This is a genomic window from Streptomyces sp. NPDC018693, from assembly GCF_044391385.1.
Taxonomy (GTDB): Bacteria; Actinomycetota; Actinomycetes; order Streptomycetales; family Streptomycetaceae; genus Streptomyces.
On record NZ_JBIRZZ010000006.1, the window covers coordinates 227324 to 282464 of the forward strand.

The 55141-nt window shown below is 72.1% G+C and carries 52 protein-coding genes and 6 tRNA genes (2 of these 58 cut by a window edge); 38 read left to right on the plus strand and 20 right to left on the minus strand.

Features of this window, described 5'->3' with window-relative positions:
• Positions 1–361, minus strand: the 5' portion of a protein-coding gene (locus ACH5AC_RS18460; protein WP_398862934.1) for a DMT family transporter. The gene continues 560 nt to the left of window position 1, outside the view; 361 of the gene's 921 nt are visible here — the first part of the coding sequence; it begins with the start codon at positions 359–361; the stop codon falls past the left edge of the window.
• Between ACH5AC_RS18460 and ACH5AC_RS18465 the strand changes: the two genes are divergently transcribed.
• The 3 genes from ACH5AC_RS18465 to ACH5AC_RS18475 all read left to right on the plus strand — a co-directional run bounded on the left by ACH5AC_RS18465 (position 360) and on the right by ACH5AC_RS18475 (position 5089).
• On the plus strand, positions 360–1814 hold the full coding sequence (locus ACH5AC_RS18465; protein WP_398862935.1) for a PLP-dependent aminotransferase family protein: 1455 nt from the start codon (positions 360–362) through the stop codon (positions 1812–1814). The genes ACH5AC_RS18460 and ACH5AC_RS18465 overlap by 2 nt on opposite strands.
• 79 nt (positions 1815–1893) lie before the next feature.
• Positions 1894–2463: a histidine phosphatase family protein gene (locus ACH5AC_RS18470; protein ID WP_398862937.1), complete on the plus strand. Its 570-nt coding sequence runs from the start codon at positions 1894–1896 to the stop codon at positions 2461–2463.
• Between the two features lie 154 nt (positions 2464–2617).
• Positions 2618–5089: an alpha-L-arabinofuranosidase C-terminal domain-containing protein gene (locus ACH5AC_RS18475; RefSeq protein WP_398862938.1), complete on the plus strand. Its 2472-nt coding sequence runs from the start codon at positions 2618–2620 to the stop codon at positions 5087–5089.
• A 46-nt stretch (positions 5090–5135) separates the two neighbouring features.
• Here ACH5AC_RS18475 and ACH5AC_RS18480 read toward each other — a convergent pair whose 3' ends face one another.
• Positions 5136–6119: a DUF5937 family protein gene (locus tag ACH5AC_RS18480; RefSeq protein ID WP_398862940.1), complete on the minus strand. Its 984-nt coding sequence runs from the start codon at positions 6117–6119 to the stop codon at positions 5136–5138.
• A 55-nt stretch (positions 6120–6174) separates the two neighbouring features.
• Here ACH5AC_RS18480 and ACH5AC_RS18485 point away from each other — a divergent pair, with 55 nt between their 5' ends.
• The 7 genes from ACH5AC_RS18485 to ACH5AC_RS18515 all read left to right on the plus strand — a co-directional run bounded on the left by ACH5AC_RS18485 (position 6175) and on the right by ACH5AC_RS18515 (position 13111).
• Complete coding sequence (locus ACH5AC_RS18485) at positions 6175–7434, plus strand: MFS transporter (RefSeq protein ID WP_398862941.1); 1260 nt, start codon at positions 6175–6177, stop codon at positions 7432–7434.
• Positions 7435–7529: 95 nt separating this feature from the next.
• Positions 7530–8003, plus strand: a complete 474-nt coding sequence (locus ACH5AC_RS18490; protein ID WP_398862942.1) for a carboxymuconolactone decarboxylase family protein — start codon at positions 7530–7532, stop codon at positions 8001–8003.
• Between the two features lie 125 nt (positions 8004–8128).
• The gene (gene argC, locus ACH5AC_RS18495; RefSeq protein ID WP_398862943.1) at positions 8129–9157 is read left to right on the plus strand and encodes an N-acetyl-gamma-glutamyl-phosphate reductase; all 1029 of its coding nucleotides are present in this window, start codon (positions 8129–8131) and stop codon (positions 9155–9157) included.
• Positions 9158–9278: 121 nt separating this feature from the next.
• Positions 9279–10430 carry a bifunctional glutamate N-acetyltransferase/amino-acid acetyltransferase ArgJ gene (gene argJ / locus ACH5AC_RS18500; RefSeq protein WP_398862944.1) on the plus strand — a complete coding sequence of 384 codons (1152 nt, stop codon included), beginning with the start codon at positions 9279–9281 and terminating at the stop codon, positions 10428–10430.
• Complete coding sequence (argB, locus tag ACH5AC_RS18505) at positions 10427–11365, plus strand: acetylglutamate kinase (protein WP_398862945.1); 939 nt, start codon at positions 10427–10429, stop codon at positions 11363–11365. The genes argJ and argB overlap by 4 nt, the downstream gene beginning before the upstream one ends.
• Positions 11362–12558, plus strand: a complete 1197-nt coding sequence (locus ACH5AC_RS18510) for an acetylornithine transaminase (RefSeq protein WP_398862947.1) — start codon at positions 11362–11364, stop codon at positions 12556–12558. Before argB ends, ACH5AC_RS18510 begins: the two co-directional genes overlap by 4 nt.
• A gap of 7 nt (positions 12559–12565) precedes the next feature.
• Entirely contained in the window at positions 12566–13111 is a 546-nt protein-coding gene (locus ACH5AC_RS18515; RefSeq protein WP_398862948.1) for an arginine repressor, read from the plus strand.
• Between the two features lie 77 nt (positions 13112–13188).
• On the opposite strand, the gene ACH5AC_RS18520 is transcribed toward ACH5AC_RS18515, so the two are convergent.
• The 6 genes from ACH5AC_RS18520 to ACH5AC_RS18545 all read right to left on the minus strand — a co-directional run bounded on the left by ACH5AC_RS18520 (position 13189) and on the right by ACH5AC_RS18545 (position 18630).
• Entirely contained in the window at positions 13189–14010 is an 822-nt protein-coding gene (locus ACH5AC_RS18520) for an FAD:protein FMN transferase (RefSeq protein WP_398862949.1), read from the minus strand.
• The gene (locus ACH5AC_RS18525) at positions 14003–14746 is read right to left on the minus strand and encodes an FMN-binding protein (RefSeq protein ID WP_398862950.1); all 744 of its coding nucleotides are present in this window, start codon (positions 14744–14746) and stop codon (positions 14003–14005) included. Before ACH5AC_RS18525 ends, ACH5AC_RS18520 begins: the two co-directional genes overlap by 8 nt.
• 56 nt (positions 14747–14802) lie before the next feature.
• Entirely contained in the window at positions 14803–16185 is a 1383-nt protein-coding gene (locus ACH5AC_RS18530) for a ferric reductase-like transmembrane domain-containing protein (protein ID WP_398862951.1), read from the minus strand.
• Between the two features lie 143 nt (positions 16186–16328).
• The gene (locus ACH5AC_RS18535; protein WP_398862952.1) at positions 16329–17033 is read right to left on the minus strand and encodes a L,D-transpeptidase; all 705 of its coding nucleotides are present in this window, start codon (positions 17031–17033) and stop codon (positions 16329–16331) included.
• Between the two features lie 3 nt (positions 17034–17036).
• Positions 17037–17624: a pyridoxamine 5'-phosphate oxidase family protein gene (locus tag ACH5AC_RS18540; protein WP_398862953.1), complete on the minus strand. Its 588-nt coding sequence runs from the start codon at positions 17622–17624 to the stop codon at positions 17037–17039.
• A gap of 139 nt (positions 17625–17763) precedes the next feature.
• A complete protein-coding gene (locus ACH5AC_RS18545; protein WP_398862954.1) occupies positions 17764–18630 on the minus strand; it encodes a hypothetical protein in 867 nt (288 codons plus the stop codon).
• A gap of 193 nt (positions 18631–18823) precedes the next feature.
• Here ACH5AC_RS18545 and ACH5AC_RS18550 point away from each other — a divergent pair, with 193 nt between their 5' ends.
• The 5 genes from ACH5AC_RS18550 to ACH5AC_RS18570 all read left to right on the plus strand — a co-directional run bounded on the left by ACH5AC_RS18550 (position 18824) and on the right by ACH5AC_RS18570 (position 24839).
• Positions 18824–20017, plus strand: coding sequence for an argininosuccinate synthase (locus ACH5AC_RS18550; RefSeq protein WP_398862955.1), 1194 nt, complete (start codon positions 18824–18826; stop codon positions 20015–20017).
• A gap of 59 nt (positions 20018–20076) precedes the next feature.
• Positions 20077–21510: an argininosuccinate lyase gene (gene argH, locus ACH5AC_RS18555; RefSeq protein WP_398862956.1), complete on the plus strand. Its 1434-nt coding sequence runs from the start codon at positions 20077–20079 to the stop codon at positions 21508–21510.
• A gap of 197 nt (positions 21511–21707) precedes the next feature.
• On the plus strand, positions 21708–22679 hold the full coding sequence (locus tag ACH5AC_RS18560; RefSeq protein ID WP_398862958.1) for an aldo/keto reductase: 972 nt from the start codon (positions 21708–21710) through the stop codon (positions 22677–22679).
• A gap of 88 nt (positions 22680–22767) precedes the next feature.
• Entirely contained in the window at positions 22768–23319 is a 552-nt protein-coding gene (locus ACH5AC_RS18565) for a TetR/AcrR family transcriptional regulator (RefSeq protein ID WP_398862959.1), read from the plus strand.
• Entirely contained in the window at positions 23316–24839 is a 1524-nt protein-coding gene (locus ACH5AC_RS18570) for an MFS transporter (RefSeq protein WP_398862960.1), read from the plus strand. The genes ACH5AC_RS18565 and ACH5AC_RS18570 overlap by 4 nt, the downstream gene beginning before the upstream one ends.
• 70 nt (positions 24840–24909) lie before the next feature.
• Here the strand turns inward: ACH5AC_RS18570 and ACH5AC_RS18575 are convergent, their stop codons facing one another.
• Positions 24910–25581 carry a lysophospholipid acyltransferase family protein gene (locus ACH5AC_RS18575; protein WP_398863136.1) on the minus strand — a complete coding sequence of 224 codons (672 nt, stop codon included), beginning with the start codon at positions 25579–25581 and terminating at the stop codon, positions 24910–24912.
• Between the two features lie 278 nt (positions 25582–25859).
• Between ACH5AC_RS18575 and ACH5AC_RS18580 the strand changes: the two genes are divergently transcribed.
• The 3 genes from ACH5AC_RS18580 (at position 25860) to ACH5AC_RS18590 (ending at position 28190) form a co-directional block, all read left to right on the plus strand.
• On the plus strand, positions 25860–27023 hold the full coding sequence (locus tag ACH5AC_RS18580) for a glycerophosphodiester phosphodiesterase (protein WP_398862961.1): 1164 nt from the start codon (positions 25860–25862) through the stop codon (positions 27021–27023).
• Positions 27024–27092: 69 nt separating this feature from the next.
• Entirely contained in the window at positions 27093–27647 is a 555-nt protein-coding gene (locus ACH5AC_RS18585) for an RNA polymerase sigma factor (RefSeq protein WP_398862962.1), read from the plus strand.
• 45 nt (positions 27648–27692) lie between these two features.
• On the plus strand, positions 27693–28190 hold the full coding sequence (locus tag ACH5AC_RS18590; RefSeq protein WP_398863137.1) for a GNAT family N-acetyltransferase: 498 nt from the start codon (positions 27693–27695) through the stop codon (positions 28188–28190).
• A gap of 93 nt (positions 28191–28283) precedes the next feature.
• Here ACH5AC_RS18590 and ACH5AC_RS18595 read toward each other — a convergent pair whose 3' ends face one another.
• Positions 28284–28724, minus strand: a complete 441-nt coding sequence (locus ACH5AC_RS18595; protein WP_398862964.1) for a hypothetical protein — start codon at positions 28722–28724, stop codon at positions 28284–28286.
• Positions 28705–29064, minus strand: a complete 360-nt coding sequence (locus ACH5AC_RS18600; protein ID WP_398862965.1) for a hypothetical protein — start codon at positions 29062–29064, stop codon at positions 28705–28707. The genes ACH5AC_RS18595 and ACH5AC_RS18600 overlap by 20 nt, the downstream gene beginning before the upstream one ends.
• Positions 29065–29447: 383 nt before the next feature.
• Here ACH5AC_RS18600 and ACH5AC_RS18605 point away from each other — a divergent pair, with 383 nt between their 5' ends.
• The 8 genes from ACH5AC_RS18605 to ACH5AC_RS18640 all read left to right on the plus strand — a co-directional run bounded on the left by ACH5AC_RS18605 (position 29448) and on the right by ACH5AC_RS18640 (position 41831).
• Positions 29448–30485 carry a methionine ABC transporter ATP-binding protein gene (locus tag ACH5AC_RS18605; protein WP_398862966.1) on the plus strand — a complete coding sequence of 346 codons (1038 nt, stop codon included), beginning with the start codon at positions 29448–29450 and terminating at the stop codon, positions 30483–30485.
• Complete coding sequence (locus ACH5AC_RS18610) at positions 30482–31207, plus strand: methionine ABC transporter permease (RefSeq protein WP_398862967.1); 726 nt, start codon at positions 30482–30484, stop codon at positions 31205–31207. Before ACH5AC_RS18605 ends, ACH5AC_RS18610 begins: the two co-directional genes overlap by 4 nt.
• A gap of 71 nt (positions 31208–31278) precedes the next feature.
• Positions 31279–32109: a MetQ/NlpA family ABC transporter substrate-binding protein gene (locus ACH5AC_RS18615; protein WP_398862968.1), complete on the plus strand. Its 831-nt coding sequence runs from the start codon at positions 31279–31281 to the stop codon at positions 32107–32109.
• Between the two features lie 132 nt (positions 32110–32241).
• Positions 32242–32880: a GNAT family N-acetyltransferase gene (locus ACH5AC_RS18620; RefSeq protein ID WP_398862971.1), complete on the plus strand. Its 639-nt coding sequence runs from the start codon at positions 32242–32244 to the stop codon at positions 32878–32880.
• A gap of 103 nt (positions 32881–32983) precedes the next feature.
• Positions 32984–34189: a precorrin-6y C5,15-methyltransferase (decarboxylating) subunit CbiE gene (gene cbiE, locus ACH5AC_RS18625; protein ID WP_398862972.1), complete on the plus strand. Its 1206-nt coding sequence runs from the start codon at positions 32984–32986 to the stop codon at positions 34187–34189.
• Between the two features lie 346 nt (positions 34190–34535).
• A complete protein-coding gene (gene cobT, locus ACH5AC_RS18630) occupies positions 34536–39512 on the plus strand; it encodes a nicotinate-nucleotide--dimethylbenzimidazole phosphoribosyltransferase (protein WP_398862973.1) in 4977 nt (1658 codons plus the stop codon).
• 181 nt (positions 39513–39693) lie between these two features.
• On the plus strand, positions 39694–40926 hold the full coding sequence (gene cobA, locus ACH5AC_RS18635) for a uroporphyrinogen-III C-methyltransferase (protein WP_398862974.1): 1233 nt from the start codon (positions 39694–39696) through the stop codon (positions 40924–40926).
• A gap of 86 nt (positions 40927–41012) precedes the next feature.
• A complete protein-coding gene (locus ACH5AC_RS18640; protein ID WP_398862975.1) occupies positions 41013–41831 on the plus strand; it encodes a TrmH family RNA methyltransferase in 819 nt (272 codons plus the stop codon).
• A 3-nt stretch (positions 41832–41834) separates the two neighbouring features.
• Here ACH5AC_RS18640 and ACH5AC_RS18645 read toward each other — a convergent pair whose 3' ends face one another.
• On the minus strand, positions 41835–43277 hold the full coding sequence (locus tag ACH5AC_RS18645) for a serine/threonine-protein kinase (RefSeq protein ID WP_398863139.1): 1443 nt from the start codon (positions 43275–43277) through the stop codon (positions 41835–41837).
• Positions 43278–43473: 196 nt separating this feature from the next.
• Here ACH5AC_RS18645 and ACH5AC_RS18650 point away from each other — a divergent pair, with 196 nt between their 5' ends.
• From ACH5AC_RS18650 to ACH5AC_RS18665, 4 genes are all read left to right on the plus strand, one after another.
• Entirely contained in the window at positions 43474–43749 is a 276-nt protein-coding gene (locus ACH5AC_RS18650) for a hypothetical protein (RefSeq protein ID WP_398862976.1), read from the plus strand.
• Between the two features lie 197 nt (positions 43750–43946).
• Positions 43947–44144, plus strand: a complete 198-nt coding sequence (locus ACH5AC_RS18655; protein WP_398862977.1) for a hypothetical protein — start codon at positions 43947–43949, stop codon at positions 44142–44144.
• 782 nt (positions 44145–44926) lie between these two features.
• Positions 44927–45880, plus strand: coding sequence for a phosphotransferase family protein (locus ACH5AC_RS18660; protein WP_398862978.1), 954 nt, complete (start codon positions 44927–44929; stop codon positions 45878–45880).
• 81 nt (positions 45881–45961) lie between these two features.
• A complete protein-coding gene (locus ACH5AC_RS18665) occupies positions 45962–46261 on the plus strand; it encodes a zf-TFIIB domain-containing protein (RefSeq protein WP_398862979.1) in 300 nt (99 codons plus the stop codon).
• 55 nt (positions 46262–46316) lie between these two features.
• Here ACH5AC_RS18665 and ACH5AC_RS18670 read toward each other — a convergent pair.
• The 5 genes from ACH5AC_RS18670 to ACH5AC_RS18690 all read right to left on the minus strand — a co-directional run bounded on the left by ACH5AC_RS18670 (position 46317) and on the right by ACH5AC_RS18690 (position 46786).
• A tRNA-Val gene (locus ACH5AC_RS18670) sits at positions 46317–46388 on the minus strand.
• 29 nt (positions 46389–46417) lie between these two features.
• Positions 46418–46489, minus strand: a tRNA-Val gene (locus ACH5AC_RS18675).
• 39 nt (positions 46490–46528) lie between these two features.
• A tRNA-Val gene (locus ACH5AC_RS18680) sits at positions 46529–46600 on the minus strand.
• Position 46601: 1 nt separating this feature from the next.
• Positions 46602–46675: transfer RNA gene (locus tag ACH5AC_RS18685), tRNA-Cys, on the minus strand.
• Between the two features lie 38 nt (positions 46676–46713).
• Positions 46714–46786: transfer RNA gene (locus ACH5AC_RS18690), tRNA-Gly, on the minus strand.
• 176 nt (positions 46787–46962) lie between these two features.
• Between ACH5AC_RS18690 and ACH5AC_RS18695 the strand changes: the two genes are divergently transcribed.
• From ACH5AC_RS18695 to ACH5AC_RS18705, 3 genes are all read left to right on the plus strand, one after another.
• Entirely contained in the window at positions 46963–48018 is a 1056-nt protein-coding gene (locus ACH5AC_RS18695) for a chorismate-binding protein (RefSeq protein ID WP_398862980.1), read from the plus strand.
• Positions 48015–48836, plus strand: a complete 822-nt coding sequence (locus tag ACH5AC_RS18700; protein WP_398862981.1) for an aminotransferase class IV — start codon at positions 48015–48017, stop codon at positions 48834–48836. The genes ACH5AC_RS18695 and ACH5AC_RS18700 overlap by 4 nt, the downstream gene beginning before the upstream one ends.
• A 73-nt stretch (positions 48837–48909) precedes the next feature.
• Positions 48910–49734: a GNAT family N-acetyltransferase gene (locus ACH5AC_RS18705; RefSeq protein ID WP_398862982.1), complete on the plus strand. Its 825-nt coding sequence runs from the start codon at positions 48910–48912 to the stop codon at positions 49732–49734.
• A gap of 105 nt (positions 49735–49839) precedes the next feature.
• Here ACH5AC_RS18705 and ACH5AC_RS18710 read toward each other — a convergent pair whose 3' ends face one another.
• The gene (locus tag ACH5AC_RS18710; RefSeq protein WP_398862983.1) at positions 49840–50400 is read right to left on the minus strand and encodes a DsbA family protein; all 561 of its coding nucleotides are present in this window, start codon (positions 50398–50400) and stop codon (positions 49840–49842) included.
• Between the two features lie 197 nt (positions 50401–50597).
• On the opposite strand from ACH5AC_RS18710, the gene ACH5AC_RS18715 reads away from it, so the two are divergent.
• Positions 50598–51041 carry a hypothetical protein gene (locus tag ACH5AC_RS18715; protein WP_398862984.1) on the plus strand — a complete coding sequence of 148 codons (444 nt, stop codon included), beginning with the start codon at positions 50598–50600 and terminating at the stop codon, positions 51039–51041.
• Between the two features lie 135 nt (positions 51042–51176).
• Complete coding sequence (locus ACH5AC_RS18720) at positions 51177–51329, plus strand: hypothetical protein (RefSeq protein WP_398862985.1); 153 nt, start codon at positions 51177–51179, stop codon at positions 51327–51329.
• Between the two features lie 79 nt (positions 51330–51408).
• On the opposite strand, the gene ACH5AC_RS18725 is transcribed toward ACH5AC_RS18720, so the two are convergent.
• Together ACH5AC_RS18725 and ACH5AC_RS18730 are read right to left on the minus strand one after the other, a co-directional pair.
• Positions 51409–51969: a CGNR zinc finger domain-containing protein gene (locus tag ACH5AC_RS18725; RefSeq protein WP_398862986.1), complete on the minus strand. Its 561-nt coding sequence runs from the start codon at positions 51967–51969 to the stop codon at positions 51409–51411.
• Positions 51970–52196: 227 nt separating this feature from the next.
• Positions 52197–52610: an SsgA family sporulation/cell division regulator gene (locus tag ACH5AC_RS18730; RefSeq protein ID WP_004002642.1), complete on the minus strand. Its 414-nt coding sequence runs from the start codon at positions 52608–52610 to the stop codon at positions 52197–52199.
• 191 nt (positions 52611–52801) lie between these two features.
• On the opposite strand from ACH5AC_RS18730, the gene ACH5AC_RS18735 reads away from it, so the two are divergent.
• The 3 genes from ACH5AC_RS18735 to ACH5AC_RS18745 all read left to right on the plus strand — a co-directional run.
• Positions 52802–53269, plus strand: a complete 468-nt coding sequence (locus ACH5AC_RS18735; RefSeq protein WP_398862987.1) for a TIGR02611 family protein — start codon at positions 52802–52804, stop codon at positions 53267–53269.
• Positions 53270–53344: 75 nt separating this feature from the next.
• Positions 53345–53416, plus strand: a tRNA-Val gene (locus ACH5AC_RS18740).
• Positions 53417–54054: 638 nt separating this feature from the next.
• On the plus strand, positions 54055–55141 hold the 5' portion of the coding sequence (locus ACH5AC_RS18745; protein ID WP_398862988.1) for an ABC transporter substrate-binding protein. The gene runs 203 nt beyond the window's last position; the window shows 1087 of its 1290 coding nt (coding positions 1–1087); its start codon is at positions 54055–54057; its stop codon lies beyond the right edge, outside the window.

The following is a 55141-nucleotide window of genomic DNA, read 5'->3' on the forward strand; positions in this document are numbered from 1 at the left end:
GACCGACCACGACGGCGGCGTGCGCGGTGGTCGACGTCTGCAGCGCGAGTGTCGTCAGCTGCGGGAAGCCCAGCACCACTCCGGCGGCCACCACCGCGAGCCCCGGCCAGTGCCGCCGCGCCGGCAGCGGCACGCGCAGAGCGAGGAGACAGCCGCCGGCCATCAGCGCGGCCAGCACGCTGCGCACGGCCACCAGCGACCAGGGGCCGAAACCCTCCAGACCCCAGGCGGTGGCCGGGAAGGTGAGGGAGAAGGCGACGACGCCGAGCGCGGCCTGAAGGGTGCCGCCCAGCCGTGACGCCGGATGGGAGGTGCCGACCGCTATCCGGGATGAGGCAATAGCGCTACTCTCTGTCTTCATGCAAGAGCGTAGCAGCGTGAACGACCTGGCGAATCAGCTGCGACAGGAACTGGACCGCTACTCTCCGGGTGGAAAGCTCCCGTCGAGCCGGGCCCTCGTCGAGCGCTTCCGGGTGAGCCCCGTGACCGTCTCCCGCGCCCTGGCCCAGCTCGCCGCCGAGGGCCTGGTCGTCACCCGCCCCGGCGCCGGTGCCTTCCGCGCCCGGCCCCGTGACCGGGCCGCACCGCAGGGCGACACCTCCTGGCAGGAGGTCGCGCTCAGCGCCGACGGCGCCGCCGACCTCGTACCGCGCTCGGTGGACGCCACCGGGGTCACGGTGTCGCTGGCCGCACCGCCGCCCGGGGTGATCGAGTTCAACGGGGGCTATCTGCACCCCTCGCTGCAACCGGAGCGCGCCATGGCCGCCGCGCTGGCGCGGGCCGGGCGGCGCCCCGGGGCCTGGGGGCGGCCGCCCATGGAGGGGCTGCCGGAGCTGCGGGAGTGGTTCGCCCGGCAGATCGGCGGGGGCGTGAGCGGCGCCGAGGTACTGGTGAGCGCCGGCGGCCAGTCCGCCCTGACCACCGCACTGCGCGCCCTCGCCCCGCCCGGCGCGCCCGTCCTCGTCGAGTCGCCGACCTACCCCGGCATGCTCGCCATCGCCCGCTCGGCCGGCCTGCGCCCGGTCCCCGTCCCGGTCGACCCGGACGGCGTGAAGCCCGCCCTGCTCGCCGGCGCCTTCCGGGCCACCGGCGCCCGGGTGTTCGTCTGCCAGCCGCTCTTCCAGAACCCCACCGGCGCCGTCCTCGCCCCCGCACGGCGCGCCGAGGTGCTGCGCATCGCCCGAGACGCCGGCGCCTTCGTCGTGGAGGACGACTTCGTACGGCGGCTCGCGCACGAGGACGCCGGGCCGCTGCCGCGCCCGCTGGCCGCCGACGACCCCGACGGGGTGGTCGTGCACGTGGCCTCCCTGACCAAGGCGACCTCGCCGAGCTTCCGGGTCAGCGCGCTGGCCGCCCGCGGGCCTGTCCTGGAGCGGCTGCGCGCGATCCAGGTCGTCGACCTGTTCTTCGTGCCCCGGCCCCTTCAGGAGGCCACCCTCGAACTCGTCGGCTCGCCCGCCTGGCCACGCCATCTGCGCACCGTCGCCGCCGAGCTGAGGGCCCGCCGCGACGCAATGACGGCCGCCCTGCGGCTGCGGCTGCCGGAACTCGCCCTCCCGCACATCCCGTCCGGCGGCTACCACCTGTGGCTGCGGCTGCCCGACGGCACGGACGAGGGCGCGTTGACGGCGGCCGCGTTGCGCGCGGGCGTCGCCCTCACCCCGGGGCGCCCGTACTTCAGCGCCGAACCCCCGGCCGCGCACGTCCGGTTGAGCTTCGCGGCCGTCGCCGGGGAGAGCGAGATCGCCGAGGGCGTACGACGGCTGCGGGCAGCCTGCGACGAGGTACTCGGCGCTCCGCGGGGAGCGCCGTGACCTCAGGGAGTGAAGAACTCTCGGTAACTCCGAGGCAACACCCCTTGACCTGCGTACTCTCGGGGCTCACCATCCACGCATGTCACTTCGGGTCACGTTCGTCGCAGCCGCGCGCAGCACTCCTCTGCTCGCCGAGCGCTTCGAGGACGACCGGCCGCTGGACCAGGCGGGCTGGGAGGAGGTGCAGCGCGCGGCGGGCGGGCTGATCCCGCTGGCCGCGGCCGAGTTGCGCTACTGCTCGCCGACCCCGCGCAGCCGCGCGACCGGCGACGCGCTCGGCTACGGGCCGCTGGTGCAGCTCGCCCTGCGCGACTGCGACATGGGCCGCTGGCGCGGCCTCACCCTGGGTGAGGCGATGGCCCGCGAGCCGGAGGCGGTGGACTCCTGGCTGGCCGACCCGCGCTCCACCCCGCACGGTGGCGAGTCGCTGATCGCGTTCATCTCGCGGGTCGGCGGCTGGCTCGACACCCGTCCGGTCGGGGGCGGTGGCCGGATCGTGGCGGTGGCGGAGCCGTCGGTGATCCGGGCAGCGCTGGTCTACGCGCTGAAGGCCCCGCCGGCGACGTACTGGAACATCGACGTGCGGCCGCTCTCGACGAGCACGGTGACGGGCCGGGGCGGGCGCTGGAACCTGCGGTTCGACGGGTAGAGCTCCGCGCGTGGGGCTGTTTTCCGCCAAGCCGCGGGCCGTGTGTGGCTGGTCGCGCAGTTCCCCGCGCCCCTTCTGTGGCCCTATCTTGCGTTCGAAGTGCTGACCAATGTCCGATATTCCGAACGTCTTAGCAGAGAGCCGCGGAGCATCCATGTCACGCACCCGCTGGAGACTCGGTCTCAGCGTCACCGCCCTGCTGGTCGCCTCGGCCGCGCTGCCCGCCCCCGCGCAGGCCGCCGTCACCGACTACACGATCACCGTCGATCCGTCCGCCCAAGGCGCGACGATCGCCGACACGATGTACGGCGTCTTCTTCGAGGACATCAACCGGGCCGCGGACGGCGGCCTGTACGCCGAACTCGTGCAGAACCGGTCCTTCGAGTACTCGACCGCCGACAACCGCTCCTACACCCCGCTGACCTCATGGGCGGTCGACGGCACGGCCCAGGTGGTCGACGACGCCGGCCGCCTCAACGAGCGCAACCGCACCTACCTCTCCCTGGGCGCCGACTCGGCCGTCACCAACGCCGGGTACAACACCGGCATCCGGGTCGAGAAGGGCAAGAGGTACGACTTCTCGGTGTGGGCCCGCGCCGAGAACGGCACCACCCTCACCGTCTCCCTCCAGGACGCCCCCGGCACGCTGGCCACCGCCCGCCAGGTCGCGGTCAAGGGCGGCTGGGCACAGTACAAGGCCACCTTCACGGCCACCCGCACCAGCAGCTACGGCCGCCTCACCGTCGCCGCCTCCGCCCCTGCCGCCCTCGACATGGTGTCGCTGTTCCCGCGCGACACCTACAAGGGCCAGCCGAACGGCCTGCGCAAGGACCTCGCCGAGAAGATCGAGGCCCTCAGGCCCGGCTTCGTCCGCTTCCCCGGCGGCTGCCTGGTCAACACCGGCTCCATGCAGGACTACAGCGAGGCAAGCGGCTGGCAGCGCGCCCGCTCCTACCAGTGGAAGGACACCGTCGGCCCGGTCGAGGAGCGCGCCACCAACGCCAACTTCTGGGGCTACAACCAGAGCTACGGCCTCGGCTACTACGAGTACTTCCGCCTCTCCGAGGACATCGGCGCCATGCCGCTGCCCGTCGTCCCCGCCCTCGTCACCGGATGCGGCCAGAACCGTGCCGTCGACGACGAGGCGCTGCTGGAGCGGCACATCCAGGACACCCTCGACCTCATCGAGTTCGCGCGCGGCCCGGCCACCTCCACCTGGGGCAAGGTCCGCGCCGAGATGGGCCACCCCAAGCCCTTCCGCCTCACCCACATCGAGGTCGGCAACGAGGAGAACCTGCCGAACGAGTTCTTCGCCCGCTTCCAGAAGTTCCGGGCCGCCATCGAGGCGAAGCACCCGGACATCACCGTCGTCTCCAACTCCGGCCCGGACGACACGGGCACGACCTTCGACACCCTCTGGAAGCTCAACCGCGAGTCGGGCGTCGCCATGGTCGACGAGCACTACTACAACAGCCCCCAGTGGTTCCTCCAGAACAACGACCGCTACGACTCCTACGACCGCGGCGGCCCGAAGGTCTTCCTCGGCGAGTACGCCTCCCAGGGCAACGCCTGGAGGAACGGCCTCGCCGAGGCCGCCTTCATGACCGGCCTGGAGCGCAACGCGGACATCGTCCGGCTCGCCTCCTACGCGCCGCTGTTCGCCAACGAGGACTATGTGCAGTGGCGCCCGGACCTGGTCTGGTTCAACAACCACGCCTCCTGGAACTCGGCCAACTACGAGGTCCAGAAGCTGTTCATGACCAACACCGGCGACCGGGTCGTCCCGTCGCGGGCCAGCGGCACACCGGACGTCAGCGGCCCGATCACCGGCGCCATCGGCCTGTCCACCTGGGCGACCAGCGCCGCGTACGACGACGTGTCGGTCACGGCGGCCGACGGCAGCGCCCTGTTCGGTGACGACTTCGGCGGCGACGCCTCGCGGTGGAACCACACCGGCGGCGGCAGCTGGAGCGTCCAGGACGGGCAGTACGTCCAGACCGACGAGGCCGCCGAGAACACCATGGTCCAGGCCGGCGACCCGAGCTGGCACGACTACGACCTGCAGGTGAAGGCCACCAAGCGGTCCGGCAAGGAAGGCTTCCTCGTCGCGTTCGGCGTCCAGGACACCGGCAACTACTACTGGTGGAACCTGGGCGGCTGGAACAACACCCAGTCCGCCGTCGAACAGGCCAGGGACGGCGGCAAGTCGACGCTGATCTCCAAGGCCGGGACGATCGAGACGGGCCGCGCCTACGACATCGACATCAAGGTACGGGGCCGCCAGGTGACCCTCTACCTCGACGGCCAGGAGTGGGGCGGCTTCACCGACAGCAAGCCGGCCGAGCCCTTCCGCCAGGTCGTCACCGAGGACCGGCGGACCGGCGAGCTGATCGTCAAGGTCGTCAACGCCCAGGAGGCGAACGCCCGTACGACGATCGACCTCGGCCGCGCCAAGGTCGGCTCCAGCGCGCGCGTGACCACGCTGGCGGCCGCTGCGGACGCGGTGAACACGGAGACGAACACGCCGGTGACCCCGGTGACATCGACGTTCGACGGGGTGTCCGCGAAGTTCACGTACACCTTCCCCGCGAACTCGGTGACCTTCCTGCGGATCAAGAAGGGGTAGGCGGGGCGGCGGGTCGTCGCAGAGGCGGCCCGCCGCTCGACGGAGCTCAGCACCGCGCCGCTTCCACCAGCGTTTCCCCGGCGCTGGTGCGGGCGTACAGGACCTGGCGGCCCGAGCGGTGGGCGCTGACCAGGCCCGCCGTGCGCAGCGCCGTGAGGTGCTGGGAGACCCCGCCGGGGGTGAGGCCGGTGCGGGCGGCGAGGTCGGTGGTGGAGGCGGGGGTGGCCAGTTCCGTCAGGAGGGTCGCTCGGGAGCGTCCCACCACCCCGGCCAGTGCCTCCGGGACCGGGACCGGGCGGGAGTGCCAGAGGGCGCCGACACCCCGGGGCGGGTAGCGCAGGGACGGCTGCCACGGCTCGTTCAGCACGGAGAACACGCGCGGCCAGACGAAGGCGGACGGCACCAGCAGCAGGCCCCGGCCGTCCAGCCGCCGTGTGCCGCGTACGGTGCGGTGGGCCAGGTGCAGGGTGGCGCCCGCCCAGCTGACCTGGGAGTCGAGGTCGGCGAAGAGGTGCTGGGTGCCGCCCTGGACCAGGCGGTCCGCGCGATAGCGGATGTCGTTCTCCAACAGGGTGAGCACGCGCGGCCAGTAAGGGGCCAGGGCCAGCTCCCAGTAGGTCTCGATCAGCTCCGTCAGCCGCCCCAGCTCGCCCTTGGGGTCCGCCCGCAGCGCGGCCACGCGCGCGGCCGGTACCTCGGCCGACGTCCGCAGCAGCTCCGGGGGAGTGGCCCGCACCGTGGCCAGCTCCACCGCCAGCGTGGGCAGGGGTGTCGTGGGCGGCGGGCAGATGAAGCCCGGGATACGGCCCGACCAGGGCGAACGCGTCGGCACGGGCACCAGATCGAACAGCGGGGCGAGGTCGACGCCCGAGGCGGCCAGCCGGGGCCGTACCCGCTCCGCCCAGGCCCGGTGCAGACCCTGCTCGTCGGCGCCCTTGAGCACCCGTACGCTCGCCACCACCTCCCACAGCGGGGACAGCGCGAACCGCGTGCGGGCGATGTCCTCCGTGCCGAACTCGATCTCGATCATTCAGCCCAGGCTAAATCAATACCGCCCGCTGTCCGGAGACTCGCACCGTACGGGCATGACCCCACCACCACCGGGCTCCCCCTGGCGGCTGCCCGCCTTCCGCGCGCTCTTCGCGGCCAGTGCCCTCAGCCACCTCGGCACCAGCATCGGCTACGTCGCGCTCCCGCTGCTCGCCGTCACCGTCCTCGACGCGGGCCCCGGGCAGGCGGGCGCGCTGGCCGCGCTGTCGACGGCCGCGTTCCTGCTCATCGGGCTGCCCGCGGGCGCGTGGGTGGACCGGCTGTCCGGCCGCAGGGTCCTGGTCGTCGCGGACGCGGCCCGCGCCGCGCTGCTCGCCTCCGTGCCCGTGGCCTGGTGGCTGGACGCCCTGACCCTGCCCCAGCTGTACGCCGTGGCCCTGCTCAACGGCTGCGCCACCGTTTTCTTCGACATCGGCTCGCAGAGCGTGCTGCCCGCGCTGGTGGGCCGTGAGCGTCTGGTGCGGGCGAACGCCGCGATCGTGAGCCTGATGGCCGGCGCCAACATCGCCGGGCGCGGTGCCGGCGGCTTCCTGGTCCAACTGGCCACGGCACCCCTGGCCCTGGCGGCCGGTGCCCTCGCGTACTTCGCCTCGGCCCTCGGGCTGACCCGGGTCGACCGGCGTGCGGCACCAGGGCCCGCCCAGCGTCGGCTGCGCGCCGAGGTCGCTGAAGGGCTGCGGCACGTGCTGCGCAGCGGGGAACTGCGCGCCCTCGCGGCCACCGCGACGCTCGCCAACCTCGGCGCGCAGATGGTCAACGCCATGCTTCCCGTGCTGTTCACCCGTGAGCTGGGCCTGCCGGCCGGGGCGCTCGGCCTGTACTGGGCGGCCGGCGGCGTGGGCCTCCTGCTCGGGGCCGCCTGCGCCCGCCACCTCGCGAGCCGCCTCGGTCATGGCCGGGCCCTGGCCCGCGTGGGGCTGTGGTGCGCTCCGGCGGGGCTGGCGGTCGCGCTGGTCGGACGGGGGCCGTGGCTGTGGATCGCCGGCGCCGCCTGGCTGGTCGTCATGGCGAAGACCGGGATCGACAACGTCCTCGGCGTCACCCTGCGCCAGCACCTCACCCCCGATGCCCTCCTCGGCCGTATGAACGCCACCTTCCGCTTCCTGCTCACCGGCGCCCTCGCCATCGGCTCCACGCTGGCCGGCGTCATCGGCGAGCTGCTGGACGTCCGCACCGCGGTGTGGACCGGCGCGGCATGCCTGGCCTGCGCGTTCCTCCCGGTCTTCCGCTCCCCGCTCCGTACGCTCAGAAGCCTCCCGGCCACGCCTCCCGCAGTGGCTCGGACCGCGACCTGAGGCCAAGGAGACGCACGTCACACCCGCCCCTGTCACATCTCGCCGGTCCTCGCTGTCAGAGATGTGCAACGTGCCGCCACGACAGAGGAGTTCGCATGGACGCCCGCCTGAACATCTTCGGCAACCCGCTCGCGGCCCGGCTCATGAAGCAGCTCAACTCGGTCGGGAGGACGGTCACGGAGTCACCGCTGCCGCCCGCGACCCAGGAGCTGGTGAAGATCCGCGCCAGCCAGATCAACGGCTGCGGCTGCTGCCTCGACATGCACACCAAGGAGGCGGCCGCCGCCGGGGAGGACTCCCTGCGCCTGAACCTGATCGCGGCCTGGCGGGAGGCCACGGTCTTCACCGAGGCCGAGCGCGCCGCCCTGGAGCTGACGGAACAGGGCACCCGCATCGCCGACGCGGCCGGCGGCGTCACCGACGAGGCATGGGAGAACGCCGCCAAGCACTACGACGAGGACCAACTGGTCGCCCTGGTGTCCCTGATCGCCCTCATCAACACCTACAACCGCCTGAACGTCATCGTCCGCAACCCGGCCGGCGGCTACGAGGTCGGCCAGTACGCGTAGCAGTCCCCCTCCGCCCACCCCGAGCCCGGAGCCCGGCGCCACACGCGTCGGCCTCCGGGCTCTCTTCGCGCATTGCATAAAAGTGCGGCGAAACGTATAGTCATGCCATCCAGGAGGAGGAGTCCATGGCGGTACGTGCGGCAGTGGCCGGAGCGAGTGGGTACGCGGGTGGCGAGGTGCTGCGTCTGCTGCTCGCGCACCCCGAGGTCGAGATCGGCGCGCTGACCGGCAACTCCAACGCCGGCCAGAAGCTGGGCGCGCTGCAGCCGCATCTGCTGCCGCTGGCCGACCGCGTGCTGGAGGAGACCGCCGCCGAGGTGCTCGCCGGTCACGACGTCGTGTTCCTCGCCCTGCCCCACGGCCAGTCCGCCGCCGTCGCCGAGCAGCTCGGCCCGGACGTCCTGGTCGTCGACATGGGCGCCGACTTCCGGCTGAAGGACGCGGCCGACTGGGAGAAGTTCTACGGCTCGCCGCACGCCGGCACCTGGCCCTACGGCCTCCCCGAACTGCCGGGCGGCCGCGCCGCGCTGGAGGGGTCCAAGCGCATCGCGGTCCCCGGTTGCTACCCCACCGCCGTCACCCTCGCGCTCTTCCCGGCCTGCGCCGCCGGGCTCGCCGGGCCCGAGGCCGTGATCGTCGCCGCCTCCGGCACCTCCGGCGCGGGCAAGGCGCCCAAGCCGCACCTCCTGGGCAGCGAGGTCATGGGGTCCATGTCGCCGTACGGCGTCGGGGGACTGCACCGGCACACCCCCGAGATGATCCAGAACCTCAGCGCGGCGGCCGGCGAGCGGGTCGCCGTCTCCTTCACACCGACCCTCGCGCCCATGCCCCGCGGCATCCTCGCCACCTGCAGCGCCCGGGCCGCCGACGGCGTCACCGCCGAGTCGCTGCGCACCGCCTACGAGAAGGCGTACGCCGACGAGCCCTTCGTCCACCTGCTGCCCGAGGGCCGGTGGCCCGCCACGGCGTCCGTCCACGGCTCCAACGCCGTTCAGGTGCAGGTCGCGTACGACGAGGCCGTCCACCGCGTCATCGCCATCAGCGCCATCGACAACCTGACCAAGGGCACCGCGGGCGGCGCCGTACAGAGCATGAACATCGCCCTGGGTCTCGACGAGACCACCGGCCTTACGACGATCGGAGTCGCGCCGTGAGCGACGCGCGTGCAGCCGCCGGGCGGCAGACGACTGGGGGTACCTCCCAGGCCCTTGAGGCACTGGGGGAGAAAGCCGCACCGCTGCGCTGCACGGGCGGAGAAGCGAACAAGGAGATGCAGTGAGTGTGACGGCAGCAAAGGGATTCACGGCGGCGGGCATCGCCGCCGGGATCAAGGAGAACGGCAACCCCGACCTGGCCCTCGTGGTCAACGACGGGCCCCGCCGCGCCGCCGCCGGCGTCTTCACCTCCAACCGCGTCAAGGCCGCCCCCGTCGTGTGGTCCGAGCAGGTCCTCAAGAGCGGCCAGGTCTCCGTGGTCGTCCTCAACTCCGGTGGCGCCAACGCCTGTACGGGCCCCAAGGGCTTCCAGGACACCCACGCCACCGCCGAGAAGGCCGCCGAGGTGCTGGGCCGCGGCGCCATCGAGGTCGCCGTCTGCTCCACCGGCCTCATCGGCGTCCTGCTCCCGATGGACAAGCTTCTCCCGGGCGTCGAGACGGCCGCCGCCCAGCTCTCCGAGCACGGCGGCGAGAAGGCCGCCATCGCCATCAAGACCACCGACACCGTCCACAAGACCTCCGTCGTCACCAAGGACGGCTGGACCGTCGGCGGCATGGCCAAGGGCGCGGGCATGCTCGCCCCCGGCCTCGCCACCATGCTGGTCGTCCTCACCACGGACGCCGCCGTCGAAAGCGACGTACTGGACCGGGCGCTGCGCGCCGCCACCAAGGTCACCTTCGACCGTGTCGACTCCGACGGCTGCATGTCCACCAACGACACCGTCCTGCTGCTCGCCTCCGGCTCCTCCGGCATCACCCCCGAGTACGAGGAGTTCGCCGACGCCGTACGGGCCGTCTGCGACGACCTCGGTCAGCAACTGATCCGTGACGCCGAGGGCGCCAGCAAGGACATCAAGGTCGAGGTGGTCAACGCCGCGACCGAGGACGACGCCGTCGAGGTGGGCCGCTCCATCGCCCGCAACAACCTCCTCAAGTGCGCCATCCACGGCGAGGACCCCAACTGGGGCCGCGTCCTGTCCGCGATCGGCACCACGAAGGCCGCCTTCGAGCCCGACCGGCTGAACGTCGCCATCAACGGCGTCTGGGTGTGCAAGAACGGCGGCGTCGGCGAGGACCGGGACAAGGTCGACATGCGCTACCGCGAGGTGCACATCGTGGCGGACCTCGCCGCCGGGTCCGAGACCGCCACCATCTGGACCAACGACCTCACCGCCGACTACGTCCACGAGAACAGCGCGTATTCGTCATGAGCACTACTCGTAAGCACACCGCCCTGCCCAAGGCCCAGATCCTCATCGAGGCGCTGCCCTGGCTGGTCCGGCACAACGGCAGGACCGTCGTGATCAAGTTCGGCGGCAACGCCATGGTCGACGAGGAGCTGAAGGCCGCGTTCGCGCAGGACGTCGTGTTCCTGCACCACGCGGGGCTCAAGCCCGTCGTCGTGCACGGCGGTGGCCCCCAGATCAGCGCCGCCCTGGACAAGCACGGCATCGTCAGCGAGTTCAAGGCCGGGCTCCGGGTCACCACCGAGGACGCCATGGACGTCGTACGGATGGTGCTGGCCGGACAGGTCCAGCGGGAACTCGTCGGGCTGCTCAACCAGCACGGGCCGCTCGCCATCGGACTGACCGGCGAGGACGCGCACACCATCACCGCCACCAAGCACCAGCCCGAGATCGACGGCGAGTTGATCGACATCGGGCGGGTCGGCGAGATCACCGACATCGACACCGGCGCGATCGAGGCACTGCTCGCGGACGGCCGTATCCCGGTCGTCTCCTCGATCGCCCGCAGCCAGGACGACGGACATGTCTACAACGTCAATGCTGATACGGCGGCTGCGGCACTCGCTGCTGCTCTGGGCGCCGAGACCCTCATGGTCCTCACCGACGTCGAGGGCCTCTACGAGGACTGGCCGAACTCCGACGAGGTGATCAGCCGCCTCACCGCCTCCCAGCTGGAGAAGCTGCTGCCGGAGCTGTCCTCCGGCATGGTGCCGAAGATGGAGGGCTGCCTGCACGCCGTCCGTAACGGCGTGAACACCGCCCGCGTCATCGACGGCCGGGTCCAGCACTCGATCCTGCTGGAGATCTTCACCGACGAAGGCATCGGCACGATGGTCGTGCCCGACGAGAAGTCCGACCGACAGCCTGACGAACTGCCGGACGAACAGGGGGAGTCATGAGCAACCAGGAGCTGACCGCGCGGTGGCAGGGCGCGCTCATGAACAACTACGGCACCCCCCGGCTGCCCCTGGTGCGCGGCGAGGGCCTGAAGGTGTGGGACGCCGAGGGCCGCGAGTACCTCGACTTCGTCGGCGGTATCGCCACCAACGCGCTCGGCCACGCCCACCCGGCGATCGTCGAGGCGGTGAGCCGGCAGATCGGCTCCCTCGGCCACATCTCCAACTTCTTCATGGCCGAGCCGACCGTCGCCCTCGCCGAGCGGCTGCTGCAGCTCTTCGGCCGCGACGGCCGGGTCTTCTTCTGCAACTCCGGCGCCGAGGCCAACGAGGCCGCCTTCAAGATCGGCCGGCTGACCGGCCGCACCCACGTCGTCGCCACCGACGGCGGCTTCCACGGCCGGACGATGGGCGCCCTCGCCCTGACCGGACAGCCCGCCAAGCGGGACCCCTTCCTGCCGCTGCCCGGCGACGTCACGCATGTCCCGTACGGCGACGCGCAGGCGCTGGCCGCTGCGGTGACCGAGGACACCGCCCTCGTCATCATCGAGCCGATCCAGGGCGAGAACGGGGTCGTGGTGCCCCCGGCCGGGTATCTGAAGGCCGCGCGGGCGATCACGGCGGCGACGGGCGCCCTGCTCGTCCTCGACGAGGTGCAGACCGGCGTCGGGCGGACCGGGCACTGGTTCGCGTACCAGGCCCACGAGGGCGTCCTGCCCGACGTCGTCACCCTCGCCAAGCAGCTCGGCGGCGGGCTGCCGCTCGGCGCGACCGTCGCCTTCGGGCGGGCCGCCGAGCTGCTCCAGCCGGGCCAGCACGGTACGACCTTCGGCGGCAACCCCGTCGCCTGCGCGGCCGGGCTCGCCGTGCTGGACACCATCGCCGGCGAGGGGTTGCTGGAGAACGTCAAGCGGCAGAGCGAGAGGCTGCGGGACGGGATCGAGTCGCTGAACCACTCGTTGATCGACCGTGTCCGGGGTGCGGGTCTGCTCCTGGGTATCGTGCTCACCGAGCCCCTCGCGCCTCAGGCGCAGCAGGCGGCTCAGGAGGCCGGGTTCCTGGTGAACGCGCCCGCCCCTGACGTCATCCGCCTGATGCCGCCGCTGAACATCGGCGACGACGAGGTGGAGGCGCTGCTGCGGGCGCTGCCCGGTCTCCTCGACGCAGTGAGCGGGGACGGACGAGCCGGAGAATGAGACGACGATGAGCCACGCGCAGGACCATGAGCAGTCGGAGGCGGCCGGGCCGGCCGTGCCGCAGACGCGCACCGCACGGCACCGCCGGATCGTGGACATCCTCAACCGGCAGCCGGTGCGGTCGCAGAGCCAGCTGGCGAAGCTGCTCGCGGACGACGGGCTGAGCGTCACGCAGGCGACGCTCTCGCGGGATCTGGACGAGCTGAACGCGGTGAAGATCCGCAACACCGACGGGGACCTCATCTACGCGGTGCCGAGCGAGGGCGGTTTCCGCACGCCGCGCGCGCCGCTGGGAGAGTCGGCGAAGGAGGAGCGCATGCGGCGCCTCTCCCAGGAGCTGCTGATCTCCGCGGAGGCTTCGGCGAACCTCGTGGTCCTGCGTACCCCTCCGGGGGCGGCACAGTTCCTCGCGTCGGCCATCGACCAGGCGGAACTGCACGACATCCTCGGGACGATCGCCGGCGACGACACGCTGCTGCTGATCAGCCGGGATCCCACGGGCGGTCAGGCCCTCGCCGACCACTTGCTGCGGCTGGCCCAGAACGGCCACTGAGAGGGCGGTGTCGCTGTGTCCCGGGCGCTGGGGGCCGTGCGTGGCTGATCGCGCCGCTCCCTGCGCCCCTGGGTGGCTCAGCCCAGCCGTGCCGCCAAGCCGCCCGTGCAGCGGACCTCGTCGCCCGCCGTGATGAGGAGTGCTTCCACGTCGGGGAGGGTCTCCAGCCAGGCCAGACCTTCCCGCGAGCCCATCGCGAAGGCGGCGGTGGCCCAGCAGTCCACCCAGGTCAGGCGGGGGCCGACGACGGTCACCGCCACCAGGTCCGTCACCGCCGACTTCCCGGTCCGGGGGTCGACGATATGCGCCCCCCGCTCCGCCGTACCGGACGTCGCCACCGCCAGCTCGGGCACCCCGGCCGCGGACACCACCGCCGCCAGCCCACCCGGCCGCAGCGGATCCGAGACACCGACCCGCCAGGGCCGGTGAGGCCCCGGCAGGCCCAGCAGCTGCACATCCCCGCCGCCGTTGACGCTGACCCCGCTCACCCCGGCCACCGCGGCCAGCCCCCGCGCCGCCCGCTCCGCTGCCCACCCCTTGACGATCCCGGTCGGGTCCAGCCGCCCCTCGTAGCGCATGCTGAACCAGCCGCCGCTGACCCGCTCCGCCTCCGCGCCCAGCTCCAGCACCTCGGCCACCATCGGATCGCACGCCCCGACGGACAGCTCCCCGCGCACCAGCCGCGAGACCTGACTGTCCTCGCGGTAGGTGCTGAACACCTCGTCGACCCGGTGCAGCCCGGCCACCGCGGTCTCCAGCGCGGCCCGCACCGCCCCGGTCTCCCCGCCGCGCACGTCGAAGGAGAAGACCGTCCCCATGACCTCCTCCGCGTGCCGGACCGCGGCGGGCGCCTCCGCGGCCCCGCCGGACCCCCCGGACTCCGTCACCGTCTCAGCCACCGGCCTGGTCCAGCGCGGACTGCAGCGACTGCTTGTACCCGGTGCTGGTGAAGGTCGCCCCGGACACCGCGTCGATGTCCGCGCTGCCGGCCGTGACGGCCGCCTGGTTGAGCTTCGGCAGCGCGTTCGCCGTGATGGCCTGGTCCGGTGCCTGCACCGCCTCCGCCTGGGTGATCCGGCCGCCGTCGACGGTGATCCGCACCTGCACCGGCCCGTACTGGGTCTGCGCCACCGCCCCGGTGAACGTCCCGGACGCCTGCGCGGCACCGCCCCCGGCGCCCTGCTGGGCACCGGCGCTCGCGTTCGCCTTGTCGATCGCCGACTGCAGCGACTGCTTGTACCCGGTGCTCGTGTAGGTCGCCCCGGACACCATGTCGATCTCCGCGCTCTGCGCGGCGACCGTCGACTGGTTGAGCTTCGGCAGCGCGTTCGCCGTGATGGCCTGGTCCGGCGCCTGCACCGCCTCCGCCTGGGTGATCCGGCCGTTGCTGACGGTCAGCCGCACCTGCACGGCCCCGTACTGGGTCTGCGCCGCGTCGCCGGTGACCGTCCCGGCCGCGGCCCCGGCACCGCCCTGGGCGGACTCCTGTCCCGCCACCGACTGCCCCGGCGCACCGGCCGCCGCCGAGCCGGCGGCCGGGTCCGACGCCGGTTTCATCGACAGCAGCAGCACGATCCCGGAGACGGTCGCGGCGGTCGCGAGCATGACACGACGGACGGGGTGGCTCTTCCTCATCTGTTCCCAAGCTCCTGATTCAACGAGTTAGGCAAGGTCCCGTGGACGGACTCCGCTCACATCTCGAACGACTCGTGGTGGATACGGCGGGCCGGCACCCCGGCGCCGCGCAGGGCCTCGTACACCGAGCGGGCGAACCCCGTCGGGCCGCACATGAAGACGTCGTGGTGGTCGATGTCCGGGATCTTCCGCCGCAGGGACTCGGCGGAGATGTCCGGCCGCTCCCCGTCGGGGCTGTTCACCGCGTACATCAGCCGGGCCCCGCGCTCGTCGGCGATCTTCGCCAGTTCGTCCCACAGGGCCAGGTCCTGGGTGCTGTTGGCCCGGTACAGCAGCGTGATGTCACCGGCCGCGCCCGGCAGCGTCTCGAACAGCGCCCGCATCGGGGTGATACCGACCCCGCCGGCCACCAGCAGCACCTTGCCCCGGCTGCGCCGGGCGGCCGTCAGGGCACCGTACGGGCCCTCGGCCCACACCGGCGTCCCCGGCTTCAGACCGCGCAGCGCCATGCTGTGGTCACCGATCGCCTTGACCGTGATCCGCAGCAGATCGGGGCGCGGGGCCGCCGACAGCGAGTACGGGTGGGAGCTGAAGCGCATCCCCGGCGCCATGAACCGCCACCGGAAGAACTGCCCGGCCTCCGCGCCGATCCGGTGCAGCCTGCGCCCGCCGATCAGCACGGACACGATGCCCGGCGTCTCCTCGATGACCGCCTCGACCCGCATCCGGTGCCGCAGGTTCAGCCGGATCGGGGTGAGGATCCGGTACCAGACCACCAGCGCGGTGACCGTGCCGTACAGCGCGTACCAGGCGGTCTTCGCGGCCGGCTCGACGACGAAGTCGGTGCCGGTGGTGAGCTGGTGCCAGAACGTCAGGAACACCGCCGCGTACGTCAGCAGATGGATGTGGTACCAGGTGTCGTACGGCAGCCGGCGCCGCACCCCGCCGATCGACAGCAGCCCGATGACGAACAGCAGGCCCGTGCCGATGGCGGCCTTGCCCATGTCCGGCAGCTGGTTGACGGAGTCGACCGTCTGCCCGACGATGCCGCCGAGCGACTTGCCGGCCTGCCGCGCGGACCCCCACATGGTGAGGAACACATGGGCCACCACCAGGCAGAGCGTGTACCGGCCGGTCATCGCGTGCCAGCGCGCCACCCGGTCGGAGCCCACCCGCCGCTCCAGCGCGGGCACCCGGGCCATCTGCAGCACGACCAGCGCCATCAGATACCCGGCGAGCAGACCGGTGATCCGCCCGGCGTTGAGTATCCGGCCGGTGTCGTCGGCGACGGCCGGCGTGTTGGCCCACCACAGCCACAGCACGCCCGCCGCGCCCGCCCATACGGCGACGAGCAGCGGGACGGCGGGGGAGCGGCGCGGGCGGATGCGACGCATCGTCTGGCGGCGGGCGGCACGTCCGCCTGCGATCGTGCTGGTCACGGTTCCTCCGTGGGGAATTGACCCTTGGCCCACAGATACGCGCCACGACGGCCGAATGTTCAGCGCCCCGGGCGGGGCCCTACGACGGGAGTCCTACGGCGGTGGTCCTCGGGCGCGGGCCCCGCGCCGGCCTCGGCGCCGGGTCAGTACCGGGCGAGCGCGGTGCGGCCGCTCGCCGTCCCGATCGCGATGTGGGGTCTGCGCGCGGGGTCCGCCCAGCGCAGGAGGCGCCGCATCGCGTCGGCCGGCACGGACACGCAACCAGCCGTTGGCCCACGCCCGTTGACATGCAGGAAGATCCCGGCGCCGCGCCCGCGCACCGGCCGGTCGTAGTTGAAGCCGATGACCATCGCGTGCGCATACTGCGTCCCGTACGAGACCAGGTGCTCGGAGTGCGCGGCCCGGCAGTCGGCGGCGCGCGGCTCGGTCCAGCGGTTGTAGGAGCGCGAGCCGTTGTCCTGGCACCACCAGGAGTTCCGGCGCACGGGACGGTACGGGTACACCGTCCCGCGTGGCGCCGCCTTGATGCCGAAGGCGTACGGCAGGTCGTACAGCCCGGTCGGGGTCGTGTCGGTGCCCTGCCGGCGCGCGCCGCCCTCCACGAGCCCCTTCGCCCCGAAGCGGGCGGGTGCCGAACCGGCCGCCACCCACCGCCCGCCGGTGAGGTCCCACCAGGTCACCGTGCCCGACGTCGAACCGGCGCGGGGCGCCTGAGCGGTGATCAGCTGGGTGCCGCCGCCGGTGTCCCGCATCCGCGTCGGCAGCGGAGGCGGGCCGTCGCCGCCGGGCGCGGCACCGAGCAGGAGAGCGGACGTGGACGCGAGGGCGACGACGACACCGGGGCGCATGCCTCAGACGCTAGACGGCGGCAGCGGCAACGGCAGCCCGGGTAGTCCGTCCAGGCTGGTCGCGATGTGCTCCTTCTTGGTGAAGTAGGCGTCGAGCGAGGCGTCGTCCTCCCGGGCGAAGCGCTTCTCGTGCAGGTCGCGGTCGGCGTCGTACGTCATGAAGGGGACCGCGTATCCGCAGGTGTCCCGGACGAGTTCGGCGCGCACGACGATGATCGCGCGCAGGCCGTGCGGGGTGGGGTCGATGTCCGGGAAGCGGCTGAGCAGTTCCTTGAACCGGGAGTCGTCGCGGAAGACCGGCTCACCGCGCCCGTGCACCCGCACGATGTTCGGCGGCCCCTGGAAGGCGCACCACATCAGGGTGATCCGGCCGTTCTCACGCAGGTGCGCGACGGTCTCCGCGTTGGAGCCGGCGAAGTCGAGGTAGGCGACGGTGTGCTCGTCCAGGACGGCGAAGGAACCCTTGAGGCCCTTGGGGGAGAGGTTGACCGTGCCGTCGCCGGACAGGGGCGCGGTCGCGGTGAAGAAGAGGGGCTGGGACTCGATGAAGGTGCGGAGTCGGCCGTCGATGCGGTCGTAGGTCTTTCCCATGTCTAACGATTATCGGGAAAGATGCTTTGGCTGTCTAAGGGATTGACTGTCCAAGGAATTGTCCGATTCCCCGCGCGACCCGCGTACGGCAGTGGCCGCCCCGGACGGCGTTCGCCCGGGACGGCCACGCGCCGTCATGTCACTTGTTCAGGGTGCAGGCGGCCAGGGCGTCGAGGCCCTGCGGTCGGGCGGCCGTGCGTCCGATGGCCGTGGCGATGCGGTTGACGGTCGCGACGCGCTTGTCCTTGAGGGGGCCGAGGATGGCGTTCTGGACGAAGTTGGGTCCGCCCTGTCCGACGGTGTTGACCAGGCGGGTGTTGGCTTCCTGGATCTGGGTCTGGAGGAGGGTGAGGTTGCGGTTGACCTCGGCCTGCGCGGAGGCCGGGACCGCGGGCAGCCGCGAGGCCACGTCCGGGCAGGTGATGGTGCCCACGGCGGCGTTCCCCGCGTTGTTGCCGGCGTTACCTGCGTTGCCGCTGTTCCCTGCGTTGCCGGCGTTCCCGTTGTTGCCCGCGTTCCCCGCGTTGCCCCCGCCCTGGTTCGGCGCGGCCGCCCCGCCCCCGGCGTTCAGGGTGCAGGCGGCCAGGGCGTCGAGGCCCTGCGGTCGGGCGGCCGTGCGGCCGATGGCCGTGGCGATGCGGTTGACGGTCGCGACGCGCTTGTCCTTGAGGGGGCCGAGGATGGCGTTCTGGACGAAGTTGGGTCCGCCCTGTCCGACGGTGTTGACCAGGCGGGTGTTGGCTTCCTGGATCTGGGTCTGGAGGAGGGTGAGGTTGCGGTTGACCTCGGCCTGCGCGGAGGCCGGGACCGCGGGCAGCCGCGAGGCCACGTCCGGGCAGGTGATCGTCCCCGGGGACGCGAGCGTCCGGGCGGCGCCGTTGCTGCTCTTGGACGTCTCCCCGGCGAGGGCGGAACCGGCGATCACGGCGCCGGAGAGCACCACGGCGGTGGCGCCGCCGATGACCGCCACACGGCGCTTGTTGTACTTCGGAAGAGCCCTGGACATGCGGATGCCTCACTACGGGTCGGAGGTGTCGTCGGTCGAAACGCGGCGCCTGCGTTCGGCGAGAGGTACGCGCAAGCGGTTTCCCGCGTTCAATCCGGCCCGGATCTTCTCCCGGAACTTCTTTGGATTGACGAATCATGCAGACCTCTGCATACTCATGCAGGACAGGGAATGCAGTGTGAGGGAGAAACCCGTGACCGAGCGCGTCGTACTCGCCTACTCGGGCGGTCTGGACACCTCCGTCGCCATCGGCTGGATCGCCGAGGAGACGGGCGCCGAGGTCATCGCGGTCGCGGTGGACGTCGGCCAGGGCGGCGAGGACCTGGACGTCATCCGCAAGCGCGCCCTCGCCTGCGGCGCCGTCGAGGCCGAGGTGGCCGACGCCAGGGACGAGTTCGCCGAGGAGTACTGCCTCCCCGCGATCAAGGCCAACGCCCTCTACATGGACCGCTACCCCCTGGTCTCCGCGCTCTCCCGGCCGACCATCGTCAAGCACCTCGTCGCCGCCGCGCAGAAGCACGGCGCCACCACCGTCGCCCACGGCTGCACCGGCAAGGGCAACGACCAGGTCCGTTTCGAGGCCGGCATCGTCGCCCTCGCCCCCGACCTGAAGTGCATCGCCCCGGTCCGCGACTACGCGATGACCCGCGACAAGGCCATCGCGTTCTGCGAGGACAAGGGCCTGCCGATCGCGACCAGCAAGAAGTCCCCGTACTCCATCGACCAGAACGTCTTCGGCCGGGCCGTCGAGACCGGCTTCCTGGAGGACATCTGGAACGCCCCGATCGAGGACGTCTACGAGTACACCCAGAACCCGGCCACCCCGCGCGACCCCGACGAGGTGATCATCACCTTCCAGGCAGGCGTCCCGGTCGCCGTCGACGGCCGGTCCGTCACCGTCCTCCAGGCCGTCCAGCAGCTCAACGAACGCGCCGGCGCCCAGGGCATCGGCCGGATCGACATGGTCGAGGACCGCCTCGTCGGCATCAAGTCCCGCGAGGTGTACGAGGCACCGGGCGCCATCGCGCTCATCACCGCCCACCAGGAGCTGGAGAACGTCACCGTCGAGCGCGAACTCGCCCGCTACAAGCGCCAGGTCGAGCAGCGCTGGGGCGAACTGGTCTACGACGGCCAGTGGTTCTCTCCGCTCAGGCGCGCCCTGGACGGCTTCATCGACGAGGCCAACCAGTACGTCACCGGCGACATCCGGATGACCCTGCACGGCGGCCGCGCGGTCGTCACCGGCCGGCGCTCCGAGCAGTCCCTGTACGACTTCAACCTCGCGACCTACGACACCGGCGACACGTTCGACCAGGCCGCGGCCAAGGGCTTCATCGACATCTACGGCCTGTCGTCGAAGATCGCCGCGAAGCGGGACCTGGCCTGAGCGGCCTGAGTACCGTTGGCACGGTTGGCACACCCACACCCTCTCTAGGAGCAGCGCAAGTGAGCAGCAACAGCGGTGACGTACGGCTCTGGGGCGGCCGTTTCGCCGACGGTCCCGCCGAGGCCCTGGCCAAGCTGTCCGCGTCCGTCCACTTCGACTGGCGGCTCGCCCCGTACGACATCGCCGGTTCCCGTGCGCACGCGCGCGTGCTGCACAAGGCGGGCCTGCTCACGCAGGACGAGCTGACCCGGATGATCGCCGGCCTCGACCAGCTCGAAGCCGACGTGGCCGACGGCTCCTTCGTCGGCACCATCGCCGACGAGGACGTCCACACGGCTCTGGAGCGCGGCCTCCTGGAGCGCCTCGGCCCCGACCTCGGCGGCAAGCTGCGCGCCGGCCGCTCCCGCAACGACCAGGTCGCCACCCTCTTCCGCATGTACCTGCGCGACCACGCCCGGATCATCGGCGGTCTGATCGCCGACCTCCAGGACGCGCTGATCGGTCTGGCCGAGGCCCACCCGGACGTGGCGATGCCCGGCCGCACGCACCTCCAGCACGCCCAGCCGGTGCTCTTCGCCCACCACGTCCTCGCCCACGTCCAGTCCCTGTCCCGGGACGCCGAGAGGCTGCGCCAGTGGGACACCCGCACGGCGGTCTCGCCGTACGGCTCGGGCGCGCTGGCCGGAAGCAGCCTCGGCCTGGACCCGGAGGCGGTGGCGAAGGACCTCGGCTTCGAGCACGGCAGCGCGGGCAACTCCATCGACGGCACGGCGTCCCGCGACTTCGTCGCCGAGTTCGCCTTCATCACCGCGATGATCGGCGTGAACCTCTCCCGGATCGCCGAGGAGGTCATCATCTGGAACACGAAGGAGTTCTCCTTCGTGACCCTGCACGACGCGTTCTCGACGGGCTCGTCGATCATGCCGCAGAAGAAGAACCCGGACATCGCGGAGCTGGCCCGCGGCAAGAGCGGTCGCCTGATCGGCAACCTCACCGGGCTCATGGCCACCCTCAAGGCCCTCCCGCTCGCCTACAACCGCGACCTCCAGGAGGACAAGGAGCCCGTCTTCGACTCCTGCGACCAGCTGGAGATCCTGCTGCCCGCCTTCACCGGCATGATGGCCACCCTCACCGTCCACCGCGAGCGCATGGAGGAACTGGCCCCGGCCGGCTTCTCCCTCGCCACCGACATCGCCGAGTGGCTCGTCAAGCAGGGAGTCCCCTTCCGGGTCGCCCACGAGGTCGCGGGCGAGTGCGTCAAGGTCGCCGAGGCAGAGGGCAAGGAACTGGACGACCTGACCGACGAACAGTTCGCGAAGATCTCCCCCCACCTCACCCCCGAAGTGCGCTCCGTGCTGAACGTCCCGGGCGCCCTGGCCTCCCGCAACGGCAGGGGCGGCACGGCCCCGAGCGCGGTAGCGATTCAGCTGGCCGAGGTGAAGGCGGACGTGGCGGCCCAGCACGCATGGGCTACAGCCAAGGAGAAGCGTTAAGGGCAGCGCCCCTGGGGGCGCGGGGCTGTATCCGGTGTGCGGCTCCGCCGCGCGGGTGCGACAAGCCATGGCGAAAGCCGCACGCGCCGACGCGCAGAACCACCCGAGCTCCGAGGCGCCCTGCTCCCTCAGCGGAGCGTCATCGCGGGTTACGTTGGTCGATAGCCGTACCGGAGCCGACCGAAACGGAGCCCGCGATGCCCTTCGCCCGCCTCGCCCAGGCCACCACCCCCACCTGCCACATCGGCTTCGGCCTCGCCGCAGTCGGCCGCCCCGGCTACATCAACCTCGGCCGTGAGTCCGACCTCCCGGAGGACCGTACGGTCGAAGCCCTGAGGCACCGCACACACGAACTCCTCGACGCCGCCTACGCACAGGGCGTCCGCTACTTCGACGCCGCCCGCTCCTACGGCCGCTCGGAGGAGTTCCTCGCCGCCTGGCTGGACGCCAACCCCGGCGTGAACGACGTGGTCATCGGCAGCAAATGGGGCTACACCTACACCGCCGACTGGTCCGCACAGGCCGAGCGGCACGAGGTCAAGGACCACAGCACGACCGCCTACGACCGGCAGCGCGCCGAGACCGATGCCCTGCTCGGCGACCGCCTCGATCTCTACCAGATCCACTCCGTGACCCCCGATAGCCCGGCGCTCACGGACAAGGAACTCCACGCGAGGCTCGCCGAGGCCGCCCGCGGTGGCCTCACCGTCGGCTTCTCCACCAGCGGCCCCGACCAGGCCGCCGCCATCCGTGCCGCGCTCGCCGTGACGGTCGACGGCGAGCCCCTCTTCCGTACCGTCCAGTCGACGTACAACGCCCTGGAGACCTCGGCCGCCCCCGCGCTCGCCGAGGCCCACGACGCCGGCCTCACGGTGATCGTCAAGGAGGGCCTGGCCAACGGCCGACTCGCGGAGCCGTACGCACCGGACGCGCTCAAGGAGGTGGCCCGGGAGGCAGAACTGGGCTGCGACGCCGTCGCCCTCGCTCTGGTCCTGCGACAGCCCTGGGTCGGCGTCGTCCTCTCCGGCGCCGCCACGGTGACCCAGCTCGCCTCCAACCTGCACGCGCCCGCCGTCGACCTCGACGAGGACCAGCTGTCCCGGCTGGCCGCACTGGTGGAGGAGCCGGCCGCGTACTGGGAGCGGCGCGGGCAGCTGCCCTGGCACTGATAAGGACCCGGACCCGCATACCCAGCCGCCATGAGTCACACATGCCCACTGTGAGACATAGATGTCTCACATGGGTTATGGTTGTCTCATGGCCGTCGATCGTGACCACGTACTGCGCAGTGCCGCAGCCCTGCTGACCCGCAGATCCACCGCGACCATGGACGAGGTCGCCAAGGCCGCCGGGATCAGCCGCGCCACCCTGCACCGGCACTTCGCCGGCCGAGACGCGCTCGTACGGGCGCTGGAGTCGCTCGGCATCGCCGAGTGCGAGGCCGCCGTGGACGCGGCCCGCCTGGACGACGGCCCCGCGGCCGACGCCGTACGCCGCCTCGTCCGCGAGCTGGAGCCCGCCGCCGGACTGCTCGCCTTCCTCTACAGCGAGAACCAGCTGTTCGAGGGCGAGCAGCTGAACGAGGGCTGGTCCCGGCTGGACGACCGGATCTCCGCCCTGTTCCGGCGCGGCCAGCTCAGCGGCGAGTTCCGCATCGACCTGACCCCGGTCTGGCTCACCGAAGCGCTCTTCGGCCTGCTCGCCTCCGGCGCCTGGGTCGTGCAGAGCGGCAAGGGCGCCCCGAAGGACTTCCACCACATGACCACCGAGCTACTGCTCGGCGGCGCACTGCGAAGAGAGGAATCATGACCAGCACCCTGCGGCCGGCGACGACGACCGAGGCGGTGAAGCGCCCGGGCCGCTGGCTGGCGCTCTCCGTCCTCGTCCTCGCCGTGCTGCTGGTGGCCGTGGACGCCACTGTCCTCGGCCTCGCGACCCCCTACATCAGCGAGGACCTGAAGCCCTCCGGCACCCAGCTCCTCTGGATCGGCGACGTCTACTCCTTCGTCATCGCCGGACTCCTCGTCTCCATGGGCAGCCTCGGCGACCGCATCGGCCGCAAGCGGATCCTGCTGATCGGCGCCACCGCGTTCGGCGCGATATCCGTCCTGAACGCCTACGCCGCCACGCCCGAGCTGATGATCGCCGCCCGAGCCCTGCTCGGCGTCGCGGGCGCGACCCTGATGCCCGCCACCCTCGCCCTGATCCGCAACCTCTTCCACGACCCGCGCGAACGCAGCCTGGCCGTCGGCATCTGGGGCGCAACGGCCTCCGCCGGCACCGCGGTCGGCCCGATCGTCGGCGGGTTCCTGCTGGAGCACTTCTGGTGGGGCTCGGTCTTCCTCATCAACCTGCCCGTGATGGCGGTCCTGGTCCTCGTCGGCATCAGGATGCTGCCGGAGTCCCGCAACCCGAACGCCGGCCCCTGGGACCTGCTGAGCGTCGTACTGTCGCTGCTCGGCATGGTCGGCGTCGTCTACGCCGTCAAGGAGACCGCGTCGCACGGCGTCGGCTGGGAGCCGCTGGCCGTGGGCCTGCTGGGCGCCGCCGCGCTCCACGGCTTCGTACGCCGCCAGTTGACCCTGCCGGCCCCGCTCCTGGACATGCGCCTGTTCCGCAGCCGCGGCTTCAGCGGCGCCGTCCTGGCCGACCTGCTGACCGTCCTCGGCCTGTCCGGCCTGGTGTTCTTCCTCTCCCAGTACCTGCAACTCGTCCAGGGCCGACGCCCGTTGGAGGCGGGCCTGGCCGAACTCCCGGCAGCGGTCGGCGCGGTGGCGGCGGGCCTGGTCGCCGGTCGCGCGGCCCGCCGCTTCTCGGTCCGCGCGGTGGTCTCCGGCGGCCTCGCGGCGGTCGGCCTGGCCCTGGCCGCCCTCACCACGATCCACGCCTCCACCGGCTACCCGTTGCTCGGCGCCGCCCTCCTGGTCGTCGGCATCGGCGCCGGCTTCTCCTTCACGGTGACGGCCGACGTCATCCTGTCCTCCGTACCGAAGGAACAGGCGGGCGCCGCCTCCGCGGTCTCGGAAACGGCGTACGAACTCGGCGCCGCCCTCGGCATCGCGGCCCTCGGCTCGATCGTGACGGGCGTCTACCGGGGCTTCCCGTCACCAGCCGGCACACCGGCCGCCGCCCACGAGTCCCTGGGCGGCGCGGTGGAAACGGCGAGAACACTGCCGACGGACACGGCCCAGGCGCTGCTGTCGTCGGCACGCGAGTCCTTCGTGGACGGGCTCACGATCGCGGCGGGTGCAGGGGCGGCGGTCCTGCTGGCCGCAGCGGTGGCAGCGTGGTTCCTGCTGAAGAACCAGCACCTGGAAAACGCGGGCTGAGGGCCGCACCCCAAGGGGCGCGCGGAACGGCGCGACCAGCCCCCACGGCGCCGCACCCGGCAACGAACCCCTAAGCCGCCTTGGCCTTGGTCGCATACATGTCCACATACTCCTGCCCGGACAACCGCATGACCTCAGCCATCACCGAGTCCGTCACCGCCCGCAACACATAACGATCCCGGTCCATCCCCTCGTACCGGGAGAACTCCATCGCCTCACCGAACCGCACCGTGACCCGCCCCGGCCGGGGAATACCCCGCCCTCCCGGCTGCAACTTGTCCGTACCGATCATCGCGAAGGGAACCACCGGCGCCCCGGTCATCAGCGTCAGCCGCGCGATGCCGGTGCGCCCCCGGTACAGCCGTCCGTCGGGCGACCGCGTGCCCTCGGGGTAGATGCCGAACATCCTGCCCTCCTCCAGCACCCGGCGCCCCGTCATCAGCGCCGCCACACCGCCGCTCGCACCGTCCCGGTCCACCGGGATCATGCCGACGCCGGTGAAGAACCAGGCCATCAGCCGGCCCTTGAGGCCCTTGCCGGTGACGTACTCGTCCTTGCCGATGAAGAACACCTGCCGCTTCGTCACCAGCGGCAGCACGATCGAGTCGATGAACGTGAGGTGGTTGCCGGCCAGGATGACCGGTCCGTCGCCCGGGATGTGCTCCACGCCCTCGACCCGGGGGCGGAACATCAGGCGCATGACCGGTCCGAGCACTGCCTTGATGAGCGCGAAGCGGGACAACGGGCCCTCCGATGCCAAGGGATAGCGGTATGAGTCTGTGCAGGTGAGGACGATACTCGCGGTCCCGGGGGTGGCGCACATCGGGTCCATGGGGCTTCACCGATGCCTTACGAACAATTGACGTGGCCTTGCCCCGGGCGTCGTCGGGGAAACACCGCGTCACATGGCTGGAACGACACCCACCATCACCCGTGTGTTCGACCCGGCGCTTCCCTTACGTCATGTCCACGCCCCTACGATCGGCCCGCACCGACCCAGAGTCGGCGGCAGGAGGCCCCATGGGAACGCAGGAGTCGAACGAGCAGGTACCCACGACCGGACGGCGGGCCCTGCTGGGCGCCGCCGTGCTCGGCGGGGCCGGAGCGGTCCTCGGACTCTCCGGCACGGCGAGAGCCGGCGAGGCCCGGCACGGCGGCGGGCTGAAGAGCCTGCCGGTACCGACGATCATCGGCCACCGCGGCGCCAGCGGCTACCGCCCCGAACACACCTTCGGCGCCTATGAACTCGCCCTCGACATGGGCGCCGACATCGTCGAGGCCGGCGACCTGGTGCCGACCAGGGACGGTCACATCGTCTGCCGCCACGAGCCCGAGATCGGCGGCACGACGGACGTCGCGGACCATCCCGAGTTCGCCGACCGCAGGACCACCAAGACGCTCGACGGGGAGACCGTCACCGGCTGGTTCACCGAGGACTTCACGCTCGCCGAGCTGAAGACGCTGCGCGCGACCGAGCGCATTCCCGCCAACCGCCCGAACAACACCCTCTACAACGGCCGCTGGGAGATCCCCACCTTCGAGGAGGTCCTCACGTGGCAGGACGAGCAGACCCGTAAGCGCGGCAAGCAGGTCTGGATCTACCCGGAGACCAAGCACCCCACCTACTTCCGCAAGCTGGGCCTCGGCCTGGAGGAGCGGGTCGCCCAGCTGCTGCGCAGGCACGGCAAGCACAAGAAGAACGCGCCGGTCGTCCTGCAGTCGTTCGAGCCGAGCAGCATCCGGCGTCTCAGCAAGCTGGTCGACACCCCGCGCGTCGTCCTGCTGTGGACGGCGGACAGCCGCCCTTGGGACTTCGAGGAGAACGGCGACCCGCGCACCGTCGCCGACCTGATCACCCCCAAGGGCCTGAAGGAGATCGCCTCCTATGCGCACGGCATCGGCCCGACCCTGGACCTGATCATCCCGAAGGACGCGCACGGCAACCTCACCCGGCCGACCACCCTGGTCGAGGACGCCCACGCGGCGGGCCTGATCCTGCACCCGTACACGTTGCGCAACGAGAACCCCTTCCTGCCCGCCGACTTCCGCAAGGGCACCGGCCCGGACGCCTACGGCGACGTCTTCGGCGCGTACCGCGCCTACTTCGCCACGGGCATCGACGGCGTCTTCACCGACCAGCCCGACACGGGCGTGCTGGCCCGCGAGGACTACGTCAACGCCTGACGTCCCCGTTGGAGTGACGCCGGGCCGCCCCGGGCAACCCACGCCCGGGGCGGCCGCGTCGTGCCCCACGTGACCACCCCTCCCCACAGGGGGGCGAACCCGTCCCCCGACCACGCCCTGCTGGCCGCCCTCGCCCCGCTGCTCGCCGCCGAGGCCGGCGCCGAGGCACACGCCACCGGCACCGAACCCGGCGATCTGGAACAGGCCGTCTGGCTCCGCTTCCTGGAACGCCTCGCCGGCGACGACGGGCCGCCGCACGACCTCCCCGGCTGGCTGCGCCGCACGGTCCGCGCCGAGTCCCGCCGCACCCGCCGTACGGCCCGCCGCGAATGTCCGTACGACATGTACGACACCGATCCCGCCGACGACCGCGGGCGCGACCCCGAACACCTGGCCGTCAGCGCCGCCCGCCGCCGCGCCCTGCGTGAGGCGGTGCGCCGGCTGCCCGGCCGCTGCCCGCGTCTGCTGGAGGCGCTGCTGTCGCCGAGGGACCTGACCTACCGGGAGATCGCGGGGGAGTTGGGTATCTCACAGGGCTCTCTGGGGCCGGAACGTTCCAGATGTCTGGGATGTCTGCGTCGTTTGCTCGCACCGGAGGTTGCGGCCGGCGGAGCGCGGGGATAGGAGTGAGGTACGACAGGTGATCAGGTGAGCGGGAGGCATGCGCACATGGGCATGAGCGTGACCATCTCGGCGGCGACCGACCGGGATGCGGAGCAGATCTTCAGGCTGCAGTACCTGTGTTTCCAGAGCGAGGCCGCGCTGTACGGCAACTACCGCATCGACCCGCTCGTCCAGAGCCTGGACTCGGTCCGCCAGGAACTCGCCGCGGACTGCGTCTTCGTGGCCCGCCTGGGCGACGAGGTGGTCGGCTCGGTCCGCGGCCACGTCACCGAGGACGGCGCGGCCGCCATCGGCAAGCTCTGCGTCCACCCCCGCCTCCAGGGCCACGGCATCGGCGCCAGGCTGCTGCGCGCGGCCGAGGCCGCGCTGGTTGAGGAACGCGGCGCCAAGAAGTTCCGCCTCCACACCGGCCACCGCAGCGAGGGCAACCTCCGCCTCTACCGCCGGGTCGGCTACGAGACGGTGGGCAGGGCCGAGGGCACCGACGGCGTCCCGATGATCGTCCTGGAGAAGGAAGCGGGAACTTACGCAGCGACGGCGTGAGGTCCGGCCCGGAAGGGGCGCGGGGCTGCGTCACTGTGCGGCTCCGCCGCGTGGGCGCGATCAACCACAACGGCGCAGCACCCGCACACGTCCTCAACCGCCCTGTCGGGTCCGCGCCTTCCGCAACCAGTGCAAGGCCGAGAACGGCAACAGCACGGGAATGAACAGATACCCCATCCCATAGTCCGACCACACGGTCGCGTCCGGAAACGCTGACGGTTCCACCAACGTCCAGGTGCCGACCGTCAGCACCCCCACCAGCTCGGCCGCGCAGCACACCCGCGCCGCCCTGCGGGCCGTCTCGCCGCCCCGCACCAACGTGTACGTGATGAACCCGTAGACGACACCCGCCACCGCCGACAGCGCATAGGCCAGCGGCGCCCGGTCGAACTCCGTCGCGATCTGGTACGCCGACCGCGACACCGCTCCCACGACCATCACGCCGTACAGCCACACCAGAAGCAGCCCCGGCCCGCTGATGAGCCGCGCCGGCCTCTGCCCCGTCGCCGCCACCTCAGCCTCCCCAGATGTCATAGAGCCGCACCTCCAGCACGGCCAGCACCACCCCGGACGCGGCCACGGTCACCGACCCCCACCGCGTCCGCTCGGCCAGCGACATGAACCCGGCCGCCGGCACGCACGCGAACGCGCCCAGCAGATACGCCACGAAGATCGTCGTGCCCTGCCCCGGCTTCTCGCCCCGCGCCAGCAGCACGATCCCGACCGCCAGCTGAACCAGTGCCAGCACCGAGACCACGGCCATCCCGATGAAGTGCCAGTCCTTCGTCGGCTGGTCACGGTAGGCCGCCCAGCCGCACCACGCGGCGAGCAGCAGCGCGGCGACACCGGTCACCAGCGTCACGGCATTGAACATGCAGCGACCTTATTACGGGGGCAACGGCACCTCCCGCCCGGGATGACCCCCGTGGCGTCGGCCACAATCTGTCCAGGGCCGTCCAGTATGCGGACACTCGGGCCGGATCAGCACCGTACGTCTGCTTTACTGATCGCATGACCACGACGAGCCACCGCATCTCTGCGACCGAGGCGACCATGACGCCCGGTGCTCGTTGTCTGTGTCGAATGTGCGCCTTCTAGAGGGCCCCTGCACCACTCCCTGAGTCTCGCGCCCCGAAGCGAGCCGTCGTGGCATGTCCGTACGCCGCTTGCCGTACGTGACCAAGCCGCCCCGCGCACACACTTCCCCCGTACCCGGGCACACCCACGCCCGCGCACTCGACAGTGACGGAAACCCCAGTGATCACCACCACGGCCTTGACCAAGGTCTACCGCACACGCGGCCGCGAGATCACCGCCCTCGACGGCGTCGATCTGCACGTCCGCGAAGGCGAGGTCTACGGCGTCATCGGCCAGTCCGGCGCCGGCAAGTCCTCGCTGATCCGCTGCGTCAACCTCCTGGAGCGCCCCACCTCCGGCACGGTCACCGTCGCCGGACAGGACCTCACCGCCCTCGCCGGGCGCGGCCCCCGGGCCGGCAAGGAGCTGCGGCGGGCGCGCAGCCGTATCGGCATGGTCTTCCAGCACTTCAACCTGCTGTCCTCGCGGACCGTGCAGGACAACGTCGAACTGCCGCTGGAGATCCGCGGCAGGTCAGTGAAGGAACGTTCCGCCAAGGCGCTGGAACTCCTCGACCTGGTCGGCCTCGCCGACAAGGCCAGGGCGTATCCCGCCCAGCTCTCCGGCGGCCAGAAGCAGCGCGTCGGCATCGCCCGCGCCCTCGCCGGCGACCCCAAGGTGCTCCTCTCCGACGAGGCGACCAGCGCCCTCGACCCCGAGACCACCCGCTCGATCCTCCGGCTGCTGCGCGATCTGAACCGGCAGCTGGGCCTGACCGTCCTGCTCATCACCCACGAGATGGACGTCGTGAAGTCGATCTGCGACTCCGCCGCCCTCATGGAGAACGGCCGTGTCGTCGAGTCCGGCACGGTCAGCGAACTGCTCGCCACCCCCGGCTCCCAGCTGGCCTCCGCCCTGTTCCCGGTCGGCGGCGAGACCACCGGCGCCGACCGCACCGTCGTGGACGTCACCTTCCACGGCGAGGCCGCCACCCAGCCGGTCATCTCCCAGCTCTCCCGCACCTACAACATCGACATATCGATCCTCGGCGCCGCCATCGACACGGTCGGCGGCCTCCAGATCGGCCGCATGCGCATCGAACTGCCCGGCCGCTACGAGGACAACGTGGTGCCCATCGGCTTCCTGCGCGAACAGGGCCTCCAGATCGACGTCCTGGGCCAGGAGCCCACCCCGCTGAAGGAAGGTGCCCGACGGTGACCTGGTCCGAGACGCAGCCCCTGCTGGAACAGGCGTGTTGGGACACCCTCCACATGGTCGGCTGGTCCACGCTCATCGCGGTCGTCGGCGGTCTCCCGCTCGGCATCCTGCTGGTCCTCACCGACCGGGACGGACTCCTTCAGAACGTCGTCGCCAACAAGGTGATCGGGCAGGTCGTGAACATCGTCCGCTCCATGCCCTTCATCATCCTGATGGTCGCGCTGATGTCCTTCACCCGCTGGGTCACCGGCACCACCATCGGCCGCGAGGCCGCGATCGTGCCGCTTGCCGTCGGCGCCATCCCGTTCTTCGCCCGCCTCGTCGAGACGGCTGTCCGCGAAGTGGACGGCGGGCTGGTCGAGGCCGTGCAGTCGATGGGCGGCAACACCTGGACGGTCGTACGGAAGGTCCTCGTCCCCGAGTCCCTCCCGTCCCTCATCGCCGGCACCACGACCACGGTCGTCGCCCTCATCGGCTACTCCGCGATGGCCGGCACCGTCGGCGCCGGCGGCCTCGGCGACATCGCCATCCGCTACGGCTACCAGCGCTTCGAGACCGAACTGATGTGGATCACCGTCGCGGTGCTCGCCGTCGTCATCTCCGTCATCCAGTTCGCCGGCGACTACGCGGCCCGCTCCCTGCACCGCCGCGGCGGCCGCTCCGGCCCCGCCCCCCGGCTCCGGCTGCTCAAGGCCGCCACAGCCACCGGCAAGACCGGCTGACCCCCGAACACCCACAGAACTCCCGTCCACCCATGACGGGGTAGCACCACCCCACAGGAAAGGCACTTTTCGTGCGTAACACCGCCAAGATCACCACTGCCGTCCTCGCCGCCGGAGCCCTCACCCTCGGGCTCACCGCCTGCGGCTCGGGCTCCGACTCCCAGGCCGCCGACGACACCCTCACCGTCGCCGCCACCCCCACCCCGCAGGGCGAGATCCTCACCTACGTCAAGGACAACCTCGCGGCGAAGGCCGGCCTCAAGCTGGAGGTCAAGGAGTTCACCGACTACGTCACGCCCAACACCGCGGTCCAGCAGGGCGAGGTCGACGCCAACTACTTCCAGCACCAGCCCTACCTCGACGACTTCAACCAGAAGAACGGCACCGAGGTCGTGGCCGTGCCCGGCGCGACCGTGCACCTGGAGCCGCTCGGCCTCTACTCCCGGAGCGTCAAGAAGCTCACGGACCTGAAGAAGGGCGCCACCGTCGCCCTGCCGAACGACACCACCAACGAGGCCCGTGCACTGAAGCTCCTGGAGGCCGGCGGCCTCATCGAGCTGAAGGACGGCGTCGGCTACGACGCGACCCCGAAGGACGTCACCGCCAACCCCAAGGGCCTGAAGTTCAAGGAGCTGGAGGCGGCGCTGCTGCCGCGCTCCCTCGGCGACGTCGACGCCGCGGTGATCAACGGCAACTACGCCCTGGAGGCCGACCTCAGCCCGGCGAAGGACGCCCTCGCCGCCGAGTCCCCCAAGGACAACCCGTACGGCAACTTCCTCGCCGTGAAGAAGGGCCACGAGAACGACCAGGCCGTGCAGCGGCTCGCCGAGCTCCTCACCTCGCCCGAGGTGAGGAAGTTCATCGAGGACAAGTACGACGGCGCCGTGGTCGCGGCCTTCTGACCCCCTGTCACCCCGCTCGGGGTCCACTCGTTCACAACGGGCGGACCCCGCAGTGCGGTTCGGTGCTTTCATGCTGCATGCTGGGCAGTTCAGCAGGCCCTGAAGGCTCTTTCGAAGGTTACGGAGCGGCGCATGACTAGCACCTTCCCCACCATCTCCATCAGCACGGAGCGGTTGGTGCTGCGTCCCCTCGACGAGGACGACGTGCCCGCACTGGCCGAGATGATGAACGACGAGCAGGTCGGGGCCTGGACGGACGTCCCCCAGCCGTTCACCGAGGACGCCGCCCGCACCTGGATCACCGAGTACGCGCCCACCGAACGCACCGCCGGCCGCGGCCTCGACCTGGCCGTCACCGAGTTCCTGACCCAGCGTCTGGTGGGAGTCGTCCAGCTCGGCAGAACCAACTGGCACGTCCGGTCCACCGAGTTGTCGTACATCGTCGCCCCCTGGGCCCGCGGCGAGGGCTACGCCTCCGAAGCCGCCCTCGCCACCGCCCAGTGGCTGTTCACCGACCAGAAGCTCGAACGGATCGAGCTGCGCACCGCCGCCGACAACACCGCCTCCCAGCAGGTCGCCCAGAAGATCGGCTGCATCAGCGAGGGCGTCCTGCGCAACGCCTGCATAGCGCGCGCCCGCACCGAGGACGGCGGCTGGACCGAGGTGCGCACCGACTACATCGTGTGGAGCCTGCTCCCGGAGGACCTGGAGGGCGCGGCCGAGCAGCTCACCGAGAGCGGCGGCTACGCCTCGTACACCGACTGGAACTGACCCCCCGGTCGGGCCCGCTCTGCCGAGCCCCGCACACCCGGCCGGGGTACCCTCACGGAGCCCGCCCGACGACCCTGCGCGACATCCCTGGAGACTGACGACGATGGCCGACCGCGTCACGGTGATCGGCTGGGACGGCTCACCGCTGACCGCTGCGGCACGCTCCGCGCTGGGCGCCGCCACCCTTGTGGCCGGCGCCGCCCACCACCTGTCGCTGCCCGAGGTGCCCGCCGGCGCCGAACGCATCCGGCTGGGCAGCGTCGCCCTCGCCGCCCGACGGATCGCCGCCCACCGCGGCAGCCCGGTGGTGCTCGCCGACGGCGACCCCGGCTTCTTCGGCGTCGTACGGACCCTGCGCGCACCCGAGTTCGGCCTGGAGGTGGAGGTCGTCCCGGCCGTGTCCTCCGTGGCCGCCGCGTTCGCCCGCGCCGGGATGCCCTGGGACGACGCCCAAGTGGTCGTCGCGCACCGCCGCACCCTGCGACGCGCGGTCAATGTGTGCCGCGCCCACACCAAGGTGGCGGTCCTCACCTCCCCGGGCGCCGGACCCGCCGAACTCGGTCTCCTCCTGGAAGGCGTCCACCGCACCTTCGTCGTCTGTGAGGAACTCGGCACCGCGCGCGAACAGGTCAGCGTCGTCACCTCCGACAACGCCGCCGACCACACCTGGCGCGACCCGAACGTCGTCATCGTCATCGGCGGCGGCGTGAGCGCGGGGGAGGGCTGGATCGCCGGCCGTGACCCGGCTGCCGGGCCGCGCGGCTGGACCCTGCCCGACGAGACCTACGGCGGCGGACTCGGCGAGGGGGAGACCGAACTGCTGCGCGCCGCCCAACTCGCCCGCCTCGGGCCGCGCGTCGGCGACCTCGTCTGGGACATCGGCTGCGGCAGCGGCGCCTTCGCCACCGAGGCGGCCCGGGCCGGCGCGGCCGTGCTCGCCGTGGACCGCGACCGGGCCGCCTGCGCCCGGACCGACGCGACCGCCCGCCGCTTCGGCGTCCAGCTCCAGATCGTCCAGGGCACCGCCCCGCACGTCCTGGAGAGCCTGCCCGAACCGGACGTCGTCCGGGTCGGCGGTGGCGGAGCGGCCGTGGTCTCGGCTGCCGCCGACCGCCGCCCGCGACGCATCGTCACCCACGCCAAGTCACGCGACGCCGCCGAACACGTCGGCCGCGATCTGGCCGAGCACGGCTACCGCGTGGAGTGCGCGCTCCTGCAGTCCGTCGAACTCGACACCCGGGCCTGGACGGAGACCGAGCGGAGCGTCGCGTTCCTGCTCAGCGGGGTTCTCCCGGATCGCGCCCCGTGATCCTGTTGTCGTACCGCGCGCGGTAGGCTGGCCGATCGTCGTACCGCTTTCGGGCACCCGGCACCTCGTCGGTCAATGTCCGGAAAACGCATCTGTTTTGGGGTGCGTGTGGTACGGCAGAAAGCGGAGGACGCGCAACGTGGCGCAGTCCACAGCGGAGCGTCGCGGATCATGCTGTCGCGATGGCAGAACGGCCGCGACAATGCCACTGAATGGCTTTGTCGTCTTTTCCGGCGGGTCGTTCGTGCCGCTGGGCACGGACGCTCGTTCTTCACTACGGGGCGGTCGGTGCGCCGTTCCGGGTGAGCTGGTCGTAGAAGCACTAACCGATGGGCGAGGGGTACGCATGACCGACACCGGCCAGGTTCCGGGCGAGGGGCTGCCGGAGAACGCAGGCACGGTGGAGCAGCCGGGCGTCCAGGCGCCCGGTGCGTACGCCTACGTCTCCGAGACCACCGCCGAGGACGAGGACCTGCTGCTCCCGGGCTCCGGCGGCGCCTGGGGCAACGAGGTGGCGCCGCCCGCGCCGGAACCGGTCGTCGAGGCCGTGCACCAACCCGCTCACGAGCCCGGCCCGCACGAGATGTCCGGCCGCGACAGCGGCTCCGTCGACCTCAGCGCCGTCCGGCTGCCCGGCCCGACGTCGGCGACGCCGCCCACGGCCCCGACGATCCCCATCCCGCCGACCACCCCCCGCCGCCCGCTGCACCTCGGCCCGCCGATCCCCAACGCCTCCGCCAGCCCGGTCCGCTCCCTCGCCGACCGCGGCCCCGCGGGCGTACCGGCCCGCCAGCCGGGCCCCCCGACCACCGGCCCCGAGTACCTCGACGTCCCCCCGACACGCGACGCCACGCCGCAGGGTGCCGCGCCTTGGGGAGCGCAGGGGGCGGTTGCTTCGGGGGCTGTGCCACCGGCAGGCGCGGCTTCCGGAGCTGGGGCTGCCGTGACCGCGGGCGCGGTGGCTCCTGGGGCCGTTGCTGCCGGGCCGGTGGCCGCAGGGGCGACGGCTGCGGAAACGGTTGGCCCGGCTGTCGGCGCGGTGCAGGAACAGCCCGAGCCGGTGGGCGCGGCCCAGGCCGTGGTGGCCCGCGTCGCGACGGAGGCGATTGCCGCGACGGCTCCGCAGGGCGCGGAGACCGCGCAGAGCCAGGACGGCGAGGGGACCGTGCCCGTTGCCGAGCAGGCCCCCGAGGGCGCGCAGGTGAGCGGTGTGCCCGTGGAGGCGAGCGGCCAGGGGCAGGGCGCCGACCCGAGCGCCGATGGCGCCGTGGCCGAAGTCGCCCAGGGCATCGACCCGAGCGCCGATGGCGCTGTGGCCGATGCGGCCGAGGGCTCCACTCCCACCGCCGATGCGGCACAGACGGACGCCATGGCGGTGCCGACGCCGGAGTCCGGGCAGGGTCCCGAGGCGGTCGCGCAGCCTCCGGCTGCGGAGACGGGCGTGCCCGAGGCCGGCACGCCCGGCGCCGTTGACGACGTACAGGTCACCGAGGGCGTTGCGGAGGACGCCGTTCACGCTGCCGGGGACGTTGCGGCAGGCGGTGAGGAGGTTGCTCAGACGGTTGCCGCCGAGGGCGCTCGGGCTGCCGCGGCCGAGGATGTGCACGCTGTTGTCGCCGGGGCTGCTCAGGCTGATGTGACTCAGGACGCTGTGGGGACTTTGGGTGAGGGTGCTCAGGCGGCTCCCGCCGAGGGCGCTCAGGCAACTGCGGCTGACGGTGCTCAGGCGGTCGTAGTCGATGGCGCGCAAGCTGTTGCGGCCGGGGCTGGTCAGGCGGCTGCGGCTGAGGGCGCTCAGGCGATTGGGGCTGACGGTGCTCAGGCGGTCGTAGTCGATGGCGCGCAAGCTGTTGCGGCCGGGGCTGGTCAGGCGGCTGCGGCTGAGGACGCTCAGGCGGATGTGGGTGAGAGCGCTCAGGCTGCCGTGGCCCAGGACGCGCAGGCCCCGCATGACGCTGTGGCCGATGCGATGCAGACGCCCGAGGCCGATGGAGCGCCCACGGCAGAGGGAATCGCGGCCGACGCTGCCGCCCAGGACCCCGAAGCCGCTGTGGCCGAGGCCGCCCAGACGCCCGAGGACGTAGCGCCCGAGGCCATGCCGGCCGACCCCGACGCCCAGGCTCCCGACATCGCCGGGGCCGCAGCGCCTGCCGCCCCTGACGCTTCCGCCGCTGCGGCCCCCGACGCGCCTGCCGCCCCTGACGCTTCCGCCGCTGCGGCCCCCGCAGCGCCTGCCGCTGCGACCGCGGACGGCGCCACGACGGCCGAGGCCGCCGTCGCTCCCGAGCTCACCGCGGCCGGCGTCGCCCCTACGGCCCATGCGACCCCCGCCGAACACTCCCAGGCCCCTGCGGCGGGCACGGCCGAGGCCGCTGCTCCCGCCGCCCCCGAGGCACCGGTAGTTGCCGAAACCGCGCAGCCGTCAGCGCCCGGCGCGCCCGTTGCCGGGGCACCCGCTCCTGCCAATGCCGCTGCTGTCTCTGCGGCCGGTGGCCCGGAGGCCGTCGCGTCCGAAGCTCCCACCGCCGCTGTCTCGGCAGCTTCGGTCACCCAGGAGGCCCCCATGGCTGCCGTTGACGCTCAAGCTGCGGCGGCCGGTGACCCGGAGGCCGCCACGCCTGCCACCGCGGCCGCCCCCACCACCGCAGAGGCGCCCGCGGCCAACGCTCCCGAGGCAGCCGTCGCCGCGGCCGCCACCCCTGCCGTCGCCCACGCCCCGGCGGTCGACGCTCCGCAGGCCGCCGACGCCCTTGCCCCTGCGGCAGTCACTCCGGCAACCCCGAAGGCCCCAGCCCCCGTCGAGGCCCCCACCCCAGCCCCGGCCGCCCCTGCCGAGGAACCCTCGGCCCCAGAGTCCACCGCTGAGGAGGCGGCCACCGCACCCCAGCCCGGCGACGCCACCGCGCCGCCCACCGCCGCTCCCGCCGACGCCCAGGACGCTCAGGCCCCCGCCGTCGCGCCGCCCGCCGACACCTCCGTAGCCCCCGAGCCCCAGCCGGACGCCACGGTGCCCCAGGCGGAGACCCCGGACCCGGCAGCCGTCCAAGAGGCGGACCCGACGTCTCACAACCCGAACACCACCACCCCGACACCGGACCCCGCGGCCGCCGCCCACCCGGAGCACACCGCCCCCACTCCGCAGCAGCCGCAGGCCCCCACCGCGGAGCCGCTCGCAGCGCAGACACCGCCCGCCGCCGCGCCCGACGCCCCGGACCCCGTGGCCCCCGAGCAGCACCCCGCCGGCCCCGTGCACCTGCCCACCGGCGGAGCCCCGCAGGGCACCGGCGTCCCCATGGAGCCCCGCCCCGACCAGCCGCTGGGGCAGTTCGTACCGGTCGAGGGCACGGTGCCCACCACCCCGCACCTCGCCCCGACCCCGCCGCACCCCCTCGCCGTCCCCCCGGACGCGCCGCAGGGGCCCGTCGCCACGGTCCCCGCACCCCGCGCGGCCGACCCGGCCTCCGCCCCGGCGACCCCGGACGCGGAGCCCGACCCCGAGATCGCACAGAGTCCGGAGGACCTGGAAACCAGGGCCGCCGACCACGACGAAGAAAGCAGGGCCGCCGTGGAAGAAGTCCGAGAGTCCACCGGCCCCGCGGCACCGCCCTACGACGACGCCGAACGCGAGGCCGTCCTCAAGGTCATGCGGGAGCGTCGGGACATCCGCAACGGCTTCCGCAGCGACCCCATCCCGCACGAGGTCCTGCTCCGGGTCCTCGAAGCGGCCCACACCGCGCCCTCCGTCGGCCACTCCCAGCCGTGGGACTTCGTCGTCATCCGCTCGGCCGACACCCGCCGCACGATGCACGAACTGGCCATGCGCCAGCGCGAGGCGTACGCCAAGTCGCTGCCCAAGGGCCGGGCCAAGCAGTTCAAGGAACTGAAGATCGAGGCCATCCTCGACACCCCGGTGAACATCGTGGTCACCGCCGACCCGACCCGCGGCGGCCGCCACACCCTGGGCCGGCACACCCAGCCCCAGATGGCCCCGTACTCCGCCGCCCTCGCCGTGGAGAACCTCTGGCTCGCCGCCCGTGCCGAGGGCCTCGGCGTCGGCTGGGTCAGCTTCTTCGACGAGCGTGAGATGGTCCGCTCCCTCGGTCTGCCCGAGCACCTGGAGGTCATCGCCTACCTGTGCGTCGGATACGTCGACGAGTTCCCGGACGAGCCCGAGCTGATGCAGGCCGGCTGGTCCAAGCGCCGCCCGCTGTCCTGGGTCGTCCACGAGGAGACGTACGGCCGCCGCGCCCTGCCGGGCGAGGAGCCGCACGACCTGCTCGCCGAGACCGTCGCCCAGATCCGCCCGCTGGACGCCAAGGCGCTCGGCGAGGCATGGGAGCGGCAGAAGCGCATGACCAAGCCGGCCGGCGCGCTCGGCATGCTGGAGATCATCTCCGCCCAGCTGTCCGGCCTGTCCCGCCAGTGCCCGCCGCCGATCCCGGAGCCCGCGGCCGTCGCGATCTTCGCCGGTGACCACGGTGTGCACGCCCAGGGCGTCACCCCCTGGCCGCAGGAGGTCACCGCCCAGATGGTGGCCAACTTCCTCGGCGGGGGAGCGGTCTGCAACGCCTTCGCCGCCCAGGTCGGCGCGGAGGTCTGCGTCGTGGACGTCGGCGTCGCCGCCGACCTCCCCGCCACCCCGGGCCTGCTGCCGCGCAAGATCCGAGCCGGTACGTCCGACATGACCACCGGCCCCGCGATGACCCGCGAGGAGGCCAAGCAGGCCATCGAGGTGGGCATCGAGACGGCCCGCGACCTGGTCGCCGCCGGCAACAAGGCCCTCCTCACGGGCGAGATGGGCATCGCCAACACGACCGCCTCGGCGGCCCTCATCTCCGTCTTCACCGGCGCCGACCCCTCCGAGGTCACCGGGCGCGGCACCGGCATCAACGACGAGACCCTCGCCCGCAAGACCGAGGTCGTCCGCCGCGCCCTCGAAGTCCACCAGCCGGACCCGGCCGACCCCATCGGAGTCCTTGCCGCGATCGGCGGTTTCGAGCACGCGGCGATGGTCGGCCTCCTGCTCGGCGGCGCCTCCCTGCGCACCCCGGTGATCCTGGACGGCGTCAGCGCCGGCGCCGCCGCCCTGGTGGCCCGCGCCATCGCCCCCGAGGTCCTGGCCGCCTGCATCGCAGGCCACCGCAGTGCCGAACCCGGCCACGTGGCCGCCCTCAACAAACTCGGCCTGCGCCCCCTGGTCGACCTCGACCTCCGTCTCGGCGAGGGCACCGGCGCCCTCCTCGCCCTCCCCCTGGTCCAGAGCACGGCCAGGGCGATGCACGAGGTGGCGACCTTCGACTCGGCGGGTGTCACGGAGAAGTAGCGGCTACTGCCCCGCAGGCAAGGGGGCCCCGGCACGACAGCGCCGGGCCCCCGCCAACGTGCCGTGGCTGTGCCCGGCCACGCTGCCCAGCCACCGGACACCCGATCCCCCAGATCCCCCCGCCCCGTAAAATCCGCACGTCAGGGCCACCGCACCACCGCCACAAGAGGAGCCGCCCCTCATGGCCGAACACCCCGCCTACCCCGTAGGTCTCCGCCTCACCGGCCGCCGGGTCGTCGTCCTCGGCGGCGGCCAGGTGGCCCAGCGCCGCCTCCCGGCTCTCATCGCATCCGGCGCCGACATCCGCCTCGTGTCCCCCGAAGCGACCCCCTCCGTGGAAGCGATGGCGGACACGGGTGAGATCACCTGGGAGAAGCGCCCGTACACCGACGGCGACCTCGCCGACGCCTGGTACGCCCTGATCGCCACCAGCGACCCCGAAGCCAACGCCGCCGCCTCCGCCGAAGCGGAGCGCCACCGCGTATGGTGCGTCCGCTCCGACGACGCCGAAGCCGCCACCGCCTGGACCCCGGCCACCGGCCACAGCGAGGGCGTCACGGTCGCGATCCTCACCACCGACACCAAGTCCCGCGACCCCCGCCACACCGCCGCCATCCGCGACGCGGTCGTCGAGGGCCTGCGCGACGGCACCCTGGTCGCCCCGCACCACCGCACCCGCACCCCCGGCGTCGCCCTGGTCGGCGGTGGCCCCGGCGACCCGGACCTGATCACGGTCCGCGGCCGACGCCTGCTCGCCGAGGCGGACGTGGTCATCGCCGACCGCCTGGGCCCGCGCGACCTGCTCGCCGAACTCCCGCCGCACGTCGAGGTCATCGACGCGGCGAAGATCCCGTACGGTCGCTACATGGCCCAGGAGGCCATCAACAACGCCCTGATCGAGCACGCCAAACAGGGCAAGTCGGTGGTCCGCCTCAAGGGCGGCGACCCGTACGTGTTCGGCCGGGGCATGGAGGAACTGCACGCCCTCGCCGAGGCCGGCATCCCCTGCACCGTCGTCCCCGGCATCTCCAGCTCGATCTCGGTACCGGGCGCGGCCGGCATCCCGGTCACCCACCGGGGCGTCGCCCACGAGTTCACGGTGGTCAGCGGCCATGTCGCGCCCGACGACGAGCGTTCCCTGGTCGACTGGCCGTCCCTCGCCAAGCTCACCGGCACCCTGGTGGTCCTCATGGGCGTCGACAAGATCGGGAAGATCGCCGAGACGCTCGTCGCGCACGGCAAGTCCCCGGACACCCCGGTCGCGCTCGTCCAGGAGGGCACCACGGCCGCCCAGCGCCGCGTCGACGCGACCCTCGCGACGGTCGCTGAGACCGTCCGCGCCGAGGACGTGAAGCCCCCGGCGGTCATCGTCATCGGCGAGGTCGTCACCGTGGGCCCCCGCAGGTCCGGCTGACCGTCGCGCGGCCTTCGCGTAACCGCCGGTAACAGAAGTCGTGCCGAGCCGTTGGCACCGTACCCAGGACAAGGCAGTATCACCCTGTGGCCGATCTCATCACCGTTGAGGACCCCGCCGACCCGCGCCTGCGCGACTACACCGGACTGACCGACGTCGAGCTGCGCCGCAGACGCGAGCCGGCCGAGGGCCTGTTCATCGCCGAGGGCGAGAAGGTCATCAGACGGGCCAAGGACGCCGGGTACGAGATGCGCTCGATGCTGCTGTCCGCGAAGTGGGTCGACGTCATGCGCGACGTCATCGACGAACTCCCGGCACCGGTCTACGCGGTCAGCCCGGAACTCGCCGAGCGTGTCACCGGCTACCACGTCCACCGTGGCGCACTCGCCTCCATGCAGCGCAAGCCCCTGCCCACCGCCGCCGAACTCCTGCGCTCGGCCCGCCGGGTCGTCGTCATGGAGTCGGTCAACGACCACACCAACATCGGCGCCATCTTCCGCTCGGCGGCCGCCCTCGGCATGGACGCGGTCCTGCTCTCCCCGGACTGTGCCGACCCCCTCTACCGGCGCAGCGTGAAGGTCTCGATGGGCGCGGTCTTCTCCGTGCCGTACGCCCGCCTGGACACCTGGCCCAAGGGCCTGGACTCGGTCCGCGAGGCCGGCTTCGGCCTGCTCGCCCTCACCCCGGACGAGAAGGCCAAGAGCCTCGACGAGGTGGCCCCGCACCGGATGGACCGCGTCGCCCTGATGCTCGGCGCCGAGGGCGACGGCCTGTCCACCCAGGCCCTGGTCGCCGCCGACGAATGGGTCCGCATCCCCATGTCCCACGGCGTCGACTCCCTCAACGTGGGCGCGGCGGCCGCGGTCGCCTTCTACGCGGTCGCGACGGGCCGTCCGCAGGCGTAGGGCTCAGCCGGAGACCAGGTCCCGCGGCGGCTCCTGCGCCGACCGCACCTGCCCCTGCCGCACGACGTCCCGTACGGCGGCGTCTCGTACGACGTCGGGGTCGCCGCCGAGAGCCCGCGCGGGCCCCTGACAGCCCTGCACGACGCCGATGCCGAGGGCGACCAGCAGCGTCACCACGACGAAGACGAACAGCCGCTGCCGCAGCAGCCGAGGATTGGCGGGCCGGCGCCCGGTCCCGGTCGGCCGGGGCGCCGAACGCCCGGTGCCGCTGCGGGGCGCGGGCCGGCCGCCGGTGCCGGGACGGGTGTTGCGGGCGGCGGGCGTGTTCCTGCCGGCGGGCGTGTTGCGGGCGGCCGGGGTGGGGCGAGGCCCGTTCCCACGGGACGACGGGCCACCGCCGCGCGGGCCACCGCCGCCGCGCGAGGGGACCCCGTTCCTTGCGGACGCCCCCGACCCGCGCGAGGACGGCGACGACGACACCCCGCCCCGGGGCGCCGACGTCCCCGGCCCGCCACCCGGCTGCCGCTGCCCGCGGTCCGGGTACGTGTCGGACAGCCGCCCGGTGGGCCGCTCCGCCTCACCGCCGCGCGGCACGGGCGGCCGGGGATCGGCGAGCCCCTGGGCCTCACGTGCGGCGATCTCCTTCAGCCGCAGCGACAGATCCAGCGTGCTGGGCCGTTCCTCGGGATCCTTCGCCAGACAGGCGCGTACGAGCGGAGCGAGCGCGTCCGGTACGCCGTGCAGTTGGGGCTCCTCGTGCACCACCCGGTACAGCATCACCTCGGAACTGCCGTGCCCGAACGGCGAGTCGGCCATCGAGGCGTACGCGAGGGTGGCGCCCAGCGAGAACACGTCGGTGGCCGGGGTGACCGCGGCCCCGCGCACCTGCTCCGGGGCGAGGAAACCGGGGGAGCCGACGGCGGTCCCGACATGCGTGAGCGTGGAGGCGCCCGTCGCCCACGCGATACCGAAGTCGATGATCCGCGGCCCCTTGGGGGACAGCAGGATGTTGGAGGGCTTGAGGTCCCGGTGCACCACACCGGCCTCGTGCACGGCGACGAGCCCCTCGGACAGCGCGGCCCCGATCGAGGCGGCCTCGGCCGCGCCGAGGGGACCCTCGTCGATGACCTTGTCGTGCAGAGACGGCCCGGGCACGTACTGGGTCGCGAACCACGGCCGGTCGGCCTCCAGGTCCGCCGCCACCAGCCGCGCGGTGCAGCCGCCGCGGATCCTGCGCGCGGCCGAGACCTCCCGCGCGAAACGCGACCGGAACTCCTGGTCCTCCGCCAGGTCGGGCCGGATCACCTTCAGGGCGACGCGCTGCCCCTTCTTGTCGGAGCCCAGGTAGACAACGCCCATCCCGCCCGCGCCGAGCCGTCGGTGAAGCCTGAACGAGCCGACGACGCGCGGGTCCTCGCGCCTCAGGCGCATCATCGCCATGTTCATCCCCGCTGCCCGGTCCGTGTGACGTGGCACAGCTTACGTTTCCACGGCCACTCGCGCGCAGAGGCCGCGCCCTCTCGTCCCGATCGATTGTCAGTGCCGGGTGGGAGACTTGAGGGGTGGTCAGGGAGCCGGGAAGCAGGCGCCCCTTGGCTTCGCAGTGACCTCAACCATCCGTCACGGAAGGGGGATTGAACGCGTGAAGGGTGACCGCGTGGAGATAGTCGTGGACGCCGGGGACACGACACGGACCTATGAGGTGGTGGCCAGCAGAGCGGGCCGCCGGGTGGAGACGGCGGTGCGCAGGGGGGTGGTCGAAGTGAGCGAAGTCACGCGCAGCGGGACCGTCGTCCGCACGGCGCGCTTCATGGCGAACAGGGTGCTCGCCCTGGTCGAGCAGCCGGTGCCGCGGGAGGACGGCACGGAGAAAACGGGCAGGACCGGGCACCCCCTCCGGGAAGACCCCGAGACCTAGGACCTCGTCTCCAACCAGGGGAGTACACCGCAGGTCACGGCTCATCCTGCGGGAGGCCCGGCAATCGGTACGAGGGCATGACGCCCGCCGGTTCCCGGGAGCCTAGATTTGAGGTCAAGCGGCGGGTGCAGCACTCGTCCCCCGAGGTCAGACACCCGCCGCTGCCAAGGACAACCACAACGGTCAGGAGAGGGACCATGGCCCAGACGGCACCGCGGACAGCGCTCCGCACGGAGGGACGCGAAGCGCACCACTCCCGCCGCCAGGGCCGCCGCCACCCGCTGGTGGCGACACTGATGGCCCTTCCCCTGGCGGCCCTGCTCCTGCTCGTCTTCGACGGCTGGGAGACAGTGGCCACACAGGCGTCGTCCGTGGGCGAGATGCTGGGGCGCTGAGCGGCGACCCCAGGCCCGGAAGAGCGGTCCGGGCGGGGACATCCACCCATGAAACCCCGTGGGGACGGGGGTGCGGCGGACGGCAAAAATGCCGGCGCAGCTGGGGAGCTGCGCCGGCATTGCTCTGCCCCCACACCGCTTCCGCAGCCGCCGGAACAGCGGACATCCGCCCGCGGCAGGGCCCTTGCTCGTTCCGCCCGCCTGACAGGCACCGACACTCGCCGCACCCACGCGCAACCGCCTCCCCAGCCCAGTCCCACCCAGCACCGGCCTCCTTCAGCCACCGCGGCTGCGGGCGGTGGTGCCGCTGGGGGTTGTCTCACCCTGCGGTGGCCTCGTTGACCGCCGTAGCTGCGGGTGACGGCTTCTGCAGTCCGGTCCGCCCGGTGCCGGTCTCCTTGAGTCGCCGTAGCTGCCGGCGGTGCTGCTGGGCTCGTCCCACCCTGCGGTGGCCTCGTTGACCGCCGTAGCTGCGGGCGGTGGTGCTGCTGGGCTCGTCCCACCCTGCGGTGGCCTCGTTGACTGCCGTAGCTGCGGGCGGTGGTGCTGCTGGGCTCGTCCCACCCTGCGGTGGCCTCGTTGACCGCCGTAGCTGCGGGCAGTCGTGCCGCTGGGGCGGCACGGGTGGGCGCAGCGGCACCCCGTCGCGCCGGGCTGCGCACCCACCCCCGGCCAGCGGCAGCCGACCCGCACCTCAAGGCCCCGGCCAGCCGCAGCCGACCCGCGCACGTCCTCCCTCCACGTACCCTCGCCAACAACCCCACCGCACCTCAGGGAGCCCCATGCCGCCCACCCCCTTGCTCCCAGCCCTCACCACCCGCGCCCGCACCGCCGCCCACCCCCTCCCGACCCCCACCCCCTGCGTCTGCGGCACCGCCACCCTCGCCGACCGCCCCGACGCCACCGTCGTCCGCCACGCGAACACCGTCGCGAAGGCCCACGCCCCGGACACCGACCCGTCCCTCCTCACCGCCCGCCTGACCACCACGACCCACCTCCCCGGCATCCTCCTGCCCCCGCTCACCCCCACCCCGGCCCCCCTGCACGGCCGCCTCGTGACGTTCTGGCCGTACGGCACCCCGGTCGACCCGGACGACCCGGACGCGGCCCCCTGGGAAGCCGCCGCCACCCTCCTCGCCCGCCTGCACCGAACCCCCGCTCCGCCCACCGCCCCGCTCCCCCCGATGCGCGGCCCCGCCAAGGCGGCCCAGGCCGTCGCCCTGCTGCGCACCAGCGCCCCCGACCACCCGGCGACCGCCCCGATCGTCGCCGCCTGGACCACCCTCCCCGCCTGGGCCCGCGCCGAGTCCCCCATGCCCGACACCACCACCCTCTGCCACGGCGACCTCCACCTCGGTCAGCTCGTCCGCCACCCCGCCCCCGACGGCCCGTGGCACCTGATCGACGTGGACGACCTCGGCACCGGCGTCCCCGCCTGGGACCTCGCCCGCCCGGCCGCCTGGTACGCCTGCGGCCTCCTCCCACCGGAGGACTGGGCCCGTTTCCTCACCGCGTACCGCGCCGCGGCCGGTCCCGCCGTACCCCCGCAGGACGGCGACCCCTGGCCCGCCCTCGACGTCCCGGCCCGCGCCCTCACCGTCCAGAGCGCCGCCCGCGCCGTCACCAAGGCCATCACCGCCGGGCGCCCCCTGGACGAGGTCGAGCAGTGCCTGGTCGACGCCTGCTCACGCATGGGTTCCGTTCCCCCGCAGTTGACGGCACCCTCCACGACGTAGGCTGCAACCAGCCGCAGCCGGGCAGAGTCTGTCCTGGCGACATGTGAAGCAGGACCGACCGGCGAGGAGTTGAGCCGAAGAATGCAGTGTCCGAAGTGCCACGCCCCGATGCACACGTACAACCGCAACGGTGTCCAGATCGAGCAGTGCAGCAACTGCCGGGGGATCTTCCTCGACTACGGCGAGCTGGAGGCGCTGACCCGCCTGGAGTCCCAGTGGTCCCAGTCAGCCCCGCCGCCCCCCGCCCCGCAGGCGTACCCGGCGTCCCCGCCCGTCCCGCCGCCCGGCCCGGCCTGGGGCGCCCCGCACGGCGGTCACCACGGCGGTCACTACGGCCACCACCGCAAGAAGGGCTTCGGCCGCATGCTGTTTTCCAGCTGAGCCGCACAACAAGAAGCCCCCGGCCGTACGAGACGGCCGGGGGCTTCCTGGCGTGTGGACGATACTGGGATTGAACCAGTGACCTCTTCCGTGTCAGGGAAGCGCTCTCCCGCTGAGCTAATCGTCCGCAGGCTGTGACCCGTGAGTCACAGACAGTGCGCGATACTGGGATTGAACCAGTGACCTCTTCCGTGTCAGGGAAGCGCTCTCCCGCTGAGCTAATCGCGCGGGTGGGATCTCCGAGAGACCCAGGATCCGAAGATCCAGTGGACGATACTGGGATTGAACCAGTGACCTCTTCCGTGTCAGGGAAGCGCTCTCCCGCTGAGCTAATCGTCCTTGGAGGTGGAGACGGGATTTGAACCCGTGTAGACGGCTTTGCAGGCCGTTGCCTCGCCTCTCGGCCACTCCACCAGGAGTGTAGGGGATCGGGGCGACCCCTTCTTCCTTCGAGCGGACGACGAGGCTCGAACTCGCGACCTCAACCTTGGCAAGGTTGCGCTCTACCAACTGAGCTACGTCCGCTTGTCGTTTCGGTCCGCTCCCGCGTCCCGGCGACGTGTTGAACTCTAGCGGATTCCTGGGCCAGCACAAAAACGCGTTTGCGCAGCGTGCTGCGCCGCGCCCCCTCGCCGACCTGGTCAGGCCCCCTACGGGACACGCCGGGGCCACCCCCTGGACACCGCCCTAGACTCGACAGCGTGCTCCACCTCCCTCCTCTCGCCCGCTTCGGCGACCGCGTCGCCACCGGCCTCCTCGACGTCACGAGCGACCCCGCGGCCCTGGACTCCACCGGTTTCTGGGCGGTCGCCGCGGACTACGAGGGCCGGCTGACCTGCGCCCGCTTCGCGGATGTCCGCAGGGAGCCCGTGCCGGCGCCCGCGCCGGGCACCTGGCGGGGGCCGCAGGCGGGTGACTGGACGTCATCGCTCGACCGCGCCGCGTACACCGCGGGCGTGCGCCGCATCCGTGAGCACATAGCGACCGGCGAGGTCTACCAGGCCAACCTCTGCCGCGTCCTGTCCGCGCCCGTGGACCCCGGCGCCGACGTGGACGCCCTGACCGCGCTGCTGGCCCGCGGCAACCCGGCGCCGTACGCAGGAACGATCCGGCTGCCGGACCACGGCGTCGAGATCGCCACCGCGTCCCCCGAACTCTTCCTGCGCCGCGACGGCCGGGTCGTCGAGTCCGGCCCCATCAAGGGCACCGGACGCACCGAGGCGGACCTCCTGGAGAAGGACTACGCCGAGAACGTGATGATCGTGGACCTGGTCCGCAACGACATCGGCCGCGTCTGCGCCACCGGCAGCGTCACCGTCCCCGACCTGTGCGCCGTGGAGAAGCACCCCGGGCTGGTCCACCTGGTGTCGACGGTCCGCGGCGAGCTGAGCGACGGCGCCGGATGGCCCCAGCTGCTAGGCGCAGCCTTCCCGCCCGGCTCGGTCACCGGCGCGCCCAAGTCCAGCGCCCTGCGGATCATCGACGCGCTGGAGACCGCGCCCCGCGGCCCGTACTGCGGCGGCATCGGCTGGGTCGACGCCGACCGGGGAACCGGCGAGCTGGCCGTCGGCATCCGCACCTTCTGGATCGACCGCACCGCCGACGGCGCGGCCGTACTGCGCTTCGGCACCGGCGCCGGCATCACCTGGGGGTCCGACCCCGAGGGGGAGTGGCGGGAGACCGAACTCAAGGCGTCCCGGCTGCTCGCGGTAGCGTCGGGGGCACATGACGTGAGCGGAGAGGACCTGGAGAAGTGAAGATCTGGCTCGACGGCGGGTTGCGGGACCTCGAGTCCGCCCGTGTCTCCGTCTTCGACCACGGGCTGACCGTGGGCGACGGCATCTTCGAGACGGTCAAGGCAGTGGACGGCAGGCCCTTCGCGCTCAGCCGCCACCTCGACCGGCTCACCCGCTCCGCGCGCGGCCTCGGCCTGCCCGACCCGGACCTCGACGAGGTCCGCCGCGGCTGCGCCGCCGTCCTGGAGGCCAACCCGATGCCGCTGGGCCGCCTGCGCATCACCTACACCGGCGGACACGGCCCGCTCGGCTCGGACCGCGGCGAACACGGCCCCACCCTCGTCGTCGCCCTCGGCGAGACCACCCGCCGCCCCGACTCCACGGTCGTGGTCACCGTCCCCTGGACCCGCAACGAGCGCGGCGCGCTGACCGGCCTGAAGACCACGTCGTACGCCGAGAACGTGGTCGCCCTCGCCCGCGCCCACCAACAGGGCGCCTCCGAGGCCCTGTTCGGCAACACGGTCGGACAGCTCTGCGAGGGCACCGGGTCGAACGTCTTCGTCGTGCTCGACGGCGAGATCCACACCCCGCCGCTCGCCTCCGGCTGCCTCGCGGGCATCACCCGCGCGCTGACGGTCGAGTGGACGGGAGCCAAGGAGACCGACCTGCCGCTGGACGTCCTGGGGCGGGCGGAGGAGATCTTCCTCACCTCGACCCTGCGCGACATCCAGGCCGTCCACCGCGCCGACGACCGTGAACTCCCCACCACCCCGGGCCCGGTGACCGCCAAGGCCATGCGCATCTTCGAGGAGCGCTCCGCGGACGACCTGGACCCCTGACCGGCGGGAAGATCCGGGAAGGCCCGGTGAAAACAGGCTGACTGCGGCCGCGTCACCGGGTAGAACACCCGTGATGACCACGACCCTGCGGCCGACCGAGCCGCTTCAGCACAACGCCGACGGGACCCGTTCACGCCACTACCAGGTCTGCGTGAACGGCCGTCCCGTGGGCGCCCTGCACCTCGGCACGCATCCCGCCTTCGGTGATTCCGTGGCCCGGATAGCCGACCTGCGGATCGAGGAGCCGGACCGGCGCCGTGGCCGGGCCACGGTGGCCGCGCTCGCCGCGGAGGAGGTGGCGCGCGGCTGGGGCTGCCGGCGCATCGAGGCGACGGTCCCCCAGGACACCGAAGCCGCACTGCGACTCGTCACCGCCCTGGGCTACGTCGTCCGCAACCGCCTCATGGAGAAGACGCTCGGCGACACCCCGCCCCGGCTGCCCCAGGGCAGCCTGGCCCGGCCCATGACCGAGGCCGAATACAGGCCCTGGCTGGACAAGAGTCACGTGGGCTACATCCGCAGCTGGGTCGAGCGCGGCGTCCCGGAGGCCGAGGCCCGCGTCAAGTCCGAGCGGGACCACGCCGCGCTGCTGCCGGACGGCCCGCGCACCCCGAACGCGTGGCTCAGCGTCCTGGAGCACGAGGGAGCCCCGGTGGGCACCCTGTGGCTCGGCATCCGCGACGGCCGCCCCTACGTCTACGACATCGAGACCTACGCCGCCCACCGCGGCCGCGGCCATGGACGCACCATGATGCTGCTGGCCGAGGCCCAGGCGATCGCCGCCGGTCACCGGACCATCGGCCTCAACGTCTTCGCGGGGAACACCCCGGCCGAGCGGCTCTACGAGTCACTGGGCTACGAGACCCAGCAGTACACCGTGTACAAGGCGCTGTTGTGACGGCTGACGGCAGGGGTGAGTGAAGGCTGAGGTGACGGCAGGGGCGGCCGCGCTGATGTGACCGCCGCGCGGCGGCCCGAGGCGAGCCTGTGCCGCCCCGGCCGGTCAGCCGTTCTGACCGGCGAGGAGCCGGTCGGCGATCTCCTCGATGCGCTCGCGCAGCCCCTCCTGGCTCTTGCCGCCGTCGAGACGCTCCCCGTCGATCACATAGGTCGGGGTGCCGGTCACGCCGATCGCCTTGCCCTCGGCCTGGTCGGCATCCACGATCAGGATGTGCCGGCCGTCGATCAGTGCGGTGTCGAACTCCTCGGCGTCCAGCCCGAGTTCCCGGGCCACCTCGACCAGGAAGGGTTCTCCCGTACGGTCCAGCTCCTCGACCCGGCCGAGCACGGCCTCCACGTACGCCCAGCCCTGCCCCTGCTCGGCGGCCTCCTCGGCGGCCTGCGCGGCGGCGAAGGCGTGCTTGTGCTTCTCCAGCGGGAAGTGCCGCAGCCGCAGCTCCAGCCGGTCGCCGTAGCGCTCGCGCAGGGCCCGCAGATCGGTGAGGGCGGTACGGCAGTCAGGGCACTGCAGCTCGCACCAGACGTCGAGGACGGCGGCCGCCCGGGCAGCGGAGGCGGCAGGGGAGGCGGCAGCGGAGGAGGAGGCGGGGGAGGAGTCGTTCATGCCTCCAGTCTCCCAGCCATGACCCCGGCCCCCCAATCCGGACCGCCGCCGACCGGCACCTGCGGAGGAGACGACCCGGAGATGTCCCTGATGTCCGCCGGGACCATGGCCCGCGGGGCCCGCAGAGGTGCACGATGGAGGGGACCGGATGCGCCCTGCCCGTTCATGCCCGCCTTGTCTCCTGTCTGGAGGACCGGATGATTGCCGAGACCGTCTGTTCCGCCGTCGCCGCGGCCGGCCTGGGCATCGCGGCGGTCACGGCCTACCGCAAGCGGTTCCTCGCGGCCGCCCGGATCGCCGCCTACGCGCTGGTGCCCCTGGGACTGGTGATGACGGGCGTGGTCGAGTGGGTCGCCGACACCGCCTTCAGCCCCGTGGCCTGGGCCGGCTTCGCGGTCCTCGGCGCGGCCTGGGGGCTGTTCGCGCTCACCCGCGCCGTCGAGCGCCGCAGGGGCGTCGGCACCCGCAAGGAGCGCAGAGCCGCCCGAGCCGACAGGAGCGAGGCGGTGGCCCCCACGGCCTCGGCGCCCTCCCTCGGCCCCGCCACCCGCCCTGCGGCCAGGCCCGCCGGCACACCCCGCGCGGACGCCTCCGACGACTTCAGCGACATCGAGGCCATCCTCAAGAAGCACGGCATATGAATCGACACAGACGAGCCGCGGGCGCGCGGAAGTGATCACCGCCTGAAAAGGGAGATCACGCAAACAGCGACATCCCGGTCACGACCTGGGTGCTGATCGCGTCATGGTGCCCGGCTGCGTCATCATCGCCGCGAGATGCTGGACACGTCACAGAGCGATGCCGCGCCGCAGCAGGACGAGCCGCGCGGATGCCTCTTCGCCCTTTCCCAGCCACCGCTGATGATCTTCCTTGCGGTGATCGGGTGTCTGTTGCTCATGGCCGCGCTGCACGATCTGCTGCTGCTCTGAGCCGTACCCGCGGTCCCCGGCGCCACCCGCCGGGGCCGCGTCGGCACCACGGCGCCGAGCCGGGCGTCTCCCGGCCGGCTCAGCCAGCCGCTTCCTTGCGCCGGGCCCGGTAGGCCGCGACATGCAGACGGTTGCCACAGGTGCGGCTGTCGCAGTACCGGCGCGAGCGGTTGCGGGAGAGGTCGACGAAGGCCCGCCGGCAGTCCGGTGCCTCACAGCGGCGCAGCCGCTCCTGCTCCCCGGCCACCACGAAGAACGCCAGCGCCATGCCGCAGTCGGCCGCCAGATGGTCGGCGACGGACGCGCCCGGCGCGAAGTAGTGCACATGCCAGTCGTACCCGTCGTGATCCGTGAGTCTGGGCGTGGTCCCGGCGGCGGCGACCAGCTCGTTGATCAGTCCGGCCGCGGTACGGGCGTCCGGAGCCGCGAAGATACCGGCGAACCGCCCGCGGACCTTGCGCACCGCCGAGAGGTCGAACTCGGACAGCGTGCCGACGTCACTGATCTCGTGCTTGAGCACGAACTCCGCGAGGGCGCCGACGTCCGGCAGCCCGTCGGGTGTCGTGTCGTCCTCCGGTGCGGTGTTCACCAGATCCACCACGGCATCGAGGGCACACCGGGTGTCGTGGGTGATCAGCACGATTCGCTCCCTGGCCTGGCGACGGGCGGGCGCCCGCCGATGCTGGCCGATGGTAGCCGCACCGGCGCGCGGATCCACCAGGAGTGGGCCGCGGGCATGCGGACACCGCACCACGGATCACACGGATCTGCGTGGCACGGCGTCGGCGTCTGAGGTATGCGGTTGTCCGGACCCGGACCGTCTCCCCGAGTGGACGGCGCCGGGCGGCTCGCTCCGAAGGGCGCGGTCTAGCTCTCCGCCAGGATGTGAGACAGCTCCTGATCGAGGTCGAAGTGCCGGTGCTCCGTGCCCGGGGGCACGGCGGCGTCCGTGCGCTTCAGGAAGGACTCCAGTGCCCGCGCCGGGGCTTCGAGCAGGGCCTCGCCCTCGGGAGAGCTCAGGGCGATGCAGACGACGCCCTGACCGTGGCTGCGCGACGGCCAGACGCGGACGTCGCCGGTGCCCGTGGGCCGGTGCAGGCCCTCCGCGAGGAGGTCGCGGGCGAACACCCACTCGACGGTCTCCTCGGCTCCGGTGTGGAAGGTGGCGTGCACGGCGTAGGGGTCGGCCGTGTCGTACCGCAGGCCTGCGGGGACAGGCAGGGAGGACTCGCTCGACACAACGAGGCGCAGGTGCAGCTCGCAGCTGACCGTGGTGTTCATAAGCGCCAGGGCCTTTCGCTCAGTGTGCGCTCGGGGATTCGCACGTCGGCGAAATCGACATGCCACCTACGGTGCCGTTGTAAACCCCTCTGCGTGTTTTGCGTGTCTTTACGTAACTCTTCCGGCCGAGGGTGCGTTCTGCGGGTACGACCATTCCGGTGACCAGTTTCTCTCCGGTAGGGTTTGGACGCATGAATACGGGGAGTGACGAGCCGGGCGAGGTAGCCGTGGCGGTGAACGATGTGAAGGCGGGCAGGGCGACGGAGGAGCGGGAAGAGGCGGCCCAGGGGCTGGGCTCCCGGGCGCCGGAGTTCATCAAGGCACGCCGTGTGCTCCACCTGAGCTGGCAGGTGGGCGTCTTCGTGGTCGGCCTCGCGGTCGTGGTCGCCGGCATCATCATGCTGCCGCTGCCCGGACCCGGCTGGGTCGTGATCTTCGGCGGCATGGCGATCTGGGCGACCGAGTTCGTCTGGGCCCAGCTGGTGCTGCGCTGGACCAAGCGGAAGGTGACCGAGGCGGCCCAGCGCGCCCTGGACCCGAGGGTGCGGCGCCGGAACATCATCCTGACGTCGATCGGCCTGGTCGTCATGGGTGTCATCGCCGGCATCTACCTGTGGAAGTTCGGCCTCGTCATGCCGTGGAAGATCGAGAACCAGTGAGCGGGGTGGGCGCGGTGACCGCCTGAGCGTGGTCACAGGAACCCCCTGACATGGGGTAATGTTCTTCCTGCGCCCGGGCGATTAGCTCAGTGGGAGAGCGCTTCGTTCACACCGAAGAGGTCACTGGTTCGAACCCAGTATCGCCCACCCGGCACGGCGGCCCGCCTGCGACAACGCAGCCGGGCCGCCGCCGTATGCACCGACCTCGGCGCCACGCGCGTCTGTACCGTTCGCCGCCCCGCGCCACCGCTTGCGCGGCTGCTTTGATCCACCGCGCCGTCCCTGCACTGCACCTCCATGGCCGTCTTTCTGTCGCAGGGATTGGAGCATGGAGCCTTCCGGCGGATGTGACCCGCCTCCGCGCTGCCCGCCCCGCCCGACCCGCACCACCGCCGTCTCCGTCCGCGCCCCTCCGGTCCATCCAACCGCCCCTCCGCGCGAACCCGCCCGGCCGCGTCGGACCGACCCCGCCGACCGCACGGTCCTCCCCCCACCCGCCGCTCCACCCCGCTGCCCGGCGCTGCCACCTCCTCGTCAGATTTCGGTCGACACCTCAACTCGCCTTTCTCGTTCGGTACTTCGGCCGCACCGCCCTCACCTGCACGTTCCTCCCCGAGGCTGTGCCACCTCGCCGGCGCCGTGCTCGGCTGCCGTCGACCCGGCCCGCGAGAAATTCCTGTCCGAATCATTGACGCTCCCTCAACCCCCTCGTACCTTGTGCCAGCAAGCGCTTTCTTGAAACGATTCATGCAGCAGCGACGATGCTGCGGGGAGGGGGCCCGACCGTGGGAACCAGCAGGAATGTTGAGAGGCGTACGATCCTGAAGGCGGCCGGGGCCTCCGTGGCCACCCTGGGCCTGGCCGCCACGACGGCCTGCGGCGGGGACAGCGACACGTCCTCCGACGGCACGGTGACGATCCGTTACGCATGGTGGGGTTCCGAGGACCGCGCCCAGCGCATCAACAAGACCATCGAACTCTTCGAGAAGAAGTACCCGAAGATCAAGGTCAAGACCGACTTCCAGCCGTACACCGATTTCTGGAAGAAGTTCAACACCCAGGCTTCCGGCGGGAATCCGCCGGACGTCTTCCAGAATGCCATTGGATTCCTGCGCAAATACGACGCGAAGAATGTGCTGTTGGACCTCGGCGAGCAGGTCGAGGCGGGCAACCTTTCCACGGAGGGCTTCCGCGCCGGTCTGGAGAAGTTCGGCGAGATCGACGGCAAACTGCTCGGCGTGCCGGTCGGTTCCAACTCCATGGCCCTCGTGATCGACAAACCCGTCTACACCAGGGCCGGCGTGACGCCGAAGCAGGGCTGGACCTGGGACGACTACATGGCCGCCATGGCGAAGATCCGGGACAGGACCGGGCGCGCCGGTGACACCGGCCCTTACAACGTCATGTACCTGTACGACCTCTACCTGCGCCAGAACGGCAAGGCGTTCTTCACCGAGGACGGACTCGGCTTCACCGAGGCGGATCTGACGGACTGGTGGACGAAGGCGGAGAAGGCCGTCGAGGACGGTCTGTACGCCGACCAGAAGAAGGTCGGTCAGATCAAGCCCAAGTCGGCGGTCTCCGGGGAGATCGCGGCCGGCGAGTTCACCTGGGACAACTTCACCATCCGCTATACCTCCGAGGGCAAGAGCGAGTACGGCCTGGCGCCCATTCCGACCACGGACGGCAAGAAGACCGGCCAGTACCTCGGCTCCCTGATGCTCAGCGCCTCCAAGCGCACCAAGCACCCCAAGGAGGTCGCCCAGTTCATCAACTTCATGGTCCACGACCCCGAGGTCGCCAAGATCATGGGCTACGACCGCGGTGTGCCCGCGACCCAGGCCCAGTTCGACGCGTTCACGCCGACCGACC

Excerpts from the sequence above, each read along its gene's own strand:
- ACH5AC_RS18465 (WP_398862935.1), top strand. The coding sequence starts at position 360 with ATGCAAGAGCGTAGCAGCGTGAACGACCTGGCGAATCAGCTGCGACAG.
- ACH5AC_RS18470 (WP_398862937.1), top strand. The coding sequence starts at position 1,894 with ATGTCACTTCGGGTCACGTTCGTCGCAGCCGCGCGCAGCACTCCTCTG.
- ACH5AC_RS18475 (WP_398862938.1), top strand. The coding sequence starts at position 2,618 with ATGTCACGCACCCGCTGGAGACTCGGTCTCAGCGTCACCGCCCTGCTG.
- ACH5AC_RS18480 (WP_398862940.1), bottom strand. The coding sequence starts at position 6,119 with ATGATCGAGATCGAGTTCGGCACGGAGGACATCGCCCGCACGCGGTTC.
- ACH5AC_RS18485 (WP_398862941.1), top strand. The coding sequence starts at position 6,175 with ATGACCCCACCACCACCGGGCTCCCCCTGGCGGCTGCCCGCCTTCCGC.
- ACH5AC_RS18490 (WP_398862942.1), top strand. The coding sequence starts at position 7,530 with ATGGACGCCCGCCTGAACATCTTCGGCAACCCGCTCGCGGCCCGGCTC.
- argC (WP_398862943.1), top strand. The coding sequence starts at position 8,129 with ATGGCGGTACGTGCGGCAGTGGCCGGAGCGAGTGGGTACGCGGGTGGC.
- argB (WP_398862945.1), top strand. The coding sequence starts at position 10,427 with ATGAGCACTACTCGTAAGCACACCGCCCTGCCCAAGGCCCAGATCCTC.
- ACH5AC_RS18510 (WP_398862947.1), top strand. The coding sequence starts at position 11,362 with ATGAGCAACCAGGAGCTGACCGCGCGGTGGCAGGGCGCGCTCATGAAC.
- ACH5AC_RS18515 (WP_398862948.1), top strand. The coding sequence starts at position 12,566 with ATGAGCCACGCGCAGGACCATGAGCAGTCGGAGGCGGCCGGGCCGGCC.
- ACH5AC_RS18525 (WP_398862950.1), bottom strand. The coding sequence starts at position 14,746 with ATGAGGAAGAGCCACCCCGTCCGTCGTGTCATGCTCGCGACCGCCGCG.
- ACH5AC_RS18535 (WP_398862952.1), bottom strand. The coding sequence starts at position 17,033 with ATGCGCCCCGGTGTCGTCGTCGCCCTCGCGTCCACGTCCGCTCTCCTG.
- ACH5AC_RS18540 (WP_398862953.1), bottom strand. The coding sequence starts at position 17,624 with ATGGGAAAGACCTACGACCGCATCGACGGCCGACTCCGCACCTTCATC.
- ACH5AC_RS18545 (WP_398862954.1), bottom strand. The coding sequence starts at position 18,630 with ATGTCCAGGGCTCTTCCGAAGTACAACAAGCGCCGTGTGGCGGTCATC.
- ACH5AC_RS18560 (WP_398862958.1), top strand. The coding sequence starts at position 21,708 with ATGCCCTTCGCCCGCCTCGCCCAGGCCACCACCCCCACCTGCCACATC.
- ACH5AC_RS18565 (WP_398862959.1), top strand. The coding sequence starts at position 22,768 with ATGGCCGTCGATCGTGACCACGTACTGCGCAGTGCCGCAGCCCTGCTG.
- ACH5AC_RS18570 (WP_398862960.1), top strand. The coding sequence starts at position 23,316 with ATGACCAGCACCCTGCGGCCGGCGACGACGACCGAGGCGGTGAAGCGC.
- ACH5AC_RS18580 (WP_398862961.1), top strand. The coding sequence starts at position 25,860 with ATGGGAACGCAGGAGTCGAACGAGCAGGTACCCACGACCGGACGGCGG.
- ACH5AC_RS18590 (WP_398863137.1), top strand. The coding sequence starts at position 27,693 with ATGGGCATGAGCGTGACCATCTCGGCGGCGACCGACCGGGATGCGGAG.
- ACH5AC_RS18595 (WP_398862964.1), bottom strand. The coding sequence starts at position 28,724 with ATGACATCTGGGGAGGCTGAGGTGGCGGCGACGGGGCAGAGGCCGGCG.
- ACH5AC_RS18600 (WP_398862965.1), bottom strand. The coding sequence starts at position 29,064 with ATGTTCAATGCCGTGACGCTGGTGACCGGTGTCGCCGCGCTGCTGCTC.
- ACH5AC_RS18620 (WP_398862971.1), top strand. The coding sequence starts at position 32,242 with ATGACTAGCACCTTCCCCACCATCTCCATCAGCACGGAGCGGTTGGTG.
- cbiE (WP_398862972.1), top strand. The coding sequence starts at position 32,984 with ATGGCCGACCGCGTCACGGTGATCGGCTGGGACGGCTCACCGCTGACC.
- cobT (WP_398862973.1), top strand. The coding sequence starts at position 34,536 with ATGACCGACACCGGCCAGGTTCCGGGCGAGGGGCTGCCGGAGAACGCA.
- cobA (WP_398862974.1), top strand. The coding sequence starts at position 39,694 with ATGGCCGAACACCCCGCCTACCCCGTAGGTCTCCGCCTCACCGGCCGC.
- ACH5AC_RS18645 (WP_398863139.1), bottom strand. The coding sequence starts at position 43,277 with ATGAACATGGCGATGATGCGCCTGAGGCGCGAGGACCCGCGCGTCGTC.
- ACH5AC_RS18655 (WP_398862977.1), top strand. The coding sequence starts at position 43,947 with ATGGCCCAGACGGCACCGCGGACAGCGCTCCGCACGGAGGGACGCGAA.
- ACH5AC_RS18660 (WP_398862978.1), top strand. The coding sequence starts at position 44,927 with ATGCCGCCCACCCCCTTGCTCCCAGCCCTCACCACCCGCGCCCGCACC.
- ACH5AC_RS18665 (WP_398862979.1), top strand. The coding sequence starts at position 45,962 with ATGCAGTGTCCGAAGTGCCACGCCCCGATGCACACGTACAACCGCAAC.
- ACH5AC_RS18705 (WP_398862982.1), top strand. The coding sequence starts at position 48,910 with ATGACCACGACCCTGCGGCCGACCGAGCCGCTTCAGCACAACGCCGAC.
- ACH5AC_RS18710 (WP_398862983.1), bottom strand. The coding sequence starts at position 50,400 with ATGAACGACTCCTCCCCCGCCTCCTCCTCCGCTGCCGCCTCCCCTGCC.
- ACH5AC_RS18715 (WP_398862984.1), top strand. The coding sequence starts at position 50,598 with ATGATTGCCGAGACCGTCTGTTCCGCCGTCGCCGCGGCCGGCCTGGGC.
- ACH5AC_RS18720 (WP_398862985.1), top strand. The coding sequence starts at position 51,177 with ATGCTGGACACGTCACAGAGCGATGCCGCGCCGCAGCAGGACGAGCCG.
- ACH5AC_RS18730 (WP_004002642.1), bottom strand. The coding sequence starts at position 52,610 with ATGAACACCACGGTCAGCTGCGAGCTGCACCTGCGCCTCGTTGTGTCG.
- ACH5AC_RS18735 (WP_398862987.1), top strand. The coding sequence starts at position 52,802 with ATGAATACGGGGAGTGACGAGCCGGGCGAGGTAGCCGTGGCGGTGAAC.